54 protein-coding genes (1 of these 54 running past the window's edge) are annotated in these 56,528 nt (G+C 69.1%); 38 read left to right on the top strand and 16 right to left on the bottom strand.

Annotated elements, in window-relative coordinates; genetic code table 11:
* Nucleotides 1-598, bottom strand: partial view of an SGNH/GDSL hydrolase family protein gene (locus ACZYZ3_RS07830; protein WP_463963417.1) — the 5' portion only. The gene continues 146 nt to the left of window position 1, outside the view; only the first 598 of its 744 coding nucleotides appear in the window; its start codon is at nt 596-598; its stop codon lies beyond the left edge, outside the window.
* A 282-nt stretch (nt 599-880) separates the two neighbouring features.
* On the opposite strand from ACZYZ3_RS07830, the gene ACZYZ3_RS07825 reads away from it, so the two are divergent.
* On the top strand, nt 881-1,138 hold the full coding sequence (locus tag ACZYZ3_RS07825; protein WP_018774886.1) for a metal-sensitive transcriptional regulator: 258 nt from the start codon (nt 881-883) through the stop codon (nt 1,136-1,138).
* Between the two features lie 63 nt (nt 1,139-1,201).
* Here the strand turns inward: ACZYZ3_RS07825 and ACZYZ3_RS07820 are convergent, their stop codons facing one another.
* The gene (locus ACZYZ3_RS07820) at nt 1,202-1,912 is read right to left on the bottom strand and encodes a FadR/GntR family transcriptional regulator (RefSeq protein WP_463963262.1); all 711 of its coding nucleotides are present in this window, start codon (nt 1,910-1,912) and stop codon (nt 1,202-1,204) included.
* 142 nt (nt 1,913-2,054) lie between these two features.
* Here ACZYZ3_RS07820 and ACZYZ3_RS07815 point away from each other — a divergent pair, with 142 nt between their 5' ends.
* The 8 genes from ACZYZ3_RS07815 (at nt 2,055) to ACZYZ3_RS07780 (ending at nt 10,396) form a co-directional block, all read left to right on the top strand.
* Nucleotides 2,055-3,593, top strand: a complete 1,539-nt coding sequence (locus ACZYZ3_RS07815) for a four-carbon acid sugar kinase family protein (protein WP_463963261.1) — start codon at nt 2,055-2,057, stop codon at nt 3,591-3,593.
* A gap of 19 nt (nt 3,594-3,612) precedes the next feature.
* On the top strand, nt 3,613-4,518 hold the full coding sequence (locus ACZYZ3_RS07810; RefSeq protein ID WP_463963260.1) for an NAD(P)-dependent oxidoreductase: 906 nt from the start codon (nt 3,613-3,615) through the stop codon (nt 4,516-4,518).
* Between the two features lie 113 nt (nt 4,519-4,631).
* Entirely contained in the window at nt 4,632-6,047 is a 1,416-nt protein-coding gene (locus ACZYZ3_RS07805; protein ID WP_463963259.1) for a GntP family transporter, read from the top strand.
* On the top strand, nt 6,047-6,934 hold the full coding sequence (locus ACZYZ3_RS07800; protein WP_463963258.1) for a class II fructose-bisphosphate aldolase: 888 nt from the start codon (nt 6,047-6,049) through the stop codon (nt 6,932-6,934). Before ACZYZ3_RS07805 ends, ACZYZ3_RS07800 begins: the two co-directional genes overlap by 1 nt.
* A gap of 207 nt (nt 6,935-7,141) precedes the next feature.
* Nucleotides 7,142-8,479: an acyltransferase family protein gene (locus ACZYZ3_RS07795; RefSeq protein WP_463963257.1), complete on the top strand. Its 1,338-nt coding sequence runs from the start codon at nt 7,142-7,144 to the stop codon at nt 8,477-8,479.
* Entirely contained in the window at nt 8,476-8,820 is a 345-nt protein-coding gene (locus ACZYZ3_RS07790) for a GNAT family N-acetyltransferase (protein WP_463963256.1), read from the top strand. The genes ACZYZ3_RS07795 and ACZYZ3_RS07790 overlap by 4 nt, the downstream gene beginning before the upstream one ends.
* 116 nt (nt 8,821-8,936) lie before the next feature.
* A complete protein-coding gene (locus ACZYZ3_RS07785; protein WP_463963255.1) occupies nt 8,937-9,584 on the top strand; it encodes a hypothetical protein in 648 nt (215 codons plus the stop codon).
* A gap of 29 nt (nt 9,585-9,613) precedes the next feature.
* Nucleotides 9,614-10,396, top strand: coding sequence for an SDR family NAD(P)-dependent oxidoreductase (locus ACZYZ3_RS07780; RefSeq protein ID WP_463963254.1), 783 nt, complete (start codon nt 9,614-9,616; stop codon nt 10,394-10,396).
* Nucleotides 10,397-10,613: 217 nt separating this feature from the next.
* Here ACZYZ3_RS07780 and ACZYZ3_RS07775 read toward each other — a convergent pair whose 3' ends face one another.
* Entirely contained in the window at nt 10,614-12,227 is a 1,614-nt protein-coding gene (locus tag ACZYZ3_RS07775; protein WP_463963253.1) for an MFS transporter, read from the bottom strand.
* Between the two features lie 398 nt (nt 12,228-12,625).
* Here ACZYZ3_RS07775 and ACZYZ3_RS07770 point away from each other — a divergent pair, with 398 nt between their 5' ends.
* A complete protein-coding gene (locus tag ACZYZ3_RS07770) occupies nt 12,626-12,853 on the top strand; it encodes a hypothetical protein (protein ID WP_463963252.1) in 228 nt (75 codons plus the stop codon).
* Between the two features lie 96 nt (nt 12,854-12,949).
* Nucleotides 12,950-13,207: a hypothetical protein gene (locus ACZYZ3_RS07765; protein ID WP_463963251.1), complete on the top strand. Its 258-nt coding sequence runs from the start codon at nt 12,950-12,952 to the stop codon at nt 13,205-13,207.
* Between the two features lie 97 nt (nt 13,208-13,304).
* Here the strand turns inward: ACZYZ3_RS07765 and ACZYZ3_RS07760 are convergent, their stop codons facing one another.
* Entirely contained in the window at nt 13,305-15,836 is a 2,532-nt protein-coding gene (locus tag ACZYZ3_RS07760; RefSeq protein WP_463963250.1) for an ATP-dependent DNA ligase, read from the bottom strand.
* Between the two features lie 40 nt (nt 15,837-15,876).
* Between ACZYZ3_RS07760 and ku the strand changes: the two genes are divergently transcribed.
* Entirely contained in the window at nt 15,877-16,908 is a 1,032-nt protein-coding gene (gene ku, locus ACZYZ3_RS07755; protein ID WP_463963249.1) for a non-homologous end joining protein Ku, read from the top strand.
* Nucleotides 16,909-16,940: 32 nt separating this feature from the next.
* Here ku and ACZYZ3_RS07750 read toward each other — a convergent pair whose 3' ends face one another.
* The 6 genes from ACZYZ3_RS07750 to ACZYZ3_RS07725 all read right to left on the bottom strand — a co-directional run bounded on the left by ACZYZ3_RS07750 (nt 16,941) and on the right by ACZYZ3_RS07725 (nt 22,636).
* The gene (locus ACZYZ3_RS07750) at nt 16,941-17,228 is read right to left on the bottom strand and encodes a DUF7218 family protein (protein WP_463963248.1); all 288 of its coding nucleotides are present in this window, start codon (nt 17,226-17,228) and stop codon (nt 16,941-16,943) included.
* Nucleotides 17,229-17,427: 199 nt separating this feature from the next.
* A complete protein-coding gene (locus ACZYZ3_RS07745) occupies nt 17,428-17,706 on the bottom strand; it encodes an HPr family phosphocarrier protein (RefSeq protein ID WP_056428072.1) in 279 nt (92 codons plus the stop codon).
* A gap of 55 nt (nt 17,707-17,761) precedes the next feature.
* Nucleotides 17,762-19,840 (bottom strand): PTS fructose transporter subunit IIABC, encoded by a 2,079-nt coding sequence (locus tag ACZYZ3_RS07740; protein ID WP_463963247.1) that lies wholly within the window; start codon nt 19,838-19,840, stop codon nt 17,762-17,764.
* A 2-nt stretch (nt 19,841-19,842) separates the two neighbouring features.
* Entirely contained in the window at nt 19,843-20,829 is a 987-nt protein-coding gene (locus ACZYZ3_RS07735) for a 1-phosphofructokinase family hexose kinase (protein WP_463963246.1), read from the bottom strand.
* The gene (locus ACZYZ3_RS07730) at nt 20,826-21,629 is read right to left on the bottom strand and encodes a DeoR/GlpR family DNA-binding transcription regulator (RefSeq protein ID WP_463963245.1); all 804 of its coding nucleotides are present in this window, start codon (nt 21,627-21,629) and stop codon (nt 20,826-20,828) included. Before ACZYZ3_RS07730 ends, ACZYZ3_RS07735 begins: the two co-directional genes overlap by 4 nt.
* A gap of 743 nt (nt 21,630-22,372) precedes the next feature.
* Complete coding sequence (locus ACZYZ3_RS07725; protein ID WP_463963244.1) at nt 22,373-22,636, bottom strand: DUF6458 family protein; 264 nt, start codon at nt 22,634-22,636, stop codon at nt 22,373-22,375.
* Between the two features lie 361 nt (nt 22,637-22,997).
* Between ACZYZ3_RS07725 and ACZYZ3_RS07720 the strand changes: the two genes are divergently transcribed.
* The 5 genes from ACZYZ3_RS07720 to ACZYZ3_RS07700 all read left to right on the top strand — a co-directional run bounded on the left by ACZYZ3_RS07720 (nt 22,998) and on the right by ACZYZ3_RS07700 (nt 28,710).
* Entirely contained in the window at nt 22,998-24,218 is a 1,221-nt protein-coding gene (locus tag ACZYZ3_RS07720; RefSeq protein WP_463963243.1) for a beta-ketoacyl-[acyl-carrier-protein] synthase family protein, read from the top strand.
* A gap of 9 nt (nt 24,219-24,227) precedes the next feature.
* On the top strand, nt 24,228-24,872 hold the full coding sequence (locus tag ACZYZ3_RS07715; RefSeq protein WP_463963242.1) for an alpha/beta hydrolase: 645 nt from the start codon (nt 24,228-24,230) through the stop codon (nt 24,870-24,872).
* Between the two features lie 138 nt (nt 24,873-25,010).
* Nucleotides 25,011-25,373, top strand: coding sequence for a hypothetical protein (locus tag ACZYZ3_RS07710; protein ID WP_463963241.1), 363 nt, complete (start codon nt 25,011-25,013; stop codon nt 25,371-25,373).
* Between the two features lie 190 nt (nt 25,374-25,563).
* A complete protein-coding gene (locus ACZYZ3_RS07705; RefSeq protein WP_463963240.1) occupies nt 25,564-26,301 on the top strand; it encodes an HAD family hydrolase in 738 nt (245 codons plus the stop codon).
* Between the two features lie 78 nt (nt 26,302-26,379).
* Complete coding sequence (locus tag ACZYZ3_RS07700; protein WP_463963239.1) at nt 26,380-28,710, top strand: glycoside hydrolase family 65 protein; 2,331 nt, start codon at nt 26,380-26,382, stop codon at nt 28,708-28,710.
* Between the two features lie 58 nt (nt 28,711-28,768).
* Here the strand turns inward: ACZYZ3_RS07700 and ACZYZ3_RS07695 are convergent, their stop codons facing one another.
* Nucleotides 28,769-30,202, bottom strand: coding sequence for an MFS transporter (locus tag ACZYZ3_RS07695; RefSeq protein WP_463963238.1), 1,434 nt, complete (start codon nt 30,200-30,202; stop codon nt 28,769-28,771).
* A 275-nt stretch (nt 30,203-30,477) separates the two neighbouring features.
* Here ACZYZ3_RS07695 and ACZYZ3_RS07690 point away from each other — a divergent pair, with 275 nt between their 5' ends.
* The 8 genes from ACZYZ3_RS07690 (at nt 30,478) to ACZYZ3_RS07655 (ending at nt 42,142) form a co-directional block, all read left to right on the top strand.
* Complete coding sequence (locus tag ACZYZ3_RS07690) at nt 30,478-31,851, top strand: NAD-dependent succinate-semialdehyde dehydrogenase (RefSeq protein ID WP_463963237.1); 1,374 nt, start codon at nt 30,478-30,480, stop codon at nt 31,849-31,851.
* A gap of 415 nt (nt 31,852-32,266) precedes the next feature.
* A complete protein-coding gene (locus ACZYZ3_RS07685) occupies nt 32,267-33,121 on the top strand; it encodes a hypothetical protein (protein WP_463963416.1) in 855 nt (284 codons plus the stop codon).
* Entirely contained in the window at nt 33,112-33,861 is a 750-nt protein-coding gene (locus ACZYZ3_RS07680; RefSeq protein WP_463963236.1) for a LamB/YcsF family protein, read from the top strand. Before ACZYZ3_RS07685 ends, ACZYZ3_RS07680 begins: the two co-directional genes overlap by 10 nt.
* A gap of 119 nt (nt 33,862-33,980) precedes the next feature.
* Entirely contained in the window at nt 33,981-37,691 is a 3,711-nt protein-coding gene (locus tag ACZYZ3_RS07675) for a nitrate reductase subunit alpha (protein WP_463963235.1), read from the top strand.
* Nucleotides 37,691-39,424, top strand: coding sequence for a nitrate reductase subunit beta (gene narH, locus ACZYZ3_RS07670; protein ID WP_463963234.1), 1,734 nt, complete (start codon nt 37,691-37,693; stop codon nt 39,422-39,424). Before ACZYZ3_RS07675 ends, narH begins: the two co-directional genes overlap by 1 nt.
* Nucleotides 39,421-40,041, top strand: a complete 621-nt coding sequence (gene narJ, locus ACZYZ3_RS07665; RefSeq protein ID WP_463963233.1) for a nitrate reductase molybdenum cofactor assembly chaperone — start codon at nt 39,421-39,423, stop codon at nt 40,039-40,041. The genes narH and narJ overlap by 4 nt, the downstream gene beginning before the upstream one ends.
* Nucleotides 40,042-40,043: 2 nt before the next feature.
* Nucleotides 40,044-40,871, top strand: a complete 828-nt coding sequence (gene narI / locus ACZYZ3_RS07660) for a respiratory nitrate reductase subunit gamma (protein WP_463963232.1) — start codon at nt 40,044-40,046, stop codon at nt 40,869-40,871.
* Between the two features lie 50 nt (nt 40,872-40,921).
* Nucleotides 40,922-42,142: an MFS transporter gene (locus tag ACZYZ3_RS07655; protein ID WP_463963231.1), complete on the top strand. Its 1,221-nt coding sequence runs from the start codon at nt 40,922-40,924 to the stop codon at nt 42,140-42,142.
* A 17-nt stretch (nt 42,143-42,159) separates the two neighbouring features.
* Here the strand turns inward: ACZYZ3_RS07655 and ACZYZ3_RS07650 are convergent, their stop codons facing one another.
* Nucleotides 42,160-43,497, bottom strand: coding sequence for a DUF445 domain-containing protein (locus tag ACZYZ3_RS07650; RefSeq protein ID WP_463963230.1), 1,338 nt, complete (start codon nt 43,495-43,497; stop codon nt 42,160-42,162).
* A gap of 50 nt (nt 43,498-43,547) precedes the next feature.
* On the opposite strand from ACZYZ3_RS07650, the gene ACZYZ3_RS07645 reads away from it, so the two are divergent.
* Nucleotides 43,548-44,447: a glycerophosphodiester phosphodiesterase gene (locus ACZYZ3_RS07645; protein WP_463963229.1), complete on the top strand. Its 900-nt coding sequence runs from the start codon at nt 43,548-43,550 to the stop codon at nt 44,445-44,447.
* A 32-nt stretch (nt 44,448-44,479) separates the two neighbouring features.
* Here ACZYZ3_RS07645 and ACZYZ3_RS07640 read toward each other — a convergent pair whose 3' ends face one another.
* Nucleotides 44,480-46,072, bottom strand: coding sequence for an ABC transporter permease (locus tag ACZYZ3_RS07640; RefSeq protein ID WP_463963228.1), 1,593 nt, complete (start codon nt 46,070-46,072; stop codon nt 44,480-44,482).
* Nucleotides 46,065-47,024 (bottom strand): ABC transporter ATP-binding protein, encoded by a 960-nt coding sequence (locus ACZYZ3_RS07635; protein ID WP_463963415.1) that lies wholly within the window; start codon nt 47,022-47,024, stop codon nt 46,065-46,067. Before ACZYZ3_RS07635 ends, ACZYZ3_RS07640 begins: the two co-directional genes overlap by 8 nt.
* A gap of 42 nt (nt 47,025-47,066) precedes the next feature.
* Between ACZYZ3_RS07635 and ACZYZ3_RS07630 the strand changes: the two genes are divergently transcribed.
* The 5 genes from ACZYZ3_RS07630 (at nt 47,067) to ACZYZ3_RS07610 (ending at nt 49,555) form a co-directional block, all read left to right on the top strand.
* Nucleotides 47,067-47,510, top strand: a complete 444-nt coding sequence (locus ACZYZ3_RS07630) for a DoxX family protein (RefSeq protein ID WP_463963227.1) — start codon at nt 47,067-47,069, stop codon at nt 47,508-47,510.
* Nucleotides 47,474-48,247 carry an AzlC family ABC transporter permease gene (locus ACZYZ3_RS07625; RefSeq protein ID WP_463963226.1) on the top strand — a complete coding sequence of 258 codons (774 nt, stop codon included), beginning with the start codon at nt 47,474-47,476 and terminating at the stop codon, nt 48,245-48,247. The genes ACZYZ3_RS07630 and ACZYZ3_RS07625 overlap by 37 nt, the downstream gene beginning before the upstream one ends.
* Entirely contained in the window at nt 48,244-48,555 is a 312-nt protein-coding gene (locus ACZYZ3_RS07620; RefSeq protein WP_463963225.1) for an AzlD domain-containing protein, read from the top strand. Before ACZYZ3_RS07625 ends, ACZYZ3_RS07620 begins: the two co-directional genes overlap by 4 nt.
* Before the next feature lie 83 nt (nt 48,556-48,638).
* Nucleotides 48,639-48,830: a hypothetical protein gene (locus tag ACZYZ3_RS07615; RefSeq protein WP_463963224.1), complete on the top strand. Its 192-nt coding sequence runs from the start codon at nt 48,639-48,641 to the stop codon at nt 48,828-48,830.
* Nucleotides 48,830-49,555: a GAF and ANTAR domain-containing protein gene (locus tag ACZYZ3_RS07610; RefSeq protein WP_463963223.1), complete on the top strand. Its 726-nt coding sequence runs from the start codon at nt 48,830-48,832 to the stop codon at nt 49,553-49,555. The genes ACZYZ3_RS07615 and ACZYZ3_RS07610 overlap by 1 nt, the downstream gene beginning before the upstream one ends.
* A gap of 4 nt (nt 49,556-49,559) precedes the next feature.
* On the opposite strand, the gene ACZYZ3_RS07605 is transcribed toward ACZYZ3_RS07610, so the two are convergent.
* Nucleotides 49,560-49,976: a YkvA family protein gene (locus tag ACZYZ3_RS07605; protein WP_463963222.1), complete on the bottom strand. Its 417-nt coding sequence runs from the start codon at nt 49,974-49,976 to the stop codon at nt 49,560-49,562.
* A gap of 5 nt (nt 49,977-49,981) precedes the next feature.
* Nucleotides 49,982-50,614, bottom strand: a complete 633-nt coding sequence (locus ACZYZ3_RS07600) for a TetR/AcrR family transcriptional regulator (protein WP_463963221.1) — start codon at nt 50,612-50,614, stop codon at nt 49,982-49,984.
* A gap of 164 nt (nt 50,615-50,778) precedes the next feature.
* Here ACZYZ3_RS07600 and ACZYZ3_RS07595 point away from each other — a divergent pair, with 164 nt between their 5' ends.
* The 7 genes from ACZYZ3_RS07595 to ACZYZ3_RS07565 form a co-directional block, all read left to right on the top strand.
* Entirely contained in the window at nt 50,779-51,126 is a 348-nt protein-coding gene (locus ACZYZ3_RS07595; RefSeq protein ID WP_463963220.1) for a thiamine-binding protein, read from the top strand.
* A gap of 86 nt (nt 51,127-51,212) precedes the next feature.
* On the top strand, nt 51,213-51,890 hold the full coding sequence (locus ACZYZ3_RS07590; RefSeq protein ID WP_463963219.1) for an O-methyltransferase: 678 nt from the start codon (nt 51,213-51,215) through the stop codon (nt 51,888-51,890).
* Between the two features lie 166 nt (nt 51,891-52,056).
* Nucleotides 52,057-53,163, top strand: a complete 1,107-nt coding sequence (locus tag ACZYZ3_RS07585; protein WP_463963218.1) for an acyl-CoA dehydrogenase family protein — start codon at nt 52,057-52,059, stop codon at nt 53,161-53,163.
* On the top strand, nt 53,157-54,590 hold the full coding sequence (locus tag ACZYZ3_RS07580; protein WP_463963217.1) for a PIG-L family deacetylase: 1,434 nt from the start codon (nt 53,157-53,159) through the stop codon (nt 54,588-54,590). The genes ACZYZ3_RS07585 and ACZYZ3_RS07580 overlap by 7 nt, the downstream gene beginning before the upstream one ends.
* 5 nt (nt 54,591-54,595) lie before the next feature.
* Complete coding sequence (locus ACZYZ3_RS07575; protein WP_463963216.1) at nt 54,596-55,390, top strand: glycosyltransferase family 2 protein; 795 nt, start codon at nt 54,596-54,598, stop codon at nt 55,388-55,390.
* Between the two features lie 299 nt (nt 55,391-55,689).
* A complete protein-coding gene (locus ACZYZ3_RS07570) occupies nt 55,690-56,091 on the top strand; it encodes a VOC family protein (RefSeq protein WP_463963215.1) in 402 nt (133 codons plus the stop codon).
* A 208-nt stretch (nt 56,092-56,299) separates the two neighbouring features.
* On the top strand, nt 56,300-56,528 hold a 229-nt coding region (locus ACZYZ3_RS07565; protein ID WP_463963214.1), incomplete at its 3' end, for a cation-transporting P-type ATPase.

Genomic DNA, 56,528 nt, shown 5'->3' with positions numbered 1-56,528 from the left:
CGGCCGGCATGGGCTTGGGCTCCAGCGGACTCAGATTGTGCGGGACGCTCAGGGATTCAAGCACCATCGCCGCGATGGTGTGGTGCCCCATCGGCGAGAAGTGCAGGCGGTCCGGGTCCCACATCCGCGGGTCAGAGAGCTGCCGCAGGGCCCAGAGATCAGCGATCACCCCGTGATGGCGCATGGCGATGGTCCGGATGTTCTCGTTGAAGACGGCGACCCTCCCGCGGTTGTGTCCCAGCAGCGGGGTGTCGCGCCAGTCGGGGCCGGTGAAGAGGACGATGGTGGCGCCGGTGGCACTGAGCGTGCCCACCGCGGCGTCGAGGGTGGCCGCGAGCCGGTCGGGATCGCTCCGGTGGAAGACCAGGTCGTTGCCTCCCGCCGAGAGCGTGACCAGGTCCGGCTTCAGCGCAATCGCCGGACCGAGCTGCCGGTCCAGGATCTCGCGCATGAGGAGGCCGCTGACGGCGAGGTTCGCGTACCGAAAATCAGGCCTTCCCTCGCTGAGCTCCTCGGCGATCCGGTCCGCCCAGCCCCGCATGCCGCCTGGACTCAGCGGTTCCGGGTCACCGAGCCCCGAGGTAAACGAGTCGCCCATCGCGACGTAGCGGCCCCACAGCCCCGCATTCCAGGACCCGGCGGCCTGGCCCAAGGTCCGGTCCGGGCCCCGCCGCGGGGCGGTGCCCCCGGCGCCGGCCTGGCCGGCGCCGGAATCCAGGAAACCGGCGGCGTTCACACTCCCAGAAATACGCCGAAACTGCAGGCTTCACTAGGTACTTAGGTCCCTAGCAGAGCGAGGGAGATCATACCCTGCCGGGCATCCCTGATACGCAGGGGGGTATATCATGGAAAAGTAGCCCTGTTGATCCCGGAGGAACAAATGGAACTCGATCCCACCGACATGAAGCCCGTCATCAATCGACTTCGCCGTGCCCAGGGGCAGCTTGCCGCCGTCACGCGAATGATCGAGGAGGGCCGTGACTGCAAGAGCGTTGTCACCCAGCTGGCCGCGGTTTCCAGCGCGCTGGACAAGGCCGGATTCTCGATCATTGCCACCGGCCTGCAGCAGTGCATGCAGCAGGAGGACCCCAGCCTGGACCGGGCCGAACTCGAGAAGCTCTTTCTCTCGCTCGCCTGAGTCCCGCCCCCGCGCGCGGCCGCGCGTTCGGTCTGCCTCCTGCACTGTACGTCGGCCGGATACTCAGGCCGGGCGGTCCGCCAGGACGTAGGTCTTGAGGTCATCCAGCGTCTGCTGCATGTGCGCGTCCATGGCGTCCCGGGCCTGGTGCGGATCCCGAGTGGCCAGCGCGTCCGCTATCTTTTGGTGATGGCTGATCGCGTGCGCCTGGATCTCGCGCACCTTGGAGGTCTGGGTCCGCCGCCTTTCCAGCACCCGGTGCAGCGGCGCGAACAGGACGGCCACAAAAACATTCTCCGAGGCGCGCAGGATGAGGTCGTGGAAGGCGAGGTCCGCCGCCACGAACGCGGCGACATCGTGCTGCTCGTGCGCCTCGCGCATCGATTCCAGCTCCGCGTAAAGGGCCTTGACATCTGCGTCGCTGATCCGGCCCGCGGCGAGCTCGCAGGCGCCCGACTCCAGCATCCGGCGCAGCTCGATCAGCTGAACCGCGGCCGCCGCGTCATTCTTCCCTTCTGAGGCTGCCCGGAGGACGGCCTCCAGGGAGGCCCAGCGGCTCAACGGGTTCACGAAGGTCCCGCGGCCGCGCTCGACGCTGAGGATCTGCTGGGCTTCCAGGGTCTTCATCGCCTCGCGGACCGTCATGCGGCTCACCTCATGGCGGGCGCTCAGTTCCAGCTCGCCGGGGACGGATGATCCGGGCGGGAATTCGCCGGCAATGATGCGGTCCAGCAGTTCGTCGGCCACGACGCCGACCAGCGATTTCCTAGCCAATTTTCCCCCTGCGCTGTCTCCGACCTGCCTGATGGACCAGTCTACTTGCGCGTCTTTGTGCTGTATGCCACACTAGCAGGCAAATGTTAGATGTCAGACATCTTACAAATCTCGCAAGCAGAGTTCCCACAATGGAGTGCAAGTGCCTTTTGAAACAGAGCTTGTCGAAGCAGAAGTGCTGGCCGCCTTCCCGGCGGAGGTGCGGATCCCCGCCCGGACCGTCGCCGACACCCTCGCGGCCTCGTCCGTGCCGTCCCCCCGGATCCTGGTGGTCCTGGACGACGACCCGACGGGCACGCAGTCCGTCGCGGACCTGCCGGTTCTCACCCGCTGGGACGTCGCCGACTTCACCTGGGCCTTCAACCACCGCATCAACGGCCGCCGCCAGGACGCCGTCTATGTCCTGACCAACACGCGGAGCCTGGACCCCGCCGAGGCAGCCGCCCGGAACGAAGAGGTGGTCCGGAACGCCCTCGCGGCCGCCGCCCTCGAAACCGGCGGTTCCGGTTCCAGCAGTGCCGGTCACAGCCTGCGGCTGGGGTTCGTGAGCCGCAGCGACTCCACCCTCCGCGGCCACTACCCGCTGGAACCGGACACCATTGCGGCAACCGTCGCCGCCGTCAGCGGCGAACCGACGGACGGCGTCGTGATCGTCCCGGCGTTCCCCGACGCCGGACGCGTGACGATCGGCGGCGTGCACTACATGCGCGGTACCGGCGACAGCGCCGGCAAGCTCACCCCGGTAGCTGACACCGAATTCGCCCGCGACGCGAGCTTCGGCTTTGCGAACTCCGAACTGGCCAAGTACGTCGAAGAGAAATCCCGGGGCCGCTTCCGGGCAGATTCGGTGATCGTGCTGACCCTGGACGTCATCCGCGCCGCGGGCCCGGACGGCGACCCTCAGGTCTCGGCGAAAGCCATCGCGGACGCCATCGACTCCGCCACGGACTCCACCCCGATCGTGGCTGACATCGTGACCGAAAACGACTTCCGAGCCCTCGCGCTGGGCCTCGAGGAAGCCGAACGCCGCGGCAAGAAGCTGCTCTACCGGGTGGGCCCGCCGTTCGTCCGGGGCCGCATCGGCCAGGAAATCCGCACGGAGCTCAGCGGCGCGGAGGCCTACGCCGGCAACACCCCCTCCGATGCCGGCGGCCTCATCGTCGTGGGCTCGCACGTCGGTGTCACGACCCGCCAGCTCAAGGCCCTCGTCGAACAGCACAGCGCCGCGAGCATCGTGGAAATCGACGTCGAAAAGCTGCTGGGGGGAGACGCGGAGAACTACCTGGACGTGATCGTCCGGGACGTTGTGGAGTCCCTGCACAGCGCCGACGTCATCCTGCACACCAGCCGGCTGCTCATCAAGACCGACGACGCCGCCGAGAGCCTGCGGATTGCCCGCACCGTGTCCGCCGCCGTCGTCGCGGTGGTAAACCGGACCCTGAAGACGTTCCCGCCGCGCTTTGTCATCGCCAAGGGAGGCATTACCTCCTCGGACGTGGCAGCCCACGGCCTGGAAATCCGCCACGCGATCGTCCGGGGCCCCATGCTGCCGGGAATCGTCAGCCTGTGGGAACCGGTGGACGGGCCCGCGAAGGGCATTCCGTACATCGTCTTCGCCGGCAACGTGGGCGATGACGAGTCCCTGGCCCAGGTCACCCGCAAACTCAGCAACACGTTCTGATCCCCACGCCCTTATTTCAATGGAGAAAACCATGAACTACAAAGTCACCGTCCTCGGTCTGGGGGCCATGGGACTGCCCATGGCGGCCCGGCTGGCAACCCAGCTGACCGTCCACGGCTTCGACATCGCCGAGCCCCGCCTCGCGCTCGCCGAGGCCGCCGGCGTTCACACGTTCGGCTCCGCCCGTGAAGCGGCCGAGGGCGCCGACGCACTGCTGCTGGCCGTGCGCAACGGCGAGCAGCTCGATGACGTCCTCTTCGGCGGGGACGGCGTCGCCTCCGTGCTGAAGCCGGGCGCCGTCGTGATCCTCGGCAGCACCGTGGGCACCGAAGCCATTCCCGCCACCGTCGCCCGGCTCGCGGAATTCGGCGTCGCCCTCGTTGACGCCCCGCTCTCCGGCGGTCCGAAGCGCGCCGGCGAAGGAGACCTGCTGATCGTCGTCGGCGCCGAACCGCAGGCGCTGGAAGCGGCCCGCCCGGTCCTGGAACTGCTGGCCTCCACCCTGACCGTCGTGGGGGACAAGCCCGGCGACGGACAGGCCCTCAAGACCGTCAACCAGCTGCTCTGCGGGATCCACATCGCCGCGGCAGCGGAGGCCATGGCCCTGGCGGACGCCCTCGGCCTGGACCGGGCCAAGACCCTCGCTGCCCTGGAAGCGGGCGCCGCCGGGTCCTTTATGCTGTCCAACCGCGGACCCCGCATCCTTGAGGCCTACACGGAAAACGGCGCGGAGGTCCTCAGCCGACTGGACATCTTCGTCAAGGACATGGGCATCGTCGGCAAGGCCACCCGTGCCGCCGGCCTCGCGGCGCCGGTGGCCGCCGCCGCTGAGCAGCTCTACCTCCTCGGCCAGGCCCAGGGCCTCGCCGCCGCCGACGATTCCGCCGTCATCAAGGTCGTCGCGCCCACCAGGCGCACCGCCTAGTTCCGCTCAGCGCCTGCAGATTCCCCAAGCCCGACGACGGCGGTCCCCCCTCCGCCGTCGTCATACCAACCCCCCGGCCCTCCCCGGGACCGGTCCGTCAAAGGAGACACCCGATGAGCGCTCTCGCTCTCCTGGCCATCGCCGCAGCAGGCGTCGCGCTGCTGCTCGTAGCCGTCATCAAATTCAAGATCCCGGCCTTCCTGGCGCTGCTGGTTGTCAGCGTCGCGGTGGCCCTGGTGGCAGGCATCCCGCTGCCGGACATCGTCAAGACCGTCACCGAAGGCATGGGCGGCACCCTGGGCTCCGTCGCCATCCTCGTCGGCCTCGGCGCCATGCTCGGAAAGATGATTGAGGTTTCCGGCGGCGCCCAGTCGCTGGCAGGAAAGTTCACCCAGCTGCTCGGACCCCGCCGCGTCATCGCCGCCCTGACGTCCGCGGCCTTCCTGCTGGCCATCCCCGTCTTCTTCGACGTCGGATTCATCATCCTGATCCCCATCATCTACGGCTTCTCCAAGGCCGCCGGGGTCAACCCGGTCAAGATCGGACTGCCGGTCGGCGCGATCATGCTGGCCATCCACGTGGTTGTCCCGCCGCACCCGGGCGTTGTCGGCGGTGCCGGGATCCTCAAGGCGGACATCGGCTGGACCACCATTATCGGGCTCCTGATCTGCATCCCCGTCGGTGTGCTCGGCTACTTCGTTGCCAAGCGGCTCAACCGCCGCGACTACGTGATGCTGCCCGGCACCGCGGAACAGTTCCGCCTCTTCGGCACCGGCAAATCAGAGGTCGAGCAGGACGCGGCCCCGGGCGGCGGCGTTGCTCTCAAGACCACAGCCAAGACCGCTCCCAGCCCGGCAATGATCATCACCCTGATTGTGCTGCCGATCCTGATGATCATGGTGGGAACCGTCGGCGCCGTGGTGCTGCCCAAGGGCAGCCCGGCGGCCGACATTGCAGCCTTCGTGGGCTCACCCCTGATGGCCCTCCTGACCGCTCTCGGCCTGGCCTACTACTTCCTCGGGATCCGCCGCGGCTGGTCCTCGCAGCACACCGGCGAGGTCATGGACTCCGCCCTCGCCCCGACCGCCATCGTGATCCTGGTGACCGGCGCCGGCGGTGTCTTCGGAAAAGTCCTCACCGTCTCGGGTATCGGCAAGGCACTCGCCGACGGACTGCAGAGCGTGGGACTGCCCCTGATCCTGATGGCGTTCGTCCTGGCCGCGGTGCTCCGCGCCTCCCAGGGTTCGGCCACCGTGGCCATCATCACCACCGCGGGCCTGCTGGCGACCTCCGTTGCCGACAGCGGGTACTCGCCGGTGCAGACGGCACTGATCCTGGTGGCCATCGGCTTCGGCGCGTTCGGCCTCAGCCATATCAATGACTCCGGTTTCTGGATCGTGACCCGGTACCTGGGCCTGTCGGTTGCCGACGGGCTGCGCACCTGGACGGTCCTCACCACCATCCTCGGGGTGGCCGGCTTCGCGCTGACGCTCCTCGCCTGGACCCTGGTGGGAGGCCTGAGCGCCTGATGCGTGTCCGTCTCGACCAGTTGGTGGTTTCAGCCCTCCAGCAGGGATCGGCCGTCCCGGCCTTCACCTGCTACGACTTCACCACCGCGCTCGCCGTGGTGGGGGCGGCGGAGGAGGCCGGCCGCGGCGCAGTCCTGCTCGTCTCACCCAGCACGGCGGCCACGCCAAACGGCCTCCGGCTGGTCGCGGCACTGCGCGGGCTGGCCGACGGCGCCGGGGTTCCGGTCGCCGTGCAGCTCGACCACGCCTCGGACCTCCGCGTGATTGCCGACGCCGTTGCCGCCGGGGCAGACTCCGTCCTGGTGGACGGATCGTCGCTGGACTACGAGGACAACATCGCCCTGGTCCGCGCGGCACGAGCCGTCCTGGACGGACTGGCAGCGGACGGCGCCGGCCCGGGAATCGTGATCGAGGCCGAACTCGGCGGCCTGGCAGGCGAGGAGGACAGGGCTTTTGGATCCGATGCCGCAGGCAGCGCCCCTACGGCCGGCACGGCCGGTCTCACCGACTCCGCCCAGGTGGAAGACTTCGTGGCACGGACCGGCGCCCAGCTGCTTGCCGTGGCCGTGGGCAACGTCCACGGCAAATACAAGGGCGAGCCCGAGCTGCGCTGGGACGTGCTGCAGGACATTGCAGTGCGGACCCGCGTTCCCCTGGTGCTGCATGGGGCCTCCGGAATCCCTGCCTCCGAGCTCGTGAAGGCGGCCGCCATGAACGTGGGCAAGGTCAACTTCAACACCGAGCTGCGTACCGGCGTTCTTGGGACCCTCGAGGCACGCACTGCGGCGCACCGGACCGACGGCGAGAACCTCCAGGGGCTGCTGGCCGACTGGGACGCCGTGGCCGGGACTTTCGCGGCTACGGCGCTGGCGATGCTCTCGCGCTGATCGCCGACAGCCCAGACAACGGGGAGGCCAGGATCTGACGATGATCCTGGCCTCCCCCGTGCAGTTGCAGGTCCATGCTTGGGGCCTCGATCGGGACCGACGGCACTGGCCGCCGGCCCGGACAAGGGCCGACAATGGGGGCAAACACAGCAGCGTTGACGCCCAACAGCCCAGGCGGGTGCGTCGGCGGGGTCCCGAGGGGGCACCATGGTTCCGCGGCAGCATGCAGGGGGCGGCCCAACCCCGAGGCCGGACCGCGACCTGGTGATTGATCTCGCCAGATTCTTCTGCCTTGCGCTCGTGGTGGTGGCGCACACCATGATGGTCAGTCCGGTGCTGCACCCGGACGGCACCGTGACCTCCAACAACACGCTCGGCAACGAGCGGTGGTTCGAGCCGGTGGTCTGGGTCCTGCAGGTCATGCCGCTATTTTTCCTCGCCGGGGGCATGACCGGGCTGCAGTCCTGGCGCCGGCTGCGCGCCCGGGGCGGCAATACATTCGACTTCATGCAGGCGCGGATGCTGCGGCTCCTCCGCCCTGCCGCCGTCCTGCTCGCGATGATGTTCACCGGTCTCTGGGCGGCGCGGTTGGGCGGGGTGGACCACCAGGTCGTCCAGCTGCTGGTGTCCGGGGCCGGCATGCCGCTGTGGTTCCTGGCCGCCTATCTCGCGGCGCAGCTTAATCTTCCGCTGCTGGCACGCTTGCACGCCCGGGCACCCTGGCTGACCCTGGCTGGCCTTACCTCGCTGGTGGTGGCGGTGGATTGCCTGCGCGGGACGATGCCGGCGCTGGCGTACCTGAACATGGTCTTCCTGTGGTGCGCCGTGCAGCAGCTCGGCTTCTTCCTCGCCGACGGCGGACCGCTGGCAGCCGGGCGCCCCGCGCTGGTGGCCATCATCCTGGGCAGCAATCTCGTCCTGGGCCTGCTCGTGTGGCTGGGACTGTACTCCGGGAACATGCTGGTGAACCTCAACCCGCCCAACCTGGCCCTGCTGCTGCTGGGGGTTTCACAGGCCGCTGCCCTGCAGCTCCTCCGGCCCGTGCTGTCAAGACTCGCGTCCCGGCGGCGGGTGCGGTGGTTTATTGGCGTCGCCGGACGGCGGTCGATGACCGTCTACCTTTGGCATTTGCCCCTGCTCGCCGCGATGTCCGGGCTCCTGCTGCTGACCGACTTTCCGCAGCCTGCGGAGGGATCGGCCGCCTGGTGGTGGGGGCGTCCGCTCGTGCTGCTGGCGTTGATCGTCCTGCTGCTGCCCGTGCTGGTGCTCTTCGGCCGGCTCGAAGAACGCCCGACGGCGCCCGCCACCGCCCGGGCCCGCCCGGCGGCCGCCGTGCTGATGGCCGCCGCCGTCGTCTATGTTCCGGTAGCCGACGCCGCACTGAACGGACTCACGCTGGGACTGCTCGGCGGGGGCGCTGCCTGCTTCGCGCTCGCCGTCCTGCTGCTGGGGCGGATCCCGGCCCGGTTCGTGGCAGATGCGGGCCGTGGCGGATCCGGCCCGCCATTGCCACGCCCGCCTTTAAGTGCCAATGTCGAACCATGACGGAGAACTCGGCAGCCACTGAAGACACGTTCAGCCCGAACGTATCCACCACCCGGAATGATGAGCTGCACCGCTACGAGCTCCACGTCGGCGAGAAGCTGGCCGTCCAGATCCGCTTCATCGACGAGCCCGGTCATATCGACTTCATCCACACCGATACGGCGGAGCAATTCCAGGGCCAGGGACTCGCCAAGGTGCTGGCCCACTTCGCGCTCGACGACGTGGTGGCGTCCGGTAAGAGGATTATCCCGAACTGCCCGTTTATGTACCGTTACCTGCGCCGGCACGACTCCTACACCCAGTACATCGACTGGCCGGAGCGGCCCCCGGCCGGAGCCTGAAACCCGGACAGGCAGCGGGCCGGCCAGCGGTACCGCTTGTGGCCGGGGCTCCAACCTCGTAAAGTTTTAGCAGAGTTATGCAGCTGGCTCTTGGACGTGTCCCTTTGGAGAACCCCATGAACCATAAACTGCGTGTGCTTGTCCGCGTGGATGCCGATGCCGGACTCGTGAGCCTCGAAGTCACCGGCTGCCTTACCCAATCACACTTTCCCTCCCTGCTGCACATCATGCGGCGGGCCGGACGTCTCGGCGCGGGGACCGGTGTTCTCGTTGACCTTCACGGCTCGTCCCATCTGGACCCGGAAATCCTCCTGCAGCTGAGGTCCCTCGCGGACGCCAGCGTGTCGGCGGGGCTCGGCGGCGTGGGCCGGGCCGTGACTGCTGCCGAAAAGCAGCCCTTCCGCGTCACGCTGGCGGAACCCGAGGACCTGCCGATCTGCCTGCTGCACGTGGGCTCGGAGGGTGAAGTCCTCGCCGGGCTGGACGAGGCCTGCAACCCGATTCCCGCCGAGCTCCACGCCATCAACGGCCCGGAGCTCGCCGAATGCTTCGAAGGAACCCTTGACCCTGCCGCCACCGTCCGGGCGCTGTCCGACGCGGCCCTGGGCCAGCTGGCCGATGCCCTGTACCGGCACCTCGACACCAGCAGCCCGTCCTTCGGCGCCCACACCTGGTATGAGCTCGCCACCGAAGAGCTGCAGAACCGCCACCTGGGCGGTGCGGCCGATCCCGCGGAAGGTGAACTGGCCGCGGGCCTGGCCTGACACGGGGGGAGCGGGGATAGGCTGGCGCCATGACTGAATCAGCCGCGACGCCCGCCGACACCACGGCGCTGATCACCGGAGCAACCGCCGGAATCGGTGCGGAATTCGCCCGCCAGCTCGCCGAGCAGGGCCACCACGTGGTCCTCGTGGCCCGCGATGCCGGCCGGCTGCAGGCCAGGGCACAGGAACTGGAGAAACAGTACAGCGTGCGCGCCGAGGCACTCCCCGCCGACCTCGCCGACGACGCCGGGGTGGCGGCCGTCGTCGCCCGGCTTACGGATCCGGCCCGTCCGGTGGACATTCTGGTCAACAACGCCGGGATGGGCCTGCTGCGCTCCTTCGAGGAGAACGACATCGCGGAGGAAGCCCGGCACCTCAAGCTGCACGTCGAGACGGCCATGGAGTTGACGCACGCCGCCCTGCAGGGCATGCTCAGCCGGCGTTCCGGCAGGATCATCAACGTTGCAAGTGTGGCGGCCTTCCTTCCACGGGGAAGTTATTCCGCGGCGAAGGCGTGGCTTGTCAGCTTTTCCCGCTGGGCCAACCTCGCCTACGCCCAACAGGGAGTGAAGGTGACGGCGGTCTGCCCCGGTTTCACCCACACCGAGTTCCATGACCGGATGGGCATGGACAAGACCGTGGCCCCGCGCTGGATGTGGCTGCAGGCCGAGCGCGTGGTGCGTGAAGGCCTAGCAGACAACGAAAAGGGCAGGGCTGTCTCCATCCCGACCAAACGCTACAAGGTGCTGACCGCGGCCGCGCGCATGCTGCCGGACAGGCTCGTGGCCGGGCCGCCCCGACGCGCCAATTAGCGGCCCAGGGTCGCTGTCGCGCCGGTGGCTGGAGCCCTGCGGCGGGCGGGCGGTACAAGGTGAGGAGTTCCGCCGGACACGCCTGAGGCCTGCCCTGAGTGCTTCCCCCAAATGGGTAATCACGCAAGGCAGGCCTCAATGGGCGGGACTTCGCTACAGAATCCGGATTAGCCGGCTGGGCTCAGGATGAACCCGGCCGGGCTGCCAGAGGGCAAGCTCAGGCTCCGGCAGGAACCTTTTCGGTGTCCCGGTCCGCCGTCGGACCGGCAACTGAATCTGCCGGCGTCGTGGTGAACGGCATGTCCATCTCCACCAGGTCGATCAGCGGGTTCTCGTCCTGGTTCGCGACGAGTTCCCTGGCCTCGGCCTGGGTGCCCACGCTGGGCATGGAGCCCGGCAGCGGGCGGTTGGCCGATTCCTTGAGGAAGAAGATCGCAACGGCACCGATCGCCGAGGTGGCCATCAGGTAGTAGGCCGGCATCATGTCATCGCCGGTGGCGCCGATGAGGGCGGCAACGAAGAAGGGTGTGGTGCCGCCGAAGATGGCCACGGAAAAGTTGTACGCGATACCCATGGCGCCGTAACGGCTCGCCGTCGGGAACTGTGCAGGCAGGGCCGACGCCAGGTTGGCCACGTAGAAGGTCACCGGGAAGGCGATCATGCCCAGGCCCATGAGGGTGGACCAAATTTCTCCGACGCCGATCAGCATAAATGCCGGGGCGGCCATGACCACGGTGCTCAGTGCGCCGATCCACAGCACGGGGCGGCGGCCGATCCTGTCGGACAGCTTGCCGGTCAGCGGGATGCACAGGCTCATGATGACCAGCACGGGGATGGTCAACAGGGTACCGTGCACGGGATCGTAGCCCTTGGCCTCGGTGAGGTACGTCGGCATGTAGGACGTCAGGGCATAGCCTGCGGTGTTCGCGGCAGCCACCAGGATCATGGCGACAATGAGTGAACGCCAGTAGGCCTTGACGATGCCCACGGGTCCCTTGGAGGCGGTGACGTCGGCGGACGTGGCGTCCTTCGCGTTTGCCTCCTGGGCGTCCAGGGTGGCCTGGAACTGCGGGGACTCCTCGATCTTGTTTCGAAAGTAGACCGCGATCAGGCCCAGCGGGCCGGCAATGAGGAACGGGATCCGCCAGCCCCACTCCTCCATGGCGCCCTGGCCCAAGGTCAGCTGCAGTACAGAGACGAGGGCTGCGCCGGCCGCGAAGCCGAGGTAGCTGCCCATATCCAGGAAGCTGGCGAAGAAGCCGCGGCGCTTGTCCGGGGAATATTCGCTCACGAACGTCGTGGCACCGGCGTACTCGCCGCCGGTGGAGAAGCCTTGGACGACCTTGAGCAGCACCAGCAAGGCCGCAGCCCACATGCCGATCTGGGCGTAGCCGGGCAGCAGGCCGACGGCGAACGTGCTCGCAGCCATCAGCATCAGGGTCCAGGCGAGGACCTTCTGGCGGCCGATCTTGTCGCCGAGCCAGCCGAAGATGACTCCGCCCAGCGGGCGGGCAATGAAGGTGGCGGCGAACGTGCCCAGCAGGAACAGGGTCTGCACCGACTTGTCCGCCTCGGGCAGGAACACCGGTCCCATGGTGGTGATCAGGTAGCCGAACACGCCGACGTCGTACCATTCCATGGTGTTACCCACGATGGTGCCGCCAAGGGCCTTTTTAAGCATCGGCTTGTTGACGACGTTGACGTCGGACTCTTTGAGTCGACGGCGCGTCCGTAGCTTTGGTTTCTTCGCACCGGTGGGTGCCACTGGGTAGCTTCCGCTGGCGTTCATAACGCCTGCTGAAGAGTCGGTCGTGCTTCGGTCTGTGGGCATTTAGGCCGCTCCTAAGGAGGTCATTTGCTTGCGACTTGTAGCTGCCCCGCTCTGGGCAGACCTTCAATTTTACGCGATTTCTATGGTGTTTCCGAGTTTGGTGCCGTATGATCCGGTATTTCGGCCCTGATCGGGTCTAGTTGGCGTATTTATTTTCCGCGGTTTCACCGCGCCATTGCAGGGAAACCCCGGTCCGCACCGGGGGCTGCGGAAACTTTTTCGCCGCAGGACCGCCGGCGGCCGGAAATCCGGGGAAAATCGCGCCATGGGGGCAGGCCCGGTACACCCGCCGCGCGGCCCCGTGGCACCGCAAAAAGGGGGTACCCAAGGGATCCGGAATGCGCTTAGGGTTGACATCAGCGCAGTGCTGACCACGAGCCACCCAAGGAGAACAGTCCATGACTGGCAAAGAGACCAAGAAGAGCGACAGCAGCGGGGCCGAGCCGGACGGCACGTCCCAGGCCAAGCAGGGGAAAGGCATCAAGTCGCGCCTCACGGACGCCCAGCGGGAGATGCTCGAGAGCAAGTCCCGGGGCGGCGCCGCCTCACAGAGCGTCGGCCACAGCCACAAGCCCACGCATGTCAGCGGCAAGCAGGGCCCGGCGGAGAAGAAGGTCCGCTGGTAGCCCTACAGACATTGCACGCCGGCCGACCTACGATGGTTGGACACTTCGTTTCACAGCTTATTTCGATGACGTAATTCGACAGCGGAAGGAAGAGCAATGGCGGAACACAAATTCGGAGACGAGATCGATCCTGAGGTTGCCACTCATCTGGCGGAATCCATAGACGAGGCGCCGGGGCCGGAATCGAAACGCCCGGCCCCGCCCACCGCAGCCGAGGGTAAGCAGTGGCCGGACGGCAGCGGCAAACACCGCCATCCCAAGGAGCACGACCTCCAGCACGGCCGGCTCGGGCACGAGGCCGCGGCGAACGCGGTCCATCGGATCACCCCGCCGGACACCCCGCACTCCTCCTGAGCCAACGCCGGCGCCCTGCACCGGCCAGCGGTAAGGAGCCCGGGACGGCCTGCAACGGCCGCCCGGGCTTCTCCCTGACTTCGCATTGGCTTTAGTCCTATTCCATCACCACGTCCGCCGGGTTTTTATCCACCCGCCAGCCGCGCCAGACCGGGTGCCGGAGCTTGCCGCTGCCGGTCCATTCCCCGTAGGTGACTTCCCCGACAAGCTTGGCGCTCACCCAGTGCGCGTCCGAGGCGTCGGCCGCAGGCACCTCCTCGAACGGTGAGGTCTTCCGGGGCAGGGCATCGAGCTGCTGGCGAAGTTCCTTGAGTTCCCGGGCGCTGAATCCGCTGCCGACGCGCCCGACGTAGCGCAACTTCGATCCGGCCGGGATCCCCAGCAGGAGTGAGCCGACGGATTCCCCGCGCTCGCCTTTGCCCGGCCTCCAGCCGCCGACCACAACCTCCTGGGTTCGTTCGAACTTGAGCTTGAGCCAGGACTTGCTGCGCTGTCCGACGTAGCGGCCGTCCGTGCGCTTGGCCATGACGCCCTCCAGCCCCAGTTCCTCGGCGCTTTCCAGGATGTGCCGGACGTCGCCGTCGATCAGCGGGGACAGTTCCACCGGGCAGCCGGACGTGGTGAAGAAGGCTTCCAGCCGGGCGCGCCGCCTGCGGAGCGGCAGTCGGCGCAGGTCGGTGCCGTTCTCGGACAGGAGGTCGAACAGCATCAGCCGCACGGGCGTCGTCGATTGCGCCTTCGCGATGTCAGCGGCCTTGGTGAGTTTCATCCGCCCCTGCAGCAGCCCGAAGTCCGGCCGCCCCGAGGGGCCGACGGCGATGATCTCGCCGTCGGCGATGAAATCCTGCTCCGGCCAGCAGGAGCGGTCGGTCAGTTCCGGGTACGCGGCGGACATGTCGTTGCCGTTACGGCTGATCAGACGGATCCGGTGCGCGTCCCCAACGACCAGGGCCCGCACCCCGTCCCATTTGAGTTCGAACTGCCAGTCCTTGTCCGGCAGGTCCGCGGCGGTTCCGGAGCTGGCGAGCATCGGCGTGAAGGCTGCCGGGTCCGCCGCGGCCGGCGGTTCACTTTCCGGCGCTGCGGCACCGGATTCCAGGGCCGGTGCCGGCTCCGGCTCCTGCTCCTGCAACGGCGGGGGCCCTTGGCCCTTCTTCGCGCCCTGCGGGTCCATGAGGTGGATGAGCCACTGGTCGTCGCCGCGGCCGGTGTGGATCAGCGCGAACCGGCGGGCGCCGCCCAGACCGCCGTCGTCCTGGCCCGTGAGGGTGGCAATGACCTCTTTGCCTGCGACCCACTTCTCGCACTCGTAGTAGCCGTGGTCCCAGATGCTGATGGTCCCGGCGCCGTACTGGCCCTTGGGAATGGTCCCTGCGAAGTCCGCGTAGTCCATCGGGTGGTCCTCGGTCTGGACGGCCAGGTGGTTCTTGGTCTTGCTGGTGGGGACGCCCTTGGGCAACGCCCAGGACACCAGCACGCCGTCGCGCTCCAGCCGGAAGTCATAATGCAGCCGGCTGGCGTGGTGCTCCTGGATGACGAACTTCTCCCGGAGGGTGCCGTTTGCTGTCCCCGTGCGGTGCCGTTCCGCCGTGAACGGCTCCGGGGTCGAGGCAGCGTCCCGCTTGGCGCGGTACTTCTCCAGCCGCGGGTCGGTGTCGCCGCCGTCGCCGGGCGCGTCCCCTGCTGGGCCGCCCGGATGCCCGTCCGCCGGGGCACCCGGCCGCCCCTCGCCGGAGATGGCGGCGAAAGGATCCTTGCCGGACCTGACCCGTTCCAGGACCTCCTGGTAGTCGAGCTGGTGGAGGGACGGCGAGCTCAGTTCGCGCCAGGTCCGGGGCGCGGCCACGGTGGGCCGGAGCCGCCCGCGCAGGGAGTAGGGGACGATGGTGGTTTTTGCGGCGCTGTTCTGGCTCCAGTCCACCAGGACCTTGCCGGTGCGCAGCGTCTTCTTCATGTCGCTCACGGCCAGTTCCGGGTGATCGGCTTCCAGCGATCGTGCCAGTTCGTGGGCGAACTCGGAGATCTGCTCGGAGCTCTGCGTGCCGTCGAGGGCGGCGTACAGGTGGATGCCCTTGCTGCCGCTGGTCACGGGGACGGGATCCAGGCCCACGTCCTGCAGGATGGTGCGGGCGAGCATCGCGACCTCAACGCACTCGGCCAGCCCCGCACCCTCGCCGGGATCCAGGTCCAGCACCAGCCGGTCCGGCGGCTGGGCGTCTCCGTGCGAGTCGACGCGCCACTGCGGCACATGGATCTCCAGGGCAGCGATCTGCGCGAGCCAGGTCAGCGTGGCAGGGTCGTTGACCAGCGGGTACTGGATGGTGCGTTCCTTGTGCGTGATGGAGGCCCTCGGGACCCACCCCGGCGTGGAGTGGTCCAGGTTCTTCTGGAAAAACATCTCGCCGGGGGCATCGGCCGTCCCGACGCCGTGCACCCAGCGTTTCCGGGTGGCCGGGCGGTTCGCGGCGGCCGGGATGAGGACGGGCGCCACAGCAGCGTAGTAGGCCAGCACATCGGCCTTCGTGGTGCCGGTCTCCGGATACATGACCTTGTCCAGGTTGGTGACCACCAGTTCGCGGCCCCCGATCCGGACCCGCTCCTTGTTACTGGCGGACGTCCGTTCAGCCAAGGGGCTTCACCTCCACGCAACTGTGATGTTCACTTGATCCATGAGAGCCATTTGGAAAGGCGCGATAGCGTTTGGGCTGGTCAACGTGCCCGTCAAGGTCTACAGCGCGACCGAGGACCACGACATCAGCCTGCATCAGGTCCACAATGCCGACGGCGGACGGATCCGCTACCAGCGCCGCTGCGAGGTCTGCAGCAAGATCGTGGACTACGAGGACATCGATAAGGCCTACGAGGACGACGGCCGCACGGTTGTCCTCAGCAGGGAGGAGCTCAAGTCCATTCCGGCCGAGAACAGCCACGAGATCGACGTGGTGCAGTTTGTGCCGGCTGAGCAGCTCGACCCGATGATGTTCGAGAAGAGCTACTACCTCGAGCCGGACTCCAAGTCGCCCAAGGCCTATGTCCTGCTGCGCCGGGCGCTCGAGGACACCGAACGGGTGGCCATCGTCCAGTTCGCCCTGCGGGACAAAACCCGGCTGGGAGCCCTGCGGATCCGCGGTGACGTGCTGGTGCTGCAGGCTTTGCTGTGGGCTGACGAAGTGCGCGAGGCCAGCTTCCCCTCGCTCGAAACAACAATCCGCATCTCCGCCCAGGAGCGTGAGATGTCCGCCGCGCTGGTCGATTCGATGGCGGCGGACTTCGAACCGGAGCAGTTCACCGACGACTACCAGCTGCAGCTGCGCCAGCTCATCGAGGCGAAGCTGGAGAAGGGCGAATCCCTGGACACCGAGGAGACCTTTGGCGTCCCGGCGGCCGAGGCCGGCAGCGGCGAGGTGATCGACCTGATGGAAGCACTCAAACGGAGCCTGGAGAAGAAGCGCGGCGGAGGGGCAGCGTCCGCGGACGAACCTGCAAAGCCTGCCGCCAAGCCGGGGGCCGCGGCCAAAGCCGCGCCCAGGACGGCTGCCCGGACCGCCGCCAAGGCCGCGCCCGAGACGGCCAGCAAGACCGCCAGCAAGACCGCAGGTAAGACCGCAGGTAAGACTCCGGGTAAGACTCCGGCCAAGACCGCCGCTTCCAAGACGTCCGCCCCGAAGGCCGCCGTGCGGAGCGCGCGGAAGGAAGCCTGAGCGGACGGCTGTCCGGCCAGTGGCCATCGGGATCAGGAGTTCCGTAGCGCGGCGATGAGCTCGCTTTTCTTCTTGGCCGAGTAGCCCTTGAGCCCGATCTCCCTGGCGCGTTCCTTGAGCTGGGGGACGGTCCAGTCCTCGTAGCCGCCGGCCTTCCCGCCCTTGCGGCCTACGGCTGACCGGCCGTTCTTCGCTGCGGCGTTGGAGATGCGGGCGGCCTTCTGCTTCGACGCGCCGTCCTCCAGCAGCTCTTCGTAGAGTCCGGGGTCCTTGATGCTGGGGTTCTCGGAGCCCCGCGGGGCGTTCTTCTTCGTTGGCATGGCTACCTCGGCGGCTGGGTTGTACGCGGTGAGTGGTACCGCGGATTCCAAGCTAGCGGCGCCGCCGGGCCGTGACAAGTAGCTACTAAGTTTGCTGAGGAATTTCCCGGCGAACCCCGGGAACGCCGAGGCCCGGCCGCAGCCCTGTTCGGGTGCGGCCGGGCCTCGGACGCGGCGGCGGTACCGCCGGAGGGTGGCGCTATTCGGCGTCGTGGTCCGTTTCCAGGATCTGGACCAGGCGTTCGAGGGCGGCGTCGGCGCCGTCGCCCTCGGCGCGCAGGACCACAACCTCGCCGTGGGACGCGCCCAGGCTCATGAGGGACAGGATGCTGGCGGCATCCATGGCCTCGTCAACGGGTTCGCCCAGCCGGGCAATGGTGATCTCGAGATCGAACTCGCCTGCAGCCTCGGCAAAGATTGCGGCCGGGCGGGCGTGCAGCCCTACGCGGCTGGCAATGGTGGCGTTACGTTCGGTCATTGTTGCTCCTTGGTTCAGCATGGGGATGAAGGCTAGGGAAGGTCTTCTGGGCGGCTCAGACGGCTACGGAAACCTGTTCCACCGTATCAACCGGCTTCTTGACTGCCCAGCGCTTGAGCCCGATGATGGCGAAGGCCGTGACGACGGTGCCGGCCGCGATGGCGACGACGAACATCAGGAAGTTGTCGATGGCGAAGAAGACGAAAATGCCGCCGTGCGGTGCCTTCGATCCCACCCCGGCTGCCATCGAGATGGCACCCGTCACGGCGCCGCCGATCATGCTGGCGGGGATGACGCGGAGCGGGTCGGCCGCGGCGAAGGGGATGGCGCCTTCGGAGATGAAGGAGGCTCCCAGCAGCCAGGCGGCCTTGCCGTTTTCCTGCTCCGCCAGGCTGAAGAGCTTCTTGTTCAGCACGGTGGAGGCGAGGGCCATGGCCAGCGGCGGGACCATGCCGGCGGCCATTACGGCCGCCATGATCTGCCACGGTGCCTGGTTGTCGATGGTTGCCGCGCCGAGGCCGGCGACGGCGAAGGAGTAGGCAACCTTGTTGACGGGTCCGCCGAGGTCGAAGCACATCATCAGGCCGAGGATGACGCCGAGGGCGATGGCGCTGGCGCCGGTGAGGCTGGACAGCCAGTCGTTGAGGCCCACGGTGAGTGCGGCGATCGGGCCGCCCAGGACCAGGAACATCAGGCCGGACGCTACGAGGGATGCCACCAACGGAATAATGACCACCGGCATCAGGCCGCGCAGCCAGCGGGGGACGCTGATCTGGCCGATGGCATGTGCCGTGTAGCCTGCCAGCAGCCCGCCGACGATGCCGCCGAGGAAGCCCGCACCCATGAACCCGGCAACGGCACCGGTGACGAAGCCGGGGGCGATGCCCGGCCGGTCAGCCAGGGCGAAAGCGATGTAGCCGGCCAGCGCCGGGACGAGGAAGCCGAGGGACAGGGCGCCGATCTTGAACATCACGGCACCTAGGAAGGCGCCCAGCGGGCCCCAGGCCAGTTCCGGGTAATCGGTCGGCAGATTGGTGAGCGTGTTCTCCGCCAGGATCTTGTCGGCGTACGCAGTGATGTCGTAGCCGCCCAACAGGAAGCCAAGGGCGATCAGCAGACCGCCGCCGGCCACGAACGGGATCATGTAGCTGACACCCGTGAGCAGCGCCTTCTTCAGCTTCGTGCCGAAGTGCTCGCCCTTTTCCTCGGCCTCCAGCTGCGCCTGATCCTCACCATAGTGCGGGACGCGGCGGGCGTTCGGGTTGTCCGCGGCGGCGAGGGCCTCCCGGACCATCTTTTCCGGCTCGTCGATGCCGCGCTTGACCGGGGCGTTGATGACGGGCATGCCGGCGAAGCGCTCCTTGCCGCGCACGTCCACGTCCACGGCGAAGATCACGGCGTCGGCGGCCGCGATTACGGCCGGGTCCAGGGGCTTGGCGCCGGAGGAGCCCTGCGTCTCGACCTGCAGGTCGATGCCGGCTTCCTTGGCCGCGGCCACGAGCGAATCAGCGGCCATGTAGGTGTGGGCGATGCCGGTGGGGCAGGCGGTCACAGCGACGAGGCGCTTGGGCCGGGGTGCCCCGGCCGGTGCGGGCTCGGCGGTTGGGCCGGCTGGGGTCGAACCGGCGGCAGTTGCGCCGGTAGCAGCGGCTGTGGCCGCTGCCGGGGCTGCCGCGGCAGGCTTGTCCGCGAGGGCGCCCTCGACGAGCTCGACGACCTCGGCCGCTGAACCCGCGGCACGCAGGGACGCGGTGAAGTCCTTTTTGATCAGGGAACGGGCCAGCCTGGAGAGCAGTTTAAGGTGCTCCTGGTCCGCGCCTTCGGGGGCGGCGATGAAGAAGATCAGGTCCGCGGGGCCGTCCTTGGCGCCGAAGTCGACCGGCTGGGAGAGCCGGGCCATGACCAGCGTCGGCTCGGTGACCGCCGTCGAACGGCAGTGCGGGATGGCGATGCCGCCGGGGACGCCGGTGGCGGTCTTCTGTTCCCGGGCGAAGGCGTCGGCAAAGAGGCCTTCAATTTCGGTGGCGCGTCCGTTGGCGGCAACTTTGCCTGCCAGGTGCCGGATCACGTCCTCGGGCGTGCTGCCCAGGTTCTGGTCGAGCTCGACCAGGTCGGTCGTAATGAGCTGAGTCACTGTCAATCCTTCTTCAGGGCCGTGATGGTTACGGCATCGGGGGTGGTTTGGTGGACTGCCGGGACTGTGGAGCCCGGCAGAGAAGCGGCGGCGGCACCATGGGCCACAGCCTGACGGAGGCAATCGGCCGGGGCGGCGCCCCGGCTGGAGGCGAGCAGGTAGCCGGCCAGCGACGAGTCCCCTGCGCCCACCGTGCTCACCGCAGTGACCGGCGGGTGCGTGGCCAGCCACGCGCCGCCGGCCGTCACAAGCACCGCACCCTTGGAGCCGAGCGTGGCGAGCACGGCACCCACCCCGGAGCGCACGACGGCGGAAGCGGCCGCCGCGGCGGCCTCCGGATCCGCTTCGAGTTCCTCGGCGGACTTGTGCGTGGCGAACCCGGCTGCGGCAGCCAGTTCCACGAGTTCCTCGGCGTTGGGCTTGATGAGATCCGGCTTTCCCAGCGCGTCGCCGGAGACCGCGGCGGCGAGCGGTTCGCCGGAGGAGTCGACGGCGATGAGGGGGGCCTCGTTGCCGTGGCCCATGGAGCGCAGCCGCCGGGTGACGGTGGCATAGAAGCCGGCCGGTACCCCGGGTGGGAGCGATCCGGCCAGGACAACCCAGCTGGCTCCGCGGGCGTGGTCCAGGAGCAGCCCGATCAGGGCCTCCTGCTGGTCCGCACTCAGCACCGGGCCGGGTTCGTTGATCTTTGTCGTGACACCGCCCGGTTCGGTGAGCGCCACATTGCTGCGCAGCGGCTCGCCGATCGGGAGCGCGGCGAACGGGACGTCGCCGTCCCGAAGGCCGGCGAGGACGGGGTCCGCCTCGGCTCCGGGCAGCACCGCTACCGTCGTCAGGCCGGAGGCGACGAGGGCGCGGGAGACGTTGACGCCCTTGCCTCCGGATTCCTGCCGGACGGAGACGGCCCGCTGGACTTCGCCGCGGAGCAGGGGGCCCGGCAACGCCACGGTACGGTCCAGGCTCGGGTTGGCGGTCAGGGTGACAATCACGCGACCACCACCTCCACTCCGGCGTCCGCGAGGGCGTCGGCCAGGTCCTGGCTGGGTTTCGTGTCAGTGATCAAGGTGTCCAGATCTTTCAACGAGGCGAACTGGACGAGGGTTTCGGCGTCCAGCTTGGAGGCATCAGCCAGCACCACAATGCGGCGTGCTGATTGGACGAAGGCAGCCTTGACAGCGGCTTCTTCAGGATCGGGAGTGCTCAGCCCGAAGGCTGCATGGATGCCGTTGGTGCCGATGAAGGCGATGTCCGGGCGGAGCCGGCGGGCGGCTTCCACTGTGGACTGGCCAACGGCGGCCTGCGTGATCCCGCGGACCTTTCCGCCCAGCAGGTGCAGGGCGATGCCGGGTTCCCCGGACAGCTTGGCCGCGACGGGCAGCGAGTGGGTGATGACCACGAGTTCGGCAGCGGGTCCTGAAATGGCGGTGCTCGCTGCCGTCCGGGCGGCCAGGAGTTCCGCGAGGGCCTCTGTGGTGGATCCGGCGTCGATCAGGACGCTCCCGGTGCGGTCCTGCGGGATGAGCGCCAGGGCGGCCTCGGCGATCCGGGTCTTTTCCGGCTGACGCTGGTCGGTGCGGACCAGGATGCTTTCCTCGGTGGTACTGAATCGGTCCGGGGACACCGCGCCGCCGTGGACCCGGCGCACGCTGCCGGCGGCTTCGAGGGCGGCCAGGTCCCGGCGGACCGTCTCGGTGGTGATGCTGAAACGCTCGGCAAGGTCCGTGACGCTGGCGCGGCCGCTGGCAGTAATGAGCCCAACGATGAGTTGTTGGCGTTCTTCGGCGAACACTGGCTCTCCTTTGCGTCAGTACTGCGGACCCTCCCGCCACTTCAGTGATAGCCATCACAGGTGGTGGGGTTGATTGACTTTATCTTTGAATCTGTGGCTTTGTCAATGAAAAACAACATGAACGCAGAAGACTCACCCCGCCGCCCGGGGGACATGCCCAGTCTTGGCGCCGCAGAGTGGGCATGGTGGCACTCTGTCCGCCCCTGGCTGCGCAGGCTGGGCATGCGCAGTGTGCGGGCCGGTGAGCCGGGGGACATGTCAAGTCTTTGTGCTGGGGCGTGGGCACATTGGGACGATGTCCGCCCGTGGCTCCGCGGACTGGGCATGCCCAATCTGGGGGTGGGCGAGGCAGGGGAGCATCCGCGTTCTGTGAGCCCTCGACGGGGGGACATGTCCACTCCTCGCGGTGAGGAGTGGACAAATTGGCACTATGTCCGCCCGTGGCTCCACGGGCTGGGCATGCCCAATCTGGGGGTGGGCGAGGCAGGGGAGCATCCGCGTTCTGTGAGCCCTCGACGGGGGGCATGTCCACTCCGGGGTTTGGTGAGCCGCGGGGCATGTCCACTCTTCGCGGTGCGGAATGGGCGCATTGGCACTATGTCCACCGGTGGCTCCGCGGGCGGGGCATGTCCCGCGCGGGGGAGTGGGCGGGGGAGCGCAAAGACGCCGGGCCAGACCTTGGGTCCGGCCCGGCGTGCGGGTCGTTCATGCTGTGCACCGTGGTGCACAGCAGCGTTCTGGCGCTAGATGCCGGCGTCGCGGCTCTCATTGCGAGTGATGGTCTCGCCGGTGTTGGGATCGACGACGGAGCGGGTTTCGCTGACCCGGCGGGTTCGGCTGCGGCCCGGGGACGCCAGCACCAGGGAGGCGATCAGCCCGATGACGCCCACCGCCATCAGGATGTAGCCGATCATGCTCTGGTCGACGTTGGGGATCAGCCCGGGGGTGATGGCCCAGGCCAAAATGGCGCCGAGGGCGATGAGGAAGATGGAGGAACCGATTCTCATGACTTGCTCCTTGTGTCCGGTGGGACGGATTGGTACTGCTAAGCATACTGTCCAACGTCACGCTACAGCCCGGTGGGTGTTGTTTCAACGATCCGCGCGGCGCCACTCCGATCAGCCTTCGCGCGGCATCGTGCCCGCCCCGGCGGTTCCAAACAGCGGCGGCGCCGCCGGGGGCGCTTGTTCGTACCCGTGGCGGATCGGCGGCCGGGGAATCCGGGCCCGCGGCCGGCGATCGCACGTACTCTTAAAGGGTGCATAGCGGCAGCCCCCATGCCTGCCCCCCGTTTGACCCCGCTACTCCCGCCCTCCTGCCCGCACTGCCGCAGGTCCCCTGGCGGGTCTCACAGAAACGCCGGTACCCATGCCTGAAGCTTCCCCCAGAGTCGTTGTCACCGGACTGGGCGCCGTGACCCCGGTAGGCGGGACCGCCGCCGAGACCCGGGCGGCGCTGCTGGCCGGGCGCTCCGGAATCGTGGCGCTCGAGGAGGACTGGGCGCAGGCGCTGCCGGTCCGAATGGCGGGCCAGGTGAAGATTGACGTCGCCTCGCTTCTCACCACTCCCGAATACAAGAAGATGGACCGGTGCGGGCATCTGGCGGTGATCGCGGCCCGCGAAGCGTGGGAGCAGGCGGGCCGGCCGGAGACTGATCCGGAACGCCTGTCGGTGGTGATCGGGTCCGGCTACGGCGGCCTCGACACCATTCTTGAGCAGACCCGGACGCTCGATTCCAGCGGCCCGCGCAGGGTTTCCCCGCATACCCTCACCCGGATCATGACCAACGCCCCCGCGGCCTGGGTCTCCATCGACGTCGGTGCCAAAGGAGGGGCGCGCACCCCGGTGAGCGCCTGCGCTTCCGGGGCGGAAGCCATCTCCCAGGCCTCCGACATGATCCGGGCCGGTGCGGCGGACGTCGTGATCGCGGGCGGCGTGGATTCCTGCATCAATGGCCTGATCATCAGCGGATTCGCTCAAATTCGCGCGTTGTCCACCCGCAACGGGGACCCGCAGTCCGCATCGCGGCCCTTCGACCGGGACCGGGACGGATTCGTGCTGGCCGAAGGCGCCGCGATCCTGGTCCTGGAACGTGAGGACCACGCCCGGGCCCGCGGAGCGGAAATCCTTGGTGTAGTGGCCGGAACCGCGGTCACGTCCGACGCCGTCGACATCGTCGCTGCTGATCCGGCCATGCAGCGCCGGGTGATGGAAAAGGCCATCGCCGCCGCCGGCCTTGGCGTCAGGGACATCGGCCTCGTCCACGCGCACGCGACGTCCACCCCGGTCGGCGACCGCCTGGAAGCCGGAGCGATCAGGGCCGTGCTCGGAAACCAGGTTCCCGTCACGTCCACGAAATCCCTCACCGGTCACCTCCTCGGCGGGGCCGGCGCGCTCGGCGCCATCGTGGTGATCCAGGCCTTGAAGACCGGCGACGTCCCCGGCACCGGCAACCTGGACCAGCCCGACGACGGGGTCGACCTCAACCTCCTCCGGGAAACCGTGGCAGGACAGCCGGCCAGGGCAGGCATCGCCAACGCGTTCGGATTCGGCGGGCACAGCACCGCGCTGGTGATCACCGAAAGCTAGGCTGTTCCGATGGAGACAGTCGTCTGGTCCAAGCCGGAACACGAACGCGCCGGCACGCCGCTGCTGGTGATGCTGCACGGCTACGGCCGGGACGAATCCCGGATGGCGAAACTCTTTGAGAGCCTGCCGTCCGGGTTCACCTGCGCCGCCCTGCGCGGACCCAAGGAGATCGGGGACGGCCACGGCTGGTTCCTGCTGGACTACTTCCTGTCCCATGACTTCGCCGACGTCATCTCCTCGACGAATGCCGTCTTCGGCTGGATCGAATCCGTCAAAGCCCGGCACAGCAGCGTCAGCCTCTTCGGCTACTCGCAGGGCATGGCCATGGCCACCACGCTGCTGCGGCTGCGGCCCGCGCAGTTCCGGGCCGTCGTCGGGCTGTCCGGTTTTGTCCTGGAAAACGAACTCCTGGCGATGAGCGAATCGTTCGAGGCCCGCCCGCCCTTCTTCTGGGGCCGGGACCGGGACGACGTGGTGATCAACGACGCCGCCACGGAGCACACCGAGGCCTGGCTCCACGAGCACACGCAGCTCACGGCTCGGACGTACCCCGGAATGGGCCACTCGATCTCGGCGGCGGAACTCGCGGACGTCAGTGCGTTCCTCCGCCACTACGTGCTGCGCCCGGATGGTCGGGCGCCGGGCGCAGCCTAGCCCGCGGCGCCCGGCGCGGCAGGACCAAACGACCGTCATTCATTTATCCACTTGCACGCTAATTTTGTAAGCGTTTACACTCGATGATGGCCGTGTTCACGGCCCATTTACTACAGGGGGAAGAAAGGGCTGAGCCGCGTGCTGCAGGCCAAGACGCCGCCCGTCACCATCCAGGACGTCGCCGCTCTCTCCATCTGCACCGTCTCACGGCCCCTCCGGAACCTCCCGGACGTCTCCGCCCGGTCCTGTGCAAAAGTCGGCGATGCGGCCGGCGGGCTGGAACGGGTTGCCTCCCGCCTGGCTGGCGGACGCGCGGGGTCCATCGCCACCATCTCCTGGCAGGCAGCGGATCAGGAAGTGTTCGCGGCCAAGCTGCTGATTGAAAGACTCGACCGCTCTGGACTGCCGAACCCCCCGACCTGCCACGCGCTGGAAACCAAACTGATGGCGCGCAAGTGCACCCGCAGCCGGCGCTGTCCGGCGCCGAGCCCAGCGGCCTGACCCTTCAGCGTTTACCCCTCCAGCGGTTACCCCCGGTGTTTGCCTTCCGGGGTTCCGCAGAGGGTGCCGTCCACCGACGGTGCCGTCCACCGACGACGCGTCCACCGACGGCGTCCTGTGCCGTCCCAATGCCCCGCCGAAGGGGCAGACCACCGACTTTGTTCCCGCCGTCTGAAAGGACAACCGTTCCATGACTGAGCTTTCCAACAGCACCCCTTCGAGCTGGACCGGGGCCTCCGCCATCCTCTTTGACCTCGACGGCGTCCTGACCCCCACCGCGATCGTGCACGAACGCGCCTGGCAGGAGCTTTTCGACGGCTTCCTCAAGACCGTGCCCGAGGCGCCCGGCTACCGTGAAAGCGACTACTTCGACCACATCGACGGCAAGCCGCGCTTCGACGGGGTCCGCGACTTCCTGGCCTCCCGCAACATCGTCCTGCCCGAGGGCCCGCTGGGTGACGACCCGGCGCACAACACCGTCCACGGTCTGGGCAACCGCAAGAACAGGGTCTTCAACGACATCGTCGAAGCCGGCGGCGTCAAGCCCTACGAAGGCTCCGTGCGCTTCATCGACGCCGCGCTGGCCCGCGGGCTCAAGGTCGCCGTCGTCTCCTCCTCCCGCAACGCCCCGGCAGTGCTGAAGGCCGCCGGCCTCTCCGACTACTTCCCGGTGGTGGTCGACGGCGTCGTCGCCGTCGCCGAAGGCCTGCCCGGCAAGCCCAGCCCGGCGACCTACGAGTACGCCGCCCGGCTGCTTGGCCTGCCCAGCGAGGAGTGCGTCGTCGTCGAGGACGCCGTCTCCGGCGTTCAGGCCGGACACGCGGGGAACTTCCACTCGGTGATCGGCGTGGACCGCGGCGCCGGCCGGCAGGCCCTGCTGGCCGCCGGCGCCACCCTCGTGGTCAACGACCTCGAAGAGCTCCTCTAGCCTCCGCCCTCCGTTTCCGCCCGGCAGGGCCCCGCCCCGACTTTCACCACCTGACTCTTTACCGCCTGAAGGAAAACCATGGCCCTCATCACCTCGGACCGCGCACGGTTCCCCAACGACCCGTGGCAGCTGGTCGAGACCGTCCACCTGCCCGGCAACGCCGGCACGCTGGAGACGCTCTTCAGCCTGGGCAACGGCCACCTCGGCATCCGCGGCGCCCACTGGTCAGCCGCCGACGCCGATCTGCCGGGCAGCTTCATCAACGGCTTCCACGAGACCTGGGACATCAAGCACGCCGAGAACGCCTACGGTTTCGCCCGCACCGGCCAGCGGATCCTGTACATTCCGGACGCCAACAACTTCACCGTGGTCATTGACGGCGAAACCCTGAGCCTGGGCGAATCGACCGTGCTGGACTACCGGCGCAGCGTCGACTTCGCCACCGGTGTCTACGACTGCCGGATCACCTGGCAGTGCCGTTCCGGCGCCACCGTGACCACCACGGAACGCCGCGCCGTCGGCTACCAGTCCCGCGGAGCGCTCGGCATCTCGCTGGAACTGGCGGCGGACCGGGACATCTCCGCGGATGTGACCTCCTCGGTGATCAACCGCCAGGACCAGCCGGTCGAGGAACACTCCTCCCATGACCCGCGCCGCGCCGGCCGACACGCCGGTCGGGTGCTGCTTCCCGTGCGGCTCGACGGCGGCGACGGCTCGCTGCGCCTGTCCTGGGAGACCGCCGAATCCAGGCAACGCATCGGCCTGGCGGTGGACCACTGGACGAACGCCGGGGTGCAGCCCTTCGACACGCTGGTGCACGAGGACGAGAGCAGCGTGCGCTATGTCCTGGCCGTCGGCGCCGACGCGCCGTTCGTGCTGGAAAAGAGTGTCAGCTACGCCGTCGGGCAGGCCTCCGCGGACCTGGCCGACGACGCCGAGGCAGGCCTTAGGCCGCTCGCGGAGATCTTCGCCGAAAGCGCCGCGCACTACCGCGAGTACTGGACCACGAGTGACATCGTCCTCGCCGGCCAGACCGAACTCCAGCAGGCCGTCCGCTGGAACCTCTTCCAGCTGGCCCAGGCCACGGCCTGCGCCGACGTCGCCGGCATCCCGGCCAAGGGCGTCAGCGGTTCCGGCTACGACGGCCATTACTTCTGGGACCAGGAGGTGTATCTGATGCCGTACCTGACGTACACCAGCCCGGGCAACGCCCGCCAGGTCCTCGAGTTCCGCCACGACATGCTTCCCGAGGCCAAGATCCGTGCCAAGGAGCTCAGCGTGGACGGCGCCCTCTTCCCGTGGCGCACCATCAACGGGCTCGAGGCGAGCGCCTACTACGCCGCCGGCACGGCCCAGTTCCACATCGCCGCCGCCATCGCCTTCGCCACCAACCGTTACATCTGGGCCAGCGGTGACCAGGAGTTCCGGGAGACCCTCGGCTCGGAGCTGCTGATCGAGACCGCCCGGATGTGGGTCTCATTGGGCTTCTTCGGTAAGGACGGGCTCTTCCACATCCACGGCGTCACCGGCCCGGACGAGTACACCGCCGTCGTCAATGACAACCTGTACACCAACGTCATGGCCCGGTTTAACCTGCGCGCCGCGGCTGCGCTGGACTACGCGGAGATCGACGACGCCGAACGCCAGCTCTGGGAGCAGGCCGCCAACCGGATGCAGCTGCCCTACGACGAGGACCTCCAGGTGCACTCGCAGGACAACGACTTCATGACCCTGGAGCCGTGGGACTGGAGCACGCCCCGGTCCCAGTACCCGTTGCTGCTGCACTTCCACCCCCTGGTGATCTACCGCCACCAGGTCCTCAAACAGGCCGACAGCGTGCTGGCCATGTTCCTGCAGTGGCAGGACTTCACGGCCGAGGAAAAGCGCCGCGCCTTCGACTTCTACGACCCGATCACCACCGGCGATTCCACCCTGTCCGCCTGCGTGCAGGGCATCATGGCGGCAGAGGTTGGCTACGCCGGCGCGGCGCTGAGGCACTTCACGCACGCGCTGTTCATCGACCTGGACGACACCCACGGCAACACGATCGACGGTGTGCACATCGCCTCCACCGGCGGGGTGTGGAGTTCGCTGGTTAGCGGCTTCGCGGGCCTCCGCGACCAGGGTGCGGTGCCGTACTTCGACCCGCGGCTGCCCGCCGAATGGGACGGGCTGTCCTTCCACCTGAAGATCCAGGGCCGGTTGCTGCGGGTCGAACTGGCCCAGGGTTCCATCAGCCTGACCGTGCGCGAAGGTGCGCCGCTCGAGGTGGAGGTGCGAGGTGAGCTGCTCACGGTCGACGGCGACACGGTGCAGATTCCGCTGGCCCCGGTCGCGGAACCGGAGCCCACGATCTTCCCGAGTGGACTCCCGACGGCATCGATCCCGATCGTGCGCGCGGCGGTCTGAGCCCCGCCAAAAGCAACGCGGGGTCACCTAGCGCCCATGTTCGCCACCGGAATGGGCGCTAACTGACCCCGCGTTGCTTCGGGCCGGGATGCACTGGGCCGGAGGCTTCGGAAGGGGCCGCGGCGTCGGCGTGGCCGTCCACCTCGCGGCCTCCCACCTCGCGGCCTCCCACCTCGAGGCCGTCCACCTCGCGGTCGTCCAGCGGGTGGCCGAGTTCGTCCGCCGGCATCCGGGCGACCGCCATGGCGACGGCGGCCATGACCGGGCACACCGTTCCGGCGACCAGGAAGATGAGCCAGATCGGCAGCACCTCCGCGGCGGGTCCGGCGAGGGCCATGGACACCGGCATCAGGGCCAGCGACACGAAGAAGTCCAGGCTGGAGACGCGGCCCAGCAGGTGCGGCGGCACCCGGCGCTGCAGCAGGGTCCCCCAGATGACCATACCCATGCCGCCGGTGGCACCGAAGATGAACAGCGCGGCGGCCAGCGCCCAGAAGCTGTCCATGATGCCGACCGCTGCGATCGGCAGACTGCCCGCACCCCAGCTCACCATCATGACGCTGAGGTAGCGGCGCGGCAGCGGGAACGAGGCCGTGGCCAGCGAGGCTGCCGCGCCGCCGACGCCCATGATGGCGAGCAGGAAGCCGAACATGCGCGAGTCGCCGCCGAGCTGGTCGCCGACCACGAAGGGCAGGAGCACCTCAATAGGGCCGATCAGGAACAACACGGAGATGCAGGCCCACAGCAGGGTCCACAGCAGCCAGGGCGTGCGGACCGTGTAGCTGACCCCCTCGCGGAGGTCGTGCAGCAGGGACGTCCTGGCCCGTCCGCCGGACCCGGACCCGGAATGGGCGCCGCCCTCCGCACCCTCCGCACCCTCGCCGCCCTCCGAGTCCGGCCGGGGCTGGCGGTGGAGCAGGTTGAGGATGGAAAAAGCCAGCAGGTGGCACACCGCCACCCCCGTCACGGCGTGTGCGGGGGACAAAGCAGCGACCAGGATGCCCGCGACGGCGGGACCGGCGGCCTGCTGCAGCAGGGGCCGCATGGTCCCCTCCATGCCGTTGGCCGCGAGCAGGTCCTCCGGCGGGAGGATCCTGGGAAGGATGGCGGAGTAGGCGGGGAAGAAGAACGCGGCCCCGACGCCCAGGACAAACGCGCCGAGCGCGAGATGCCAGAGCTGCAGCCAGCCCAGCATGGCCAGCCCGCTGATGCCGCCAATGACGGCAAGGTTGGCGCCCTCCACCGCGATGATCAGGAGCCGCTGCGGGAACCGGTCCGCCGCGATGCCGCCCGCGAGCACAAACGCGACCAGGCCCACACTGCCCGCCGCCGCCACGAGGGAGAGCTCCAGCGGGCCGCCGCCCAGATGGATCACCTCATAGACCATCGCGACGGCCCACATCCCGGAGCCGAAAACGGAGATGGCCAGGGCCGCTATCAGCACACGGTACTCCCGGTGCGCGAACGGGCGCAGGGCCCTCAGTGAGCGCATGGCTCCAGTCTAGAGGCCCGTCCGGACCCGTCCCAGCCCCGTCCGGACCCGTCCCAGCCCCGTCCGCCCCGTTCCAGCCCGTCGGACAGGCGCCGTCCCCGGAGGCCGGATGGAATAGCGGGACGGGTGCCCGGGTTGCCGCCTAATGGGACGGGCGACCTCATCGGGACAGCCCGTTCCGACGTACTGGGCTCGGATGCCTGCCCTGCCGCAAGAACGCGGCGGCGGCCAGGCCCGGTTGAACTGGACTACTCAGAAACGGAGATGGTGGATTAATGACTGCCTACATGAGCGTGAACCCCGCGACCGGAGAAACGTTGAAGGAATTCCCGCTCGCCACCGCGGCCGAGGTGGAGCACGCGCTGGCGGACTCGAAGGCTGCCTTCCGGGACTGGCAATCGGCGCCGGTGGAGGCCCGCGCGAAGGTGATTGCCCGGGTGGCCGAGCTGTACCGGGAGCGCCGGGATGTGCTGGCCCGGCTGATTGCCACGGAGATGGGCAAGCCCCTGGCCCAGTCCCGCGGCGAAGTGGGCCTCGTGGCTGACATCTACGCCTACTACGCGGACGAGGGTCCGTCCTTTCTTCAGGACGAAATCCTTGACGTCAAAGGCGGCGGCGAGGCCATCGTCCGCTCCGCGCCCGTCGGGCCGCTGCTGGGGATCATGCCGTGGAACTACCCCTACTACCAGGTGGCGCGGTTCGCCGCCCCCAACCTGATCCTCGGCAACACCATCCTCCTCAAGCACGCCGGCAGCTGCCCCCAGTCGGCACTCGCCATCGAGCAGATCTTCAAGGACGCCGGGCTCCCCGAGGGGGCATACATCAACCTGTTCCTGAGCAACGAACAGGTCGCGGAGGTCATCGCCGATGACCGCGTGCAGGGTGTCTCGCTGACCGGCAGTGAGCGGGCAGGGTCGGCCGTTGCCGAGGTGGCCGGCAGGAACCTGAAGAAGTACGTCCTGGAACTCGGCGGCAGCGACCCCTTCATTGTCCTGGACTCCGAGGACCTCGACAGCACCGTCAAAGCCGCCGTCAGCGGACGGATGGGGAACGCCGGGCAGGCCTGCACGGCCTCAAAGCGGTTCATCATCCTTGAGGACCTGTACGAGGCGTTCGTGGAGAAATTCACCGCCAGAATGTCCGCGATCAAGCCGGGCGACCCCCTGCTGGCCGACACCCGGTTCGGCCCGCTTTCCTCGCAGGTTGCCGCGGACGGCCTCATCGAACAGATCCAGGACGCTGTGGAAAAGGGGGCCACCCTGCGGACCGGCGGACACCACGTCGAGGGCCCGGGCGCCTACGTCGAGCCCACGGTGCTGACCGACGTGACCCCCGGGATGCGGGCGTTCTCCGAAGAGCTTTTCGGCCCGGCGGCGGTCATCTACAAGGTCGCCAGTGTGGAGGAGGCCATCGAGCTGGCGAACGGTTCCCCGTACGGCCTCGGCGGCGCGGTCTTCAGCGCCGATGCCGAGAAGGCCAAGGATGTGGCTGACCAGCTGGACACCGGGATGGTGTTCATCAATTCCGTGGCCGAAACCCAGGCGGATCTGCCGTTCGGCGGAGTGAAGCGCTCCGGCGTCGGGCGCGAACTGGCACGGTTCGGCATGAATGAGTTCGTCAACAAGAAACTCATCCGCACCCCGCGCTAACCCGGTGCCGGCGGGGCTCTTCCGCACCCCGCGCTAACCCGGTGCCGGCGGGGCGCTTCCGCGCCGCGGAGGCGCCCCGGCGGCCCCGCCACTTCCCGGAGGCTGCCCGGTTCCTGCCGGGGGCCATCACCCACACCGACGACGGGTTCGATGCCGGCCTCAACGCCGGGAGGGGATTCCGCGCCACCGGCCGGCTCGTGGAATTCGGGTGGAATGGCCCGGCGCCGCTGTGTGTACCCCGGTCCGCTGGGCCCGGCGTCGTCGGCATTGGCGGCCGCGGCCGAATCGTGGGTGCTCTAGCTGCCTGGCCCGGGCGGCGGCTGGGTTGGTGGCTGAAACGCGGACCGAGGGGCCCGTGGCCTAGTGTTAACACCAGACGAAGCTCAGCACACTTATAGTTCACGAAGAGGCGATGATGGCCAAGCGAAGCAACCCGGCAATAAAAATTGCGCAGAAGTCAGCGCACAGCGCGATGTTCGACGCCGAGGGCAAGCCCAAACCCGGCGTCCACAACGTGCTCCTGCGGGCCGTTGAGGTCCAGCGCCCGCTGGTGCTGGCGAACCTGCGCCGGCTCCAGCGGAGGCACCCGCAGGCCACCGCGGCGCAGCTCGCCGCGACCCTGGAACGGGACTACCTCATTGCCGTCACCGGCGGCGGCGCGCTGGTGGGCGGCGCGGCCGTCATTCCGGGCGTCGGGACGGTCGCCGCGCTGGGCCTCTCGGCCGCCGCGACCGTCGGCTTCCTCGAAGCCACCGCACTTTTCTCCACCTCCCTCGCCGAACTCCATGGCGTCCGGCTGGTGGACCCGGACAAGGCCAGTACCCTGGTCATGGCCATCATGCTGGGCGAGGAGGGCACCGCCCTGTTGAGCTCGCTGAGCGGGCAGGCCGCGGGGCAGGGCAAGGGCCCCACCCAGACCTGGGGATCCCTCTTCACCCGCCGGGTTCCGCTGGCCGGCTTCGGCTCGGTGCGGGAACGGATCCAGACAATGTTCCTCCGGACCCTGCTCAAACAGCAGGGCGCTGCCCTGCTGGGCCGGGCGTTGCCGTTTGGCATCGGCGCCGTCGTCGGCGGTGTGGGCAACCGGGTGATGGGCCGCGCCGTCGTCGCGAGCGCCAAGGAAGCGTTCGGCCCGATGCCGCTCGTCATCCCCGGGGAACTGGGCGGCCCGGCGGCACCCGCAGGCCAGGCAGCGGCACCCGAAGGCCCGGCAGCAGTGCGGGGCAGCAAGGACAAGGCAGCGCAGGAAGGCGGCGCGTTTTGGATCTGAACGCCGATCTGGGGGAGTCCTTCGGGACCTGGACCATGGGCGAGGACGCCGCGATGTTCCCGCTGGTCACCAGCGCCAGCGTGGCCTGCGGCCTGCACGCCGGGGACCCGCTGACCATGCTGGACACCTGCCGGGCCGCCTACGAACTCGACGTCCGGGTCGGCGCCCACCTCGGCTACCCGGACCTCGCCGGCTTCGGCCTCCGGGCCATGGACATCACCTTCGATGACCTCTTCGGCGCCGTGCTGTACCAGCTCGGCGCCCTGGACGGGGTGGCGCACGCCGTCGGCGCCTCGGTGGACTACGTCAAACTGCACGGGGCGCTGTACGACCGGACAGTGCGCGACGCCGAGCAGGCCTCCGCCGTGGTCGCCGCCATCCAGGCCTACGACCCGGGACTTCCTGTCCTGGGCTTCCCTGGCTCCGCCCTGCTCGGCATCGCCCAGGAAGCCGGCCACCCGGTCTTCGCGGAGGCCTTCGCCGACCGCGCCTACCTGCCGGACGGCACCCTCATGCCGCGCTCGCAGGACGGCGCCATGCTGGACGACGTCGACCGGATCAGCGAACGCGCGGTGCGCGTCGCCACGACGGGCGAGGTCGAGGCCGTTGACGGCACGGTGCTCCGGATCGAACCGCAATCGCTGTGCATCCACGGCGACACCCCCGGTTCCGTCGCCACGGCCTCCGCGATCCGCGCGGCTCTGGAAAGCGCCGGCGTCGAATTGGCGAGTTTCGCCTGAGCCCTGCCTGGAGGCGGCCACCTGCCCTGACTGGAGGCGGCCACCCGCCCTGACTGGCGGGATTTGCCCAGTGCCGTAAGGCCCTGTCCGGGCCGGAAACGGCAACCTAGCTTGGGGTCATGACTGCCGGAGAATCCGCGGGGTTAGACGGACCCGCCTCGGACGCAATGTTGAAGCTGGGCCGATTTTTCACGAAATGGGACCAGACCGAGGACGGCAGGGCGGTGTTCCGGGAGGGCGGCCGCAAGGGCGACATCTTCTACCGGGACCGCTGGAGCCACGACAAGGTGGTGCGCTCCACCCACGGGGTGAACTGCACCGGCTCCTGCTCCTGGAAGGTGTACGTCAAGGACGGCATCATCACCTGGGAATCCCAGCAGACCGACTACCCCTCCGTCGGACCGGACAGCCCGGAATACGAGCCGCGGGGCTGCCCGCGCGGCGCGGCCTTCTCCTGGTACACCTACTCGCCCACCCGGGTCCGGTTCCCCTACGCCCGGGGCGTCCTCGTCGAGATGTACCGCGAGGCCAAGGCCCGGCTGGGCGACCCGGTGCTGGCCTTTGCCGACGTCGTGGGGGACCCGGAGCGGCGCCGCCGCTACCAGCTGGCCCGCGGCAAGGGCGGCCTGGTCCGGGTCTCCTGGCAGGAGGCCATCGAAATCGCGGCTGCCGCCCACGTGAACACGATCAAGAACTACGGGCCGGACCGCTGCGCCGGCTTCTCGCCGATCCCCGCGATGTCGATGGTCTCGCACGCGGTCGGAACCCGCTTCATCCAGCTGATCGGCGGGGTGATGACGTCCTTCTACGACTGGTACGCGGACCTGCCCGTGGCCAGCCCGCAGGTCTTCGGGGACCAGACCGACGTCCCGGAATCCGGCGACTGGTGGGACGCGGGCTACCTGATGATGTGGGGCTCCAACGTCCCCGTCACCCGGACCCCGGACGCGCACTGGATGGCTGAGGTGCGGTACCGCGGCACCAAGGTGGTCACGGTCAGCCCGGACTATGCGGATAACACGAAGTTCGCCGACGAATGGCTCCCTGCCCAGGCCGGAACCGACGCGGCCCTGGCGATGGCGATGGGCCACGTCATGCTTAGGGAATTCTTCGTTGAGCGTGAGGTCCCGTTCTTCTCCGACTACGTCCGCCAGTACACGGACCTGCCGTTCCTGGTCCGGCTTGAACGGCGCAACGACGGCACCCTCACGCCGTCGAAGTTCCTCACGGCCCGGGACATCCCGGCCGAGTCCCTGGCCGAGGACGCGGCGTTCCGCACCGTGATGTTCGACAAGAAGGCCGGCCGCCCGGCGGTTCCGAACGGCTCCATGGGGTTCCGCTACTCCGGCACCGGCGAGGGCAAATGGAACCTGGACCTGGCGGGGATCGAACCGGCGCTGTCGCTGCGCGAAGTCTCCTCTGCGAGCGCCGAGATCCTGCTGCCCTGCTTCGAGGAGGCAGACGGCACCGGCAGTGTGCTCCGCCGCGGGGTGCCCGTCCTGGAAGTGGAGGGCCAGCTGGTGACCACCGTATTCGACCTCATGCTCGCCCAGTACGGCGTCGGCCGCCCAGGGCTGCCGGGGGAGTGGGCCGCCGGCTATGACGACGCCGCGACGCCCTACACCCCGGCCTGGCAGGAGGAGATCACGTCCGTCCCCGCGCAGGCCTGCATCCGGGTGGCACGCGAATTCGCCCGCAACGCCGAGCAGTCCAAGGGCCGGTCCATGATCATCATGGGCGCCGGGATCTGCCAGTGGTTCCACGGCGACACCACCTACCGGGCGGTGCTGGCACTCGTCATGCTGACCGGTTGCATGGGCCGCAACGGCGGCGGCTGGGCCCACTATGTGGGACAGGAGAAGACCCGGCCGGTCACCGGCTGGCTATCGCTGGCCAATGCCCTGGACTGGTCACGCCCGCCACGGACCATGATCGGCACCGGCTACTGGTACATGCACACGGACCAGTGGCGGCAGGACGGCTACTCCGCGGACGCGCTGAAGTCCCCGCTGTCCACCGGGGCCATGGACGGCATGCACACCGCCGACGCGCTGGCCCAGTCCGCCCGGCTCGGCTGGATGCCCTTCTACCCGCAGTTCGACCGCAACCCGCTGGACCTCGCGGACGAGGCTGAGGCCGCCGTCGCCGCCGGGACGGCGAAGGACACCCCCAGCTTCATCGCGGACGCGCTGAAGAACCGCACCCTGAACCCGGCGATCGAGGACGTGGACGCCCCGGAGAACTGGCCGCGGACGCTCGTGCTGTGGCGCTCCAACCTGTTCGGCTCCTCCGCCAAGGGCAACGAGTACTTCCTGCGGAACCTGCTGGGAACGCACAACAATGTCCTCGGCAAGGACCACGCCGAAGGCCTCAAACCCCGGGACGTGAAATGGCACGATCACGCACCCGAAGGGAAACTGGACCTGCTGGTCTCCGCGGACTTCCGGATGACCTCCACGACCCTGCTGTCCGACGTCGTGTTCCCGGCCGCCACCTGGTACGAGAAGCATGACCTGTCCTCCACCGACATGCACCCCTTCGTGCATGCCTTCACCCCGGCGATCGACCCGCCATGGGAGACCAAAACGGACTTCGACATGTTCCACCTGCTGGCCCAGGAGTTCTCCCGGATGGCCAAGACGCACCTGGGCGTGCGCCGGGACCTGGTCAGCGTGCCGCTGCAGCACGACACGCCCGGCCAGCTCGCCCAGCCCGGCGGGATCGTCCGGGACTGGCGGGACACGTCCATCGCCGCGGTCCCCGGGCAGAACATGCCCGTTTTTTCCGTCGTGGAGCGGGACTACACCGCCATCGCGGACAAGCTGGCCGCCGTCGGACCGCTGGCCGACAAACTCGGATTCACGGTCAAGAACGTCACCTACAAACTCGCCGGCCCCCTGGACCGGCTCAGCCGCTCCAACGGCGTGATGCTCGGCGGCGCCGTGGACGGCCGCCCCGCGATCGACACCGACGCGAAAATGGCCGAGGCCATCCTGGCCTTCTCCGGCACCACCAACGGCGCACTGTCCGTGCAGGGCTTCAAAGACCTGGAAATCCGCACCGGGAGGAAGCTGGCGGACCTCTCCGAGGGGTCCGAGGAAAAATTCATCACCTTCGCCCAGACCCAGGCCGGCCCGGTCCCGGTGATCACCTCCCCGGAATGGTCCGGCTCCGAAACGGGCGGGCGGCGCTACGCCCCGTTCACCATCAACATCGAACGGCTCAAGCCCTTCCACACCCTGACCGGGCGGATGCACTTTTTCCTCGACCACGACTGGATGATCGACATCGGCGAGGCCCTGCCGATCTACCGGCCGCCGCTGGACATGCACAAGCTCTTCGGCGAACCCAGACTCGGCCGGGACGGGGCCATGGAGGTGGTGGTCCGCTACCTGACCCCGCACTCCAAGTGGTCCATCCACTCCGAATACCAGGACAACCTGCTGATGCTCTCGCTCTCCCGCGGCGGGCCGACGGTCTGGATGAGTCCCGCCGACGCGGACGCCATCCAGGTCAAGGACAACGACTGGGTGGAGTGCCTGAACATCAACGGCGTCCTGGTGGCCCGGGCCATCGTCAGCCACCGGATGCCGGCCGGCGTGGTCTACGTCCACCACGCGCAGGAACGCACCATCGACGTGCCGAAGTCCGAGGCCACCGGGCGCCGCGGCGGCATCCACAATTCCGTGACCCGGCTGCTGGTCAAACCCTCACACCTGATCGGCGGATACGCCCAGCAGGCCTACGCGTTCAACTACCTCGGCCCCACCGGGAACCAGCGCGACATGGTCGCCACCGTCCGCCGTCGCTCCCAGGAGGTGCAGTACTGATGCGTGTTATGGCTCAAATGGGCATGGTCATGAACCTGGACAAGTGCATCGGCTGCCACACCTGCTCCGTGACCTGCAAGCAGGCCTGGACCAACCGTGCGGGCACCGAATACGTCTGGTTCAACAACGTCGAAACCCGCCCCGGCCAGGGGTATCCGCGCCGCTATGAGGACCAGGACAAATGGCAGGGCGGCTGGGTGCTGAACAAACGCGGCAAGCTGGTCCTGAAGGCCGGCGGCCGGGTCAAGAAGCTCTTCGGGATCTTCGCCAGCCCGGTCCAGCCCGAGCTCAAGGACTACTACGAGCCGTGGACCTACGACTACAAGACCCTCGTGGACGCGCCCCTGGGCGACGATTTCCCGGTGGCCCGGCCCAAGTCCCTGATCACCGGGAAGGACACCAAGATCACCTGGTCGGCGAACTGGGACGACGACCTGGGCGGTTCCACCGAGTACGGGCACCTGGACCCGATCGTGGAAAAGGTCCGGCGCGAATCCGAGGACAAGATCAAGTTCGCCTACGAGCAGACCTTCATGTTCTACCTCCCGCGGATCTGCGAACACTGCCTGAACCCCTCCTGCATGGCCTCCTGCCCCTCCGGTGCGATTTACAAGCGGGTGGAGGACGGGATCGTCCTGGTGGACCAGGACAAATGCCGCGGCTGGCGGCAGTGCGTCACCGGCTGCCCGTACAAGAAGATCTACTTCAACCACAAAACCGGCAAGGCCGAGAAATGCACCTTCTGCTACCCGCGGGTGGAGGTGGGGCTGCCGACGGTCTGCTCGGAGACCTGCGTGGGCCGGCTGCGGTACCTGGGGCTGTTCCTGTACGACGCCGACGCCGTCACGGCCGCGGCATCCGTCACGGACCCGCGGGAACTCTACGACGCCCAGATGGACGTGCTGCTGGACCCGAACGACCCCGCCGTCCAGGCCGAAGCCCGGGCGCAGGGCATCCCGGAAGACTGGATTGACGCCGCGCGGCGCTCGCCGGTCTACGCCCTGGCCAAGGTCTACAAGGTGGCCCTACCGCTGCACCCCGAATACCGGACCATGCCGATGGTCTGGTACGTGCCGCCGCTCTCGCCCGTGGTGGACCTGCTGCGCGACCAGGGGCACGACGGCGAGGACGCCGGCAACCTCTTCGGCGCCATCGACGCGCTGCGCATCCCGGTGGAATACCTCGCGGAACTCTTCACCGCCGGCGACGCGGACCGGGTTACCGCGGTGCTGAAGAAACTCGCGGCCATGCGCTCCTTCATGCGCGGCATCAGCCTCGGCAACGACCCCGACGACTCCATCCCCGAAGCTGTGGGCATGGACAGCCAGACGATGTATGAGATGTACCGGCTGATGGCCATCGCGAAGTACGAGGAACGCTACGTCATCCCCAAGGCCCACGTGGAACAGGCACATGACCTGGAAGAGATGGGCTGCTCGCTGGACTTCGACGGCGGACCGGGCATGCAGGATTCCGCCCCTTTCGGCGAAGCCAGCGGAAGACCCGTCCCGGTGGCGGTGGAAACCTTCAACGCCCTGCGCGACCGGCAGACCTCCGGCGCGGCGCCCGGCGAAACCACCCTGCGCGGCCGGGTGAACCTGCTGAACTGGGACGGGACGGGGGCTCCCTCCGGGCTCTTTCCGGAAAAGGCGCTGGTCCCGGACAAGGCGCTCTTACCGGAACAGGAACCCGTGCCCGGCCCCGGCACCCCGGCGGACGGGGGGCGGGCATGAGCCGCCGCGAGCAGGTGGTCTACCTCGCGGCGTCCTGGTGCCTGTCCTACCCGGACGAGGACCTCATCGGCAAGGTGCCTCTCATGCGGGCCGCGCTGGCGGAGTTCCGCGGCGCCGCCGCGGACTTCCAGGAGGTGCTGGATTCGCTGGAATCCACACCGCCGATGGAGAGCCAGGCCCACTACGTGCGCGAGTTCGACCTCGGCAAGCGCCACGCCCTGCACCTGTCCTACTGGACGGACGGGGACACCCGGCGCCGCGGCGAAGTCCTGGGCACCTTCAAGAAAACCTACCGGCAAAGCGACATCCTGGTGGACACCCACGGGGAACTGCCCGACTACCTGCCAATGGTGCTGGAATACGCCGCCCTCGTGGACCTCGCCGCCGGCCGTGAGCTGCTGACCCGCTTCCGGCCGAGCCTGGAGATGCTCCGGTTCGGGCTGCTCGGGGACGGGCTCCCGCACGCCCGGATCCTGCAGGCCATCTGCGCCACGCTGCCCGGGAAGTCGCCGGCCGACGCGCAGGCCGTGATGCGGATGGCCGGCTACGGTCCGCCCGCCGAAGCGGTGGGCCTGGACCCGTACGACCCGCGCCTGCTGCCCGTGAAGGGGGCCTGAGAATGCTGGTGTCCGAAACCGAGCCCCGATCCGCCGTCGAACTCTCCGCCCTGGACATCGTGCTCTGGGGCGTCCTGCCCTACATCATGGTCGTCGTGCTGGTGGGCGGCCTGATCTGGCGCTACAGGTATGACCAGTTCGGCTGGACCACCAGGTCCTCCCAGCTCTACGAATCGCGGCTGCTGCGGATCGCCTCACCCTTGTTCCACTTCGGCCTGCTCGCCGTGATCGCCGGCCACTTCTTTGGCCTGGTCATCCCGATGGCGTGGACCCAGGCGGTGGGAATGAGCCAGGACTTTTACCACTTCAACGCCCTGTTTGTGGGCGGCATCGCGGGGGTGGGGACCCTGGGCGGGATTCTGCTGCTGATCTACCGCCGCCGCACCACGGGGCCGGTCTTTATGGCCACCACCAGGAACGACAAGACCATGTACGTGGTGCTGACCGCCGCCATCGTGTTCGGCCTGTGGACCACCCTGGCCAGTGTCTTCGAGGGCGGGCACGGCCACAACTACCGCGAGACGGTGGCCCCGTGGTTCCGCTCCCTGTTTGTCCTCCAGCCGGACCTGGCGGCCATGGCGGCCGCGCCGTTCTCCTTCCACCTGCACACCCTCGTGGGCATGGCCCTGTTCATGATCTGGCCCTTCACCCGGCTGGTCCATGCCTTTACCGCCCCGTTCCACTACCTTTTCCGTCCCTACATCGTCTACCGCTCCCGGGACCGGGACGGCAGCAAGGCGGGGGCCCCGGCGTCGCGGGCGTCCAACGTCGCGGCCCGCCGCGGCTGGTCCGCCGTTGGAACCCGCGACCGGGACACCCGGAACCGCTGAACCGTGCCGCTGCCCGGCGCGCAACCGATGTCGAACTGAGAGGACCACCAGTGGCCGGATCCGAGCCCCTTCCGTCGGCCGCCCCCGCCGGGCGGACCCTGAACCTCGTGCTCGCCACCTCGGCGTCGGTGGCCGGCTTCTGGGCCTGGAACTCGGTGGCCACCCTCGGCGCCTTCTACACGCAGACCCTCCAGCTCACCCCGGCCGCCACCGGCGTGCTCGTGGCCATGCCCGTGTTCGTCGGTGCGCTGGGCCGGATCGTCGTCGGCACCCTGACGGACCGGTACGGCGGCCGGGCCATGTTCACCTTCGTGCTGCTGGCCTCCATCCTGCCGATCCTGCTCGTGGCTGTCGGCGGGCTCCTCGGTTCCTTCGCCCTGGTGCTGGGTGCGGGGCTGTTGCTGGGCGTCGCCGGAACGGTCTTCGCCGTCGGGATCCCCTTCGTGAGCGCCTGGTACGAGCCCTCCCGGCGCGGCTTCGCCACCGGCGTTTTCGGCGCCGGGATGGGCGGCACGGCGCTGGCCGCCTTCCTGAACCCGCGGCTGGTCGCCGGGATCGGTTACTTCCCCACGCACCTGCTGATCGCCGGGATCCTCGCGGTCATGGCGGTCCTGGTCTGGTTCCTGATGAAGGAAGCCCCGGGCTGGACCCGCAACAACCTCCCCGTCCTGCCCAAGCTGGTCGACGCCGCGAGGACCCCGATCACCTGGAAGATGTGCTTCCTCTACGCCGTGGTCTTCGGCGGCTTCGTCTCCTTCGCCACCTACCTGCCCACCTACCTCCGCGACGTCTACAGCTTTGACCCCAGCGGCGCCGGGGCCCGCACCGCCGGCTTCGCGCTGGCGGCCGTGCTGGCCCGGCCGGTGGGCGGCGTGCTCGCTGACAAGTTCGGGCCCAAGCCTGTGGTGATCACCTCACTGGCAGGTGTCGCGGTCCTCGGCTGGGTGGTGAACCTGCAGCCCGGCGGCGAGGTCCCCGCCGGCCTGACCTTCGTCGCCATGGCGGCGGCGCTGGGACTCGGGACCGGCGGGGTCTTCGCCTGGGTGGGCGTGCTCGCCCCGCCGGGGAAAGTCGGCAGCATCAGCGGGGTGGTCAGCGCCGCCGGCGGCCTCGGCGGCTACTTCCCGCCGCTGATCATGGGAGCGACCTACGACCCCGCGACGCACAGCTACTCGATCGGGCTGCTGCTGCTGGTGTTCACGGCGCTTGCTGCGCTGGTCTTCACGATCTTCGCCGTCCCGGGCCGGACCAAGGCGAAGGTCGCCGCCTAGGCGGGAGCCCAGGAGTGTCAGCCGAAGGCCAGATGCGCCACGGTGAAGATCGCGAGCCCGGCGAGCGCGCCCACCACGGTGCCGTTGATCCGGATGAACTGCAGGTCCTTGCCGATCTGGAGTTCGATCTTCTGCGAGGTCTCCTCGGCATCCCAGCGGGCCACCGTGTCGGTGATCACGCCCGCGATGTCCGAGCGGTACGTCTTCACGAGGTACCCCGCGGCGTCCCCGATCCACTTGTTCACCTTGCCGGCCAGTTCGGGGTCAACCACCAGCCGGGTGCCGAAGTCATGCACGGCGGCTTTGAACCGCACGGTCAGCTCGCTGTGCGGATCGTCGACGGCGGAGAGCAGCGCGGCCTTGATGGTCCCCCAGGTGCGGGAGGCGAGTTCCCGGATCTCGGGATCGCCCAGGACCTGGGCCTTGATGCCTTCGGCCCGGGCGATCATCACGGGATCATGCTGGAGGTCCTGTGCGAGGTCCTTGAGGTATTTGTCGATCGACAGGCGGACCTGGTGCCGGGGGTCGGACTGCACGGCGCGGGTGAACTTCAGGATCTCCACGTAGACCTTGTCGCCCACGAGCCCGTCCACGAACGACGGCACCCACGTCGGGGAACGGTCGGTGACCAGCCGGTTGACTGTTTCCTGGTTGTCCCGCACCCAGTCCACCGTGCGGTCCACGAGCACGTCCACCAGGGCGTGGTGGTGGCCGTCCTCGAAGATCCGCTGGGCGACCCGGCCCACCGGCGGACCCCACGGCGGGGCGAGCAGATGCCGGCGGACCATGCCCTCGATCACGGCCTGGACGTCGTCGTCGTTGAGCACGGTAAAGGCGCCGCGGAGGACCGCGGCGCCTTCCTTGGCGACGCGCTCGGCGCCGCCGGGCCCGGAGAGCCAGGCCCCGGCCTTCCGGGCAATGTCGACCGAGGCCAGTTTTTCCTGGACCACCTGCTCGGAGAGGAAGTTGGTCTCCACGAATTCGCCCAGCGAGGCGCCGATCTGGTCCTTGCGCTGCGGAATGATGGCGGTGTGCGGGATTTTGAGGCCCATCGGGTACTTGAACAGCGCCGTCACCGCGAACCAGTCCGCGAGGGCGCCGACCATGCCGCCTTCGGCCGCGGCCCGGACGTATTCCAGCCAGGGGTACTGCTTCTGCAGGGCGAAGGCGACCACAAAGATGATCGCCATCAGGACCAGCAGCGAGAGCGCCAGCAGCTTCATCTTCCGCAACGCGGAGGCCTTCTCGGCGTCGCCGGCGGACACGGTGTGGCGGCGGGAGGCACCGCCGGCCGCGGCGGCTCCGGCGTCGCTGTGGCCTTCCGGACGGGTACTTGGCTCAGTATTCACCTGCATGTGCCCAGCCTAGCCCCGCTTGGGCAGCGGCTGTCGGCTAACGTGGCAGCATGACGACTGACCAGTCCACCGCAGCCCGTCCGCTGGTCTACGCCCACCGCGGTTCAAGCGGCGCGTTCGCCGAGCACACCCGGGCCGCCTACCTGCAGGCCATCGCCGACGGCGCCGACGGCGTCGAGTGCGACATCCACCTCACCCGGGACCAGCACGCGGTGCTCCTGCACGACGCCAACCTGGACCGCACCTCCGACGGGACCGGACCGGTTGCGGACCGGACCCTCAACGAGCTCCGGCAGCTGGACTTTTCCTCCTGGAAGGGCGTCAGGATCCCGGACGAATACGGTGCCAGGTCCACCCAGCTGCTGACGCTTCCGGAGCTGCTGGTCCTGCTGCAGGCCGCGGGCCGGGAGATCGGCCTGGCCATTGAGCTCAAGCACCCCAGCCCCTTCCAGCTCAAGCTGGAGGACCGGGTCCTAGAGGTCCTCCGGTCCCGCGGCTGGGACCCCGCCACGTCTCGGCTCGGCAGCATCACGGTGTCCTTCATGAGCTTCAGCCCGGATTCGGTGAAGCACCTGCTGAAATCAGTCCCGTCCGCCGCCGTATGCCAGCTCGTTGACGACGTCGACGTCCTGGAGATCCGCGAGGAGCTTGGCCTCGGGGCGATAACCGGCGGGGCGCTCGCGAACCTGATGAAGGCGGCCCAAACCGAGGCCGAGCGGATCCTGGACGACTGCGAGACCGGGCTGGCCGGACCGGGCATCGACTACGTCCGCGGGCATTCCCGGACCATCCGGCGCTGGCTGAACTCGGGCCGCCGCTTCCGGGTGTGGACCGTGGATTCGGAAGGCGACGTCGCACTCTGCCAGGAGCTGGGGATCCACGAGATCACCACGAACCGGCCCGCCCAGGTCCTCTCCCAGCTGTCGGCCGGCACCCAGACGAGGCGCTAAGCCGGCGGCCGCACTGCCAGGGGAATTTACGCTTAGGCTGCGAGATCGCGGCGGCGCCAGCCGGAATAGCCCAGCGCTGCGAGGCCCGCCGCGGCCATGGTGAGGACCACAAGCGCCGGCAGGTCACCGGAGCCTACCGGGAGCAGCGGGGAGTGCCGGAACGGGGAAAGGTCCATCAGCCACTCGGGGGCGTTCCACAGCACCCCGAATTCACCCAGCGCGACGAGGGCCAGCAGGAGACCCCAGGTTCCCCCGGCCAGCCGCGGCGCCCAGCCGAACACCGCCAGCGCCACGCTGGTGACGACCCAGGCGGCGGGTACCTGCGCGAGGGCGGCCGCGGTGCTGCGGCCTGCGACGCCGGGGTCGTTGACGGCAAAAGCGGCGCCCGCCCCGATCGATGCCCCCGCCAGCAGCAGCAGCACGGCGACCCCGGCCAGGGCAAAGACGAAGTGGCTGCTCGCCCAGCGGACCCGGGTGGTCGCCGTCCCCAGCAGGGCTTCGGTGTGGCCCGCAGCCTCCTCGCTGCGCAGGTGGTTCGCGGACGACACCCCATAAGCGGCCGCCAGCACCCCCATGATGCTGATCTCCGCGGCCAGGAAGGCCTCCGTCAGAGCCTGCCGGCCGCCCATCAGCTTGATCAGGTCCTGCGCGTTTGGCGAGCTCAGCAGCTCTCCCACATTGCTGGCCAGGGATCCGATCACGACGCCGAAAAGGACGAACGCCACGGCCCAGGCCAGCAGCACCCGGTACTGCAGCCGCACGGCCAGGTCCCAGACGCCGGCGAGGGAACCGACCGCCGGCCCGGGGCGCCCGGCGCGGAGCCCGGCGCCAAGATCGCGTCGGGCCCGAAGCGCAAACGCTGCCGGGACCAGCACGAGGCAGAGGCTGACCGGGAGCGCCAGCACCCACCAGCGGTCCCCGGCGAACGCCCGGACCTGCTGGTTCCAGCCGATGGGCGAGAGCCAGGAAAGCACCGAGGGGCCGGGTTCGGCCAGGTCCCCGACGGCGCGGAGCGCGTAGGTGACGGCCACGAAGCTGATGCTTAACCCGGTCGCGGCCCGGGCGCTGGCGGTCAGCTGGGCCGCCAGTCCCGCCACGGCACTGAATGCCATCCCCGTGGCAGCCCAGCCCAGCCCGAAGGCGAGGGAGCCGAGGGCCGGCAGCCCGCCGGCCGCCAGTGCGGCCGCCGAAAGCACACCGAGGACCACGTTGGCGCCGAGGCTGATGGTGAGCGCTGCCGCCAGCGGGGCGTCACGGCCCAGCCTTCCGCCGCCGAGCAGCTCCAGGCGTCCGGTCTCCTCGTCGCTGCGGGTGTGCCGGATGGTGAGGACGACCATGAGGACGGCGAGGATGGCGGTCATGAACGCGGTGTATTTGATCAGCGAGAGCGCACCGATGGAGGCCGGATCGTAGATCCGTCCGAACAGGGCCACCATCGAGGCAGTAGCGTTCAGCACGGTGGAGGCCTCGACCCGGCTCGCCGTATCCGGGTAGAGTTCGGCTCCGGCCAGCGCCGTCGAATAGGCGATCAGGGCAAAGCCGAGGATCCAGACCGGAAGCAGCCAGCGGTCCCGCCGCAGTCCGAGCCGGAGCAGGACGCCCGTTCCGGCCAGGGTCTCAGGCATCGCCGGCCTGCCGTCCGCCCCGCCCCGGGGAGCCGGGACCGCCGGGCGCGGTGCCGATGGCCGCGGCCGGAACCCCGGCGGCGATGTCGCCGTAGTGGCGCAGGAACAGGTCCTCCAGCGTCGGCGGCTGGCTCGTGAGGGACTTCAGTCCCGCCGTCGTCAGGGCCTGCATCAGGTGGGTCAGCCCGCCAGGCTCGACCTGCGCGCTGACCCGGTGGTTCGTCACGACGACGTCGTGGACGCCGGGCAGGAGCTCGAGCCCGGGAGGCACGGTGGCGACGTCGGCGCTGACCGAGGTGCGGGTCAGGTGCCGCAGCTGCTCCAGCGGTCCGGTCTCCACCACCTTCCCGGCGCGGATAATGCTGACCCGGTCGGAGAGCGCCTCGGCCTCGCTGAGGATATGGCTGCTCAGCACCACGGTGCGCCCCTGCGCGCGCAGTTCCCGGACGCAGCCGCGGAACGCGTCCTCCATCAACGGGTCCAGGCCGCTCGTCGGCTCGTCCAGCAGGAACAGCTCGGCGTCCGTGGATAGGGCAGCTACGAGGGCCACTTTCTGCCGGTTTCCCTTGGAGTAGGTGCGCGACTTCTTTGTGGGGTCCAGCTCGAACAGTTCCAGGAGCCGCCCGCGGCGCGCCCGGTCCTGGCCGCCCTGCAACCGGCCCAGCAGGTCAATCACTTCGCCGCCGGTCAGGTTCGGCCAGAGGGCCACGTCCCCCGGAACATACGCAAGCCGCCGGTGCAGGGTCGCCACCTCGCGCCAGGGGTCCAGTCCCAGCACCCGGATGGACCCCGCAGTGGAGCGCAGGAGCCCGAGCAGGAGCCGCAGGGTCGTGGACTTGCCGGATCCGTTGGGGCCGAGGAAACCGTGCACCTCGCCGGCCGCCACCTCGAAATCCAGTCCGTCCAGGACGGACAGGCACCCCTGCGGAAAGTCCCGTCTTTCGCGCGGCAGCCGCGGTTAGCAGGGGCTCCGTGGCTGTGATTGAGTTGTTCCATGCCTTCTCGCTGGTCCGGCCGGGACACCCAGACGCTCTCCGCCGCGGGGATGAGCGCCCTGCTGCTGGCCAGCGCCGCGAAGCACTTCGACGATCCCGGTTTCTTCGCCCCGGTGGTCCCGGACTTCCTCTGCCGCGACGACACCGGCGATCGCGCCAACGGCCCCCTCGCCGTGCTGTCCCGGGTGGAATGGGTGGCGCTCAGCGGCCTGCTTGAGGCGGGCACCGCCGTCGGTCTCCTGATCCCGGCGACCCGCCGTGCCGCCGCCGGCTGCGTCGCGGCCATGTTCACCGCCTTCCTCGCCGGACACCTCGACGCGCTGCGCAAGGCGTATGGCCCGGACGGGACGCCCGGGCAGCGCCGCGCGCACACCCTGCGGCTGCCGCTGCAGGCGCCGCTGATCGCATGGGCCTGGAGTCTGCGGAACCTGGCCCGGCGGTGAGGCTCCTGCAGTCCCCGGCCGTCCGCGTCGGGCTGTCCATCAGCATCGCTACCGGCCTCTATGGCGTGTCTTTCGGCGCGCTGTCTGTCACCTCCGGGCTCGACTTCTGGCAGACCATGGCGTTGAGCCTGCTGCTGTTCAGCGGCGGCTCGCAGTTCGCCTTCATCGGGGTGGTGGCCGGGGGCGGCTCCGGCGTCGCCGCGATGGGTGCGGCCACCCTGCTGGGCATGCGCAACGGGATCTACGGCATGCAGATCAACGCACTGCTGCGGCCGCGCGGCTGGCTGCGGTTCGCCGCCGCCCACGTCACCATCGACGAATCGACCGCCACGAGCACGGGACAGACTGACCCGCTCGAACAGAAGCGGGGCTTCTGGACCGCGGGGCTGGGCATCTTCGTCCTCTGGAACCTGTTCACCGCCGTGGGCGCGCTGGCCGGAGCGTCGCTGGGGGATCCCAAGCAGTGGGGACTGGACGGTGCCGCCGTCGCGGCGTTTTTGGGCCTGCTCTGGCCACGGCTCAAAGGCCGGGAGCCGGTGGCGATCGCCGTCGTCTGCGCCCTGGCCACCGTGCTGGCCGTGCCGTTTGTGCCCGCCGGGGTGCCGATCCTGGTGGCCGCGGTTGTGGCCGCAGCCATCGGCTGGTTCAGCCATGGCCGCCGCGACGAAGGGCTGGAACCGGACGTGGACCCCTACGCCGAACACCCGCACGGGCGTCCCTCTGGAGACGCCGCATGAGCCTGTGGATGTGGCTGCTGCTCTCCTGCCTGCTGGCCTACGCCTGGAAACTGCTGGGCTATCTGGTCCCGGCCAGCGTGCTGCGTGACCCCCGGATGTCCCGGATCGCCGGGACCATGACCATCGGGCTGCTGGCGTCCCTGACGATCGTGAACACCGTGGCCTCCGGCCAGACGCTGGTGCTGGACGCCCGGCTGGGGGCACTGGCCGCGGCCGGCATCGCATTGCTGCTCCGGGCACCGTTCCTGGTGGTCGTCCTCGCCGGGGCCGGCGCGGCAGCCGGACTCAGGCTGCTGGGCTGGGGCTAGCAGCTCCGGCACCTCCCGGCGTACCGCTCCGTAACGGTCTTTAGTCCCTATTTGCCGCCAGGGCCCCGTGGGAGCATTCGGATATGAGCGACAACGAGGATCCGGATACCCCTGCGCCCGGCAAGGGCCAGCATTCCAAGCAGCACGAGCCGTTCGTTCCGCCGGGTGCCGAGTCCACCCGGGAACTGCGGGAGACGGCCCGGCGCCGGCGGGAGGCTGAGGAGAAGCTGCAGCACCACCTGCAGGCGGCCAAAGAGAAGCCGGCGGAGGATTGATGCTCCGGGCCCGGCTCTCGGAGCGACTGCAGGACATCCTGCTCGACAACGAGGCGCTGGAGGAATTCCTCCGGCAACTGTCCGCGCTGGCCGCCGAGTTCGCCGCAGCCGAAACGGGCCGCCCGGTGCTGTGCTCGGTCCGGCTGGCCCGGCGCCGCCAGCGGACGGTCCTGGCCGGCAGTAGCCGGGAGGCGCTGGCACTGGACACCCTGCAGGACGGTGTGGCGGAGGGCCCGGGGCTGGAGGCCCGGGAGACCGGACTGGCGGTGCTGGTCCCGGACACCACGATGGATCCCCGGTGGAGGCGCTACCAGCGGGCCGCCGCCCAGCGCGGGAACCGCAGTATTCTCGTGATAACGCTGCTGGCGGACCGGGACGCAACGGCCATCCTGACCCTCTCCTCGACGTCCCCCGAGGCGTTCGACGACGGCGCCGTGGCAGCCTGCGGGGCGCTCGCGGTCCGCGCCGCCAAGGTGCTGCGCCTGGCTGTCCGGTTGGACGCCGCCAAAGGCCTGAACCGGGACCTGCTGCAGGCCATGCGCTCGCGCACCGTAATCAACCTGGCCACCGGTATCCTCATGGCACAGAGCCGCTGCTCGCAGACCGAGGCGTTCGAGCTGCTGGCCAAGGTCTCCAACACCAGGAACGTCAAGCTCCGGGTCATTGCCGAGGAGATCCTCCGCAGGTTCGACGGCGGTCCCGCCGGAACGGCCTTCAGCGCCTAAACGCCTACCGCGGGGCCCCGAGTCCGGCGAGCCTGAGGATGAGCAGCAGCCCGTCGGGGGTCCCGGGCCAGTGCTGGCACACCGCGGCCTCGCCCGCCCGTGCGATCACCGAGCGCAGCACGAGGGCCACAATGATCACGTCGTCCGCGTAGCCGATCACGGGCACGAAGTCCGGCACAACATCGATCGGCGAGAGCAGGTAGGCCAGGAGCAGTGCCAGCCGAATCCGCACCCCGGCGCCCAGGGACCTGTCAGCGAGCAGCCGGCGCAGGAGCCGCAGCAGGTCCGGCAGCAGCCGCAGCGCGTCCTTCATCGCGACCGTTTCCGGATGCCGGCGCGCATAACCCCACAGGAGGGCCAGCAGGACGGCGTAAACCAACAGCACGCCGCCCACGGCGCCCGCCACGGTTTCCCATGACACCGGTACTAGCCGAGGAAGGAGTCGAACGCCGTGCCCGGCAGCGGCGCCTGCGGCGGCAGCGGCCGGTTCGGGCGCTCCGTGCGGATGGCGTCCTCGACCAGGGCAACAGGACGGCGCCAGGCATCCGAACCGGCTTCCATCGTGTCCACAACACCGATCAGCATGGCCAGCAGGCGGATCAGGTCCGTCATCGAAATGTCGCTGCGCAGGGATCCCTGGCCCTGCCCGCGGCCCAGGAGCACGGCCACGGATTCGATCAGGTCGCCCGTGATCCCGGTGAGGAGTCCGCGCCGGCCGGCGACGGCTCCCAGCAGATTGGCCTCTTCGCTGGCGACGCCCATCAGCGCGTCAATGACGCGGAAGAGCCCGTCCGCGGCGTCCGGCCCGGCGAGGGCCTCCTCGATGACCGGGTCGACCAGCAGGCCGAGCTGGCGGTGCAGGGCTGCGAGGACCAGCTCTTCCTTGTCGGCGAAGTTCCTGAAAAGCGTGGCCGGACCGACGCCGGCCGTCACGGCGATGGTCTGCAGCGGCACCTCGGGGCCGTGCTCCCGGAAGCACTGGCGGGCGGCGGTAATGATCTTGTCGACATTCCGCGCGGCATCGGCGCGGAGCGGCCTGCGGTCTGCTACCCGGTTCATTTGCTCAGGTTAGCAACGCAAGGCCCGGGCGGGGAGGTTACTTCCGGGTATTGATTAATGTGACGGGGCCGGTCGCCGCTCCGGGGCGTGGCCCGGTCCCGGAGCGGGGCATTTCCTGGCTCCGTTCGGGCCGTCGAGGCTTTCGCACGTGAAAGACTGGTGCCATGTTGCTTGCATTCTCTGTCGCACCCTCAGGCCGTCCAGCACGCACGGCCGATGACTCGCCCGCCGGTTCCGCGGCCGTCCCGGCGGACGAGGCGTCCGTCCACGACGCCGTCGCCGAAGCGGTGCGGATCGTCCGGGAGTCCGGCCTGCCGAACCACACCGACTCGATGTTCACCACGATCGAGGGCGAGTGGGATGAAGTCTTCGACGTCGTAAAGCGGGCCACCGAGGCCGTGGGCCGCTACGGCAGCAGGGTCTCCCTCGTGATCAAGGCGGACATCCGGCCGGGCTTCACGGGCGAGCTGACCGGAAAACTGGACCGCCTGGAGCACGCGCTCGGCGACTAGCCGGCAGTGCCGCGGGCCGGATGTCCGGCCGGACCCAGCCCCGCGACGGTCTACCGCGGGAACGGGCCAGCTGGAAGACTGAGGTGATGTTCGAACATCAGCCCACCGCCCGCTGGATCGCCGTCGAGGACTTCCTGTCCGAGCTTGTGGTCCGTCCGGACGACTCCCTGAAGCGCGCGGTCACCTCCGCCCTCGAGGCAGGCCTGCCGCCCATCGAAGTCGCCCCCACCGCCGGCAAGCTGCTCAAACTGCTGGTCCAGCTCTCCGGCGCCCGCCGGGTCCTGGAGATCGGGACGCTGGCCGGCTTCAGCACCATCTGGATGGCCCAGGGGCTGCCCGACGGCGGCCGGCTGCTCACGTGCGAATACCTCCCCAAACACGCCAACGTGGCCCGCACCAACGTGGACGCCGCCGGGCTGGGCCACCTCGTGGAGATCCGGGTCGGGGCGGCACTTCAGACGCTGCAGGCGCTCGCCGACGAGGGCGCCGGGCCCTTCGATTTCGTCTTCATCGACGCGGACAAGGAAAACAACCCGCGCTACCTCGACTGGGCCGTCCGACTCGGCCGGCCCGGCACCGCCATCGTGATGGACAACGTGGTCTGGGAAGGCGCCGTGCTCGAACCCGCGATGGACGCCGTCAACGCCCCGGGCATCATCAGTGCCCTGCACATGCTGGGCGAAGACCCGCGGCTGGACGGCACTGTCATCCAGACCGTGGGCTCCAAAGGCTGGGACGGCTTCGCCCTGGCGCGGGTGCTGTAGCGGCGGTCGAGCGGGGCCGGAGACAGGGGAATTCCCAAAGTGCTCAGTGTGCTTAGATTTACTGAGCAGCCTGAACTTACTGAACTGACCGAATTTGCTGACCAGTAGCCGGGCCGGCATGGACGCCGGGGCACCAGACGCACGTGAAAGGTAACAGGCCACCGAAATGAACCGGACTCCCGATTCCCAGCGGCCCGTCGCCGTGAGGATCAGTTCTGCGCCGGAGCAGCTGGCCGGCCTCACCCCCCTGCTGGAGGCGGCCCGGTCCGCCGTCGGCGACGTCCCGGCGTTGCTGGAGCTGGCCAAAGCCGCAGCAGCAGCTGCCCCGCTGCCCGGCGGGGGCCGGACCGCGTTCCTGTGGGAGATCCTGGCTTCCGTCACGGCCGTGGACGTCGCCGCCGGACGGGCCATTGAACCCCATCTGGACGCCTCGGCGATCCTCGCCCAGGCCGCAGGCCAGCCGGCGGTGGATGGCGGGGACTGTCCGGACCGGGACGGCGGGGACTCCGACGGAGCCTGGGGTGTGTTTGCCGCCGAAGCCCCCGGGTTGCGGCTGGAGGCGAAGCCTGCGGATGGCAATTTCCAGCTGCACGGCGCCAAACCCTGGTGTTCCCTGGCCGCCCAGCTGGACCACGCCGTCGTAACTGCCCAGCTGGACGACGGCGGCCGGGCGGCCTTCGCCGTCGACCTCCACGCCCGGGGCGTCAGCTTCGAGGATCCGCAATGGACCAGCCGGGGACTCCGGGAAATCCCCAGCGGTACCGTGCACTTCGACGCCGTCCCGGCCGTGCCGCTGGGCGGTGCCGGCTGGTATTACCGCCGGCCCGGCTTCGCCTGGGGCGGCATGGGCGTGGCGGCCTGCTGGCTGGGCGGCGCCGTCGCGGTGGCCCGCGGCTTCAGGGAGTCCCTGCTCCAGGCGGCTGACGGCGGCCGCGCACCGGACCAGCTCGCACTCGCCCACCTCGGGGAGACCGACCGCACGCTCACCGCCCTGACCGGCTACCTCGCCCGGACCGCCGGACGGATCGATGCCGGGGAACTTACGGACACCGGCGCGTGGTGCGAGGCGCTCCGCGTCCGCGGCCACGTCGCCACCGCCGTCGAACGCATCCAGGCGCTGGTCAGCCAGAACCTTGGGCCCGGACCGCTCGCCTTCGACGAGGTCTACGGAAAGCGCATGGCCGACCTCTCGCTCTACATCCGCCAGCACCACGCCATGCGCGACGACGCCCAGCTTGGTGCCCTCACGCTCAAGGGGGACCACCCGTGGTGAGCTTCACCCATCAGGACGCCGGAACCGGCGAGGACGCCTGGACCGCCAGCGGACTCGCAGCCCTCCCGGAGCTGCCGCTGGACGCAGGGGAGCTCGCCGGGCAGGCGTTCATCGTCCTGGCCGCGCACCCGGACGACGAATCCCTGGGTGCCGGCGGCCTGATGGCCCGGCTGCGGGGGCTCGGCGCGCGCGTCACGGTGCTGCTGTGCACGGCGGGGGAGGCCTCCCACCCGGACTCACCCACCACGACGCCGGAACAGCTCGCCGCCGTGCGGCTCGAGGAATTCGGCGGCGCGCTGGCGCACCTGCTGCCGGACCCGGAGTGGCGGTTCCTCGCCCTGCCCGACGGCAGGCTCGCCGGTCACCGGGCGGAGGTGAAGGCGGCGCTGCAGCGGGCCATCGCTGAGGCTGCCGCCACGGGGCTGCCCGCGGAACGCATCACCCTCGTGGCCCCGTACCGGCACGACGGCCACACCGACCACGAGGCCCTGGGCTCTGCCGCGGCCGAGGCCGCCGGCGCCGCCGGCCACGGGCTGCTGGAGTACCCCATCTGGTACTGGCTCTGGGCGGACGCCACGGACCAGGCCTGGCAGTCCTGGCTCCGCCTGCCGCTGGACCCCGCCGAACAGCAGGCGAAGGCCGCGGCGATGGACTCCCACACCACCCAGGTCCGCCCCCTGTCCGGCCAGCCCGGGGACGAGGTGCTGCTCCCGCCGGCGTTCCTGGAGCACTTTGAGCGTCAGTTCGAGACGTTCGCGTGGCAGCGTCCGGCTCCCGCCGGCAACGGCGGCTCCTACGCCGCCGCCGACGCTGAGGGCGTCTTCGACGCGGTCCACACCGGAAACGACGACCCCTGGCAGTACACCACCAGCTGGTATGAACACCGCAAACGTGCCCTCACCCTCGCGGCCCTGCCGGACCTGAACTACGCGGCAGGGCTTGAAATCGGCTGCTCGATCGGAACGCTCAGTGTGGAACTCGCGCAACGCTGCGCCAGCTTCACGGCCGTCGACGCGAGCAGCGCCGCCCTGGCCCATGCCGCCCGGCGCCTCGCGCACCTGCCCGCAGCCCGGACCCGCCACCTCACCGTTCCGCAGGACTGGCCGGAGGGCCGCTTCGACCTGATCGTGGTCTCCGAGGTCGGCTACTACCTCGCTCACGGCGAGCTCGCTGAGCTGTTCGCACGCGTCCAGGCCGCACTTCTGCCCGGCGGCACCCTGGCCCTGTGCCACTGGCGCCACCCCATCTCCGGCTGGGAGCTCGACGGCGACTCCGTCCACGCCGCCGCCCGCCGCCACCTCGGTTGGGCCGACGCCGGACTCTACCGGGAACGCGACTTTCTCCTGGAAGTCCTGATCGCGCCGGAGTCCGGCGGGGAATCGGTTCCGGGCACGGCAGCGGCGCCCGTGCCGGGCCCGGAAGGCTAGGCGGCATGGCCGCCCATGCCCTGCCGCTGCCCCGCGGACACAGCATCGACCGGATCGCCGTCGTGATCCCCGCCCACAATGAGGACGGGCACCTCGGCCAGGCCCTGCTGGCAGTGCAACGCGCCGCCGACGCCCTGCACCGGGTCCGGCCCGACGTGGACGTCAGGGTGAGCGTGGTGCTGGACAGCTGCACCGACGGCTCCGCGGGCATCGCCGCCCGGTACGCCGCAGCGGACGCCCGCTTCAGCGCCCTCGAAGTAAGCTTCCGCAACACCGGCGCCAGCCGGGGCGCCGGCATCCGGGCCGCCGGGATCGGGACAGCCCGGCGCCGGCCGCCCGGCAAGCGGTGGACACCCCCGCCGTGGGCTGGCCGGACCTGGCTGGCCAACACGGACGCGGACTCCCGGGTGCCGGAAAACTGGCTCATCCGGCAGCTGGAATTCGCCGACGCGGGAGCCGACGCCGTACTCGGCTCGGTGGAACCGGACCCGGACGGGATGGACCCGGAACTGCTCCGGCGGTGGCTGGAACGCCACCCCTTCGAGGAGGGCCACCCGCACGTCTACGGAGCCAACTTCGGGGTCAGGGCCTCTGCCTACCTGGCCGCCGGAGGCTTCCCGAAGCTGTCCTCGCACGAGGACCGGACCCTGGCGCAGAGCCTCCGGAGCCGCGCCTTCACCGTGACGGCGACCGACAGCATGCGTGTGCTGACCTCGGGCCGGATCCACGCCCGGGCACCGCACGGCTTCGGGGCCTACCTGCGGACGCTGGGACGGCGCCGGCCACCGGCGGTTGACTAAGGCGGACCGAACGCGGGCCACGGCGTCATCGCGGTCTTGGATCACATTGATGCACACGGGGGGTGCGCAGAACCCGGAAGGGTCATGCGCACCCCTGAGGGAACCGGGAGTCGGCTCCGTGGTGTCAGTCGCGGACGCGATGCCCGGCGGCCCCCACGTGCTGGTAGCTGGCAACTTGTGGCCGGTTAAGGTCCTGATCATAAGTTCTAATGACGACCAGCCCGCGGCCGCGAAGTTGGCGCCAACGTGGCCTGTGGTGTTGAGGACCTGTGCGTGGGCGGTGTCGGTATGCTGTGCACATGACGGCCCCACAGCTATATGTCAGTTTCCCCGGCACGGCGCGTGAAGCACTCGGCTTTTACGCAGGCATTTTCGGCGGAGAGCTGTCCTTGTACACCTACAAGGAGTTCAGCCGCAGCGACGGCCCCCCGGATGCCATAGCTCACGGAGTTCTCGACGGCGTGGTTGCCATGGCGGGATCGGATACAGCAGCAGGCCAGAAAAGTGTCCGGCTCGAAGGTGTCATGCTCTCCCTGCTGGGGACTGCCGAACCGTCAGTTCTCCATGAGTGGTTCGACAAACTCGCTGTCGGCGGTCGAGTTGTGGACCCTCTCGCCTCGAAACCCTGGGGCGCTTCGGACGGGCAAGTCATCGACCGGCACGGACTTCACTGGCTCATCGGATACGAACCCGCGCCCTGAGCGCCGCACAGCTGCCTATCGATGCCGGATCCCGGTCGTCTCTGCGGGGCAGAGCAGGGCTCCGGCGCCGCGCCGTGACCTTTGGCCCTAACGGCCCGCACCCGCGGGGGCGCACCCTCAGTCCATGAGCTACCTGACCCGGGCCGGCCTGCGGTGTTGCGCCTAAGTAGCCCCGGCCANTCCCCCCGGGGGACCAGACGCCGGGGCGTTGCCGGGCATTTCAGGCCTGAGCTCCGCCGAGGCGGCCCGGAGGCTCACCCAATTCGGGGCGAACAGGCTGCCGGAGTCCGGCACCGTCCCCGGCTGGCGGAGGCTGCTCGGCGAACTGACCCACTTCTTTGCCATCCTGCTGTGGTGTGCCTCCGTGCTGGCCTACCTGGCGGGCATGCCGCAGCTGGCCATCGCGATCGTCGTCGTGATCCTGGTGAACGGGGTCT

This window comes from Pseudarthrobacter linnaei (genome assembly GCF_055412825.1).
This window is presented reverse-complemented; position numbering and strand designations above follow the sequence as displayed.

Coding starts and splice junctions, on each gene's coding strand:
- ACZYZ3_RS07805 (WP_463963259.1), top strand. CDS start 4,632: ATGAGCGCTCTCGCTCTCCTGGCCATCGCCGCAGCAGGCGTCGCGCTG.
- ACZYZ3_RS07615 (WP_463963224.1), top strand. CDS start 48,639: ATGAGCGACAACGAGGATCCGGATACCCCTGCGCCCGGCAAGGGCCAG.
- ACZYZ3_RS07810 (WP_463963260.1), top strand. CDS start 3,613: ATGGAGAAAACCATGAACTACAAAGTCACCGTCCTCGGTCTGGGGGCC.
- ACZYZ3_RS07685 (WP_463963416.1), top strand. CDS start 32,267: ATGGCCAAGCGAAGCAACCCGGCAATAAAAATTGCGCAGAAGTCAGCG.
- ACZYZ3_RS07825 (WP_018774886.1), top strand. CDS start 881: ATGGAACTCGATCCCACCGACATGAAGCCCGTCATCAATCGACTTCGC.
- ACZYZ3_RS07715 (WP_463963242.1), top strand. CDS start 24,228: ATGGAGACAGTCGTCTGGTCCAAGCCGGAACACGAACGCGCCGGCACG.
- ACZYZ3_RS07765 (WP_463963251.1), top strand. CDS start 12,950: ATGGCGGAACACAAATTCGGAGACGAGATCGATCCTGAGGTTGCCACT.
- ACZYZ3_RS07690 (WP_463963237.1), top strand. CDS start 30,478: ATGACTGCCTACATGAGCGTGAACCCCGCGACCGGAGAAACGTTGAAG.
- ACZYZ3_RS07705 (WP_463963240.1), top strand. CDS start 25,564: ATGACTGAGCTTTCCAACAGCACCCCTTCGAGCTGGACCGGGGCCTCC.
- ACZYZ3_RS07630 (WP_463963227.1), top strand. CDS start 47,067: ATGCCTTCTCGCTGGTCCGGCCGGGACACCCAGACGCTCTCCGCCGCG.
- ACZYZ3_RS07775 (WP_463963253.1), bottom strand. CDS start 12,227: ATGCCCACAGACCGAAGCACGACCGACTCTTCAGCAGGCGTTATGAAC.
- ACZYZ3_RS07750 (WP_463963248.1), bottom strand. CDS start 17,228: ATGCCAACGAAGAAGAACGCCCCGCGGGGCTCCGAGAACCCCAGCATC.
- ACZYZ3_RS07575 (WP_463963216.1), top strand. CDS start 54,596: ATGGCCGCCCATGCCCTGCCGCTGCCCCGCGGACACAGCATCGACCGG.
- ku (WP_463963249.1), top strand. CDS start 15,877: ATGAGAGCCATTTGGAAAGGCGCGATAGCGTTTGGGCTGGTCAACGTG.
- ACZYZ3_RS07590 (WP_463963219.1), top strand. CDS start 51,213: ATGTTCGAACATCAGCCCACCGCCCGCTGGATCGCCGTCGAGGACTTC.
- ACZYZ3_RS07720 (WP_463963243.1), top strand. CDS start 22,998: ATGCCTGAAGCTTCCCCCAGAGTCGTTGTCACCGGACTGGGCGCCGTG.
- ACZYZ3_RS07610 (WP_463963223.1), top strand. CDS start 48,830: ATGCTCCGGGCCCGGCTCTCGGAGCGACTGCAGGACATCCTGCTCGAC.
- ACZYZ3_RS07700 (WP_463963239.1), top strand. CDS start 26,380: ATGGCCCTCATCACCTCGGACCGCGCACGGTTCCCCAACGACCCGTGG.
- ACZYZ3_RS07640 (WP_463963228.1), bottom strand. CDS start 46,072: ATGCCTGAGACCCTGGCCGGAACGGGCGTCCTGCTCCGGCTCGGACTG.
- ACZYZ3_RS07570 (WP_463963215.1), top strand. CDS start 55,690: ATGACGGCCCCACAGCTATATGTCAGTTTCCCCGGCACGGCGCGTGAA.
- ACZYZ3_RS07800 (WP_463963258.1), top strand. CDS start 6,047: ATGCGTGTCCGTCTCGACCAGTTGGTGGTTTCAGCCCTCCAGCAGGGA.
- ACZYZ3_RS07785 (WP_463963255.1), top strand. CDS start 8,937: ATGAACCATAAACTGCGTGTGCTTGTCCGCGTGGATGCCGATGCCGGA.
- ACZYZ3_RS07795 (WP_463963257.1), top strand. CDS start 7,142: ATGGTTCCGCGGCAGCATGCAGGGGGCGGCCCAACCCCGAGGCCGGAC.
- ACZYZ3_RS07585 (WP_463963218.1), top strand. CDS start 52,057: ATGAACCGGACTCCCGATTCCCAGCGGCCCGTCGCCGTGAGGATCAGT.
- ACZYZ3_RS07645 (WP_463963229.1), top strand. CDS start 43,548: ATGACGACTGACCAGTCCACCGCAGCCCGTCCGCTGGTCTACGCCCAC.
- ACZYZ3_RS07650 (WP_463963230.1), bottom strand. CDS start 43,497: ATGCAGGTGAATACTGAGCCAAGTACCCGTCCGGAAGGCCACAGCGAC.
- ACZYZ3_RS07595 (WP_463963220.1), top strand. CDS start 50,779: ATGTTGCTTGCATTCTCTGTCGCACCCTCAGGCCGTCCAGCACGCACG.
- narH (WP_463963234.1), top strand. CDS start 37,691: ATGCGTGTTATGGCTCAAATGGGCATGGTCATGAACCTGGACAAGTGC.
- ACZYZ3_RS07625 (WP_463963226.1), top strand. CDS start 47,474: ATGGGCCTGGAGTCTGCGGAACCTGGCCCGGCGGTGAGGCTCCTGCAG.
- ACZYZ3_RS07780 (WP_463963254.1), top strand. CDS start 9,614: ATGACTGAATCAGCCGCGACGCCCGCCGACACCACGGCGCTGATCACC.
- ACZYZ3_RS07675 (WP_463963235.1), top strand. CDS start 33,981: ATGACTGCCGGAGAATCCGCGGGGTTAGACGGACCCGCCTCGGACGCA.
- ACZYZ3_RS07600 (WP_463963221.1), bottom strand. CDS start 50,614: ATGAACCGGGTAGCAGACCGCAGGCCGCTCCGCGCCGATGCCGCGCGG.
- ACZYZ3_RS07620 (WP_463963225.1), top strand. CDS start 48,244: ATGAGCCTGTGGATGTGGCTGCTGCTCTCCTGCCTGCTGGCCTACGCC.
- ACZYZ3_RS07725 (WP_463963244.1), bottom strand. CDS start 22,636: ATGAGAATCGGTTCCTCCATCTTCCTCATCGCCCTCGGCGCCATTTTG.
- ACZYZ3_RS07790 (WP_463963256.1), top strand. CDS start 8,476: ATGACGGAGAACTCGGCAGCCACTGAAGACACGTTCAGCCCGAACGTA.
- ACZYZ3_RS07695 (WP_463963238.1), bottom strand. CDS start 30,202: ATGCGCTCACTGAGGGCCCTGCGCCCGTTCGCGCACCGGGAGTACCGT.
- narI (WP_463963232.1), top strand. CDS start 40,044: ATGCTGGTGTCCGAAACCGAGCCCCGATCCGCCGTCGAACTCTCCGCC.
- narJ (WP_463963233.1), top strand. CDS start 39,421: ATGAGCCGCCGCGAGCAGGTGGTCTACCTCGCGGCGTCCTGGTGCCTG.
- ACZYZ3_RS07745 (WP_056428072.1), bottom strand. CDS start 17,706: ATGACCGAACGTAACGCCACCATTGCCAGCCGCGTAGGGCTGCACGCC.
- ACZYZ3_RS07770 (WP_463963252.1), top strand. CDS start 12,626: ATGACTGGCAAAGAGACCAAGAAGAGCGACAGCAGCGGGGCCGAGCCG.